49 protein-coding genes and 1 pseudogene (1 of these 50 running past the window's edge) are annotated in these 57671 nt (G+C 68.5%); 13 read left to right on the forward strand and 37 right to left on the reverse strand.

Translation table 11 applies throughout. From position 1 onward, the window contains the following. Nucleotides 1-87: 87 nt before the first annotated feature. The 20 genes from RF646_RS11215 to dacB all read right to left on the reverse strand — a co-directional run bounded on the left by RF646_RS11215 (nucleotide 88) and on the right by dacB (nucleotide 20555). Nucleotides 88-606, reverse strand: coding sequence for an amino-acid N-acetyltransferase (locus RF646_RS11215; protein ID WP_179861259.1), 519 nt, complete (start codon nucleotides 604-606; stop codon nucleotides 88-90). 115 nt (nucleotides 607-721) lie between these two features. Continuing rightward, nucleotides 722-3340: an ATP-dependent Clp protease ATP-binding subunit gene (locus tag RF646_RS11220; protein ID WP_368835997.1), complete on the reverse strand. Its 2619-nt coding sequence runs from the start codon at nucleotides 3338-3340 to the stop codon at nucleotides 722-724. A 217-nt stretch (nucleotides 3341-3557) separates the two neighbouring features. Continuing rightward, nucleotides 3558-3899 carry an Lsr2 family protein gene (locus RF646_RS11225; protein ID WP_035959173.1) on the reverse strand — a complete coding sequence of 114 codons (342 nt, stop codon included), beginning with the start codon at nucleotides 3897-3899 and terminating at the stop codon, nucleotides 3558-3560. Nucleotides 3900-4117: 218 nt separating this feature from the next. Beyond that, nucleotides 4118-4390, reverse strand: coding sequence for a hypothetical protein (locus RF646_RS11230; protein ID WP_270241228.1), 273 nt, complete (start codon nucleotides 4388-4390; stop codon nucleotides 4118-4120). Between the two features lie 61 nt (nucleotides 4391-4451). Next, the gene (gene lysS / locus RF646_RS11235) at nucleotides 4452-5984 is read right to left on the reverse strand and encodes a lysine--tRNA ligase (RefSeq protein ID WP_206399699.1); all 1533 of its coding nucleotides are present in this window, start codon (nucleotides 5982-5984) and stop codon (nucleotides 4452-4454) included. 24 nt (nucleotides 5985-6008) lie between these two features. After that, nucleotides 6009-6851, reverse strand: a complete 843-nt coding sequence (gene panC, locus RF646_RS11240; protein ID WP_206479341.1) for a pantoate--beta-alanine ligase — start codon at nucleotides 6849-6851, stop codon at nucleotides 6009-6011. Beyond that, nucleotides 6848-7840 (reverse strand): Rossmann-like and DUF2520 domain-containing protein, encoded by a 993-nt coding sequence (locus tag RF646_RS11245; RefSeq protein WP_064846316.1) that lies wholly within the window; start codon nucleotides 7838-7840, stop codon nucleotides 6848-6850. Before RF646_RS11245 ends, panC begins: the two co-directional genes overlap by 4 nt. A 51-nt stretch (nucleotides 7841-7891) precedes the next feature. Continuing rightward, nucleotides 7892-9727 (reverse strand): PH domain-containing protein, encoded by a 1836-nt coding sequence (locus RF646_RS11250; RefSeq protein WP_368835998.1) that lies wholly within the window; start codon nucleotides 9725-9727, stop codon nucleotides 7892-7894. Continuing rightward, a complete protein-coding gene (locus tag RF646_RS11255; protein ID WP_167318825.1) occupies nucleotides 9727-10242 on the reverse strand; it encodes a PH domain-containing protein in 516 nt (171 codons plus the stop codon). Before RF646_RS11255 ends, RF646_RS11250 begins: the two co-directional genes overlap by 1 nt. Next, a complete protein-coding gene (locus RF646_RS11260) occupies nucleotides 10226-10780 on the reverse strand; it encodes a DUF3180 domain-containing protein (protein WP_368835999.1) in 555 nt (184 codons plus the stop codon). The genes RF646_RS11255 and RF646_RS11260 overlap by 17 nt, the downstream gene beginning before the upstream one ends. Continuing rightward, complete coding sequence (gene folK / locus RF646_RS11265) at nucleotides 10768-11292, reverse strand: 2-amino-4-hydroxy-6-hydroxymethyldihydropteridine diphosphokinase (RefSeq protein WP_098054258.1); 525 nt, start codon at nucleotides 11290-11292, stop codon at nucleotides 10768-10770. Before folK ends, RF646_RS11260 begins: the two co-directional genes overlap by 13 nt. After that, nucleotides 11289-11705 carry a dihydroneopterin aldolase gene (gene folB, locus RF646_RS11270; protein ID WP_131333416.1) on the reverse strand — a complete coding sequence of 139 codons (417 nt, stop codon included), beginning with the start codon at nucleotides 11703-11705 and terminating at the stop codon, nucleotides 11289-11291. Before folB ends, folK begins: the two co-directional genes overlap by 4 nt. Nucleotides 11706-11712: 7 nt before the next feature. Continuing rightward, complete coding sequence (folP, locus tag RF646_RS11275) at nucleotides 11713-12660, reverse strand: dihydropteroate synthase (RefSeq protein ID WP_368836000.1); 948 nt, start codon at nucleotides 12658-12660, stop codon at nucleotides 11713-11715. Further along, nucleotides 12657-13313: a GTP cyclohydrolase I FolE gene (folE, locus tag RF646_RS11280; protein ID WP_368836001.1), complete on the reverse strand. Its 657-nt coding sequence runs from the start codon at nucleotides 13311-13313 to the stop codon at nucleotides 12657-12659. Before folE ends, folP begins: the two co-directional genes overlap by 4 nt. Then, complete coding sequence (ftsH, locus tag RF646_RS11285; RefSeq protein ID WP_064847374.1) at nucleotides 13313-15433, reverse strand: ATP-dependent zinc metalloprotease FtsH; 2121 nt, start codon at nucleotides 15431-15433, stop codon at nucleotides 13313-13315. The genes folE and ftsH overlap by 1 nt, the downstream gene beginning before the upstream one ends. Nucleotides 15434-15663: 230 nt before the next feature. Continuing rightward, complete coding sequence (hpt, locus tag RF646_RS11290; protein ID WP_098054248.1) at nucleotides 15664-16215, reverse strand: hypoxanthine phosphoribosyltransferase; 552 nt, start codon at nucleotides 16213-16215, stop codon at nucleotides 15664-15666. Next, nucleotides 16212-17381: a tRNA lysidine(34) synthetase TilS gene (gene tilS / locus RF646_RS11295; protein ID WP_240918962.1), complete on the reverse strand. Its 1170-nt coding sequence runs from the start codon at nucleotides 17379-17381 to the stop codon at nucleotides 16212-16214. The genes hpt and tilS overlap by 4 nt, the downstream gene beginning before the upstream one ends. Before the next feature lie 37 nt (nucleotides 17382-17418). Next, nucleotides 17419-17880 carry a hypothetical protein gene (locus RF646_RS11300; protein ID WP_064847371.1) on the reverse strand — a complete coding sequence of 154 codons (462 nt, stop codon included), beginning with the start codon at nucleotides 17878-17880 and terminating at the stop codon, nucleotides 17419-17421. 53 nt (nucleotides 17881-17933) lie between these two features. Further along, complete coding sequence (locus tag RF646_RS11305) at nucleotides 17934-19028, reverse strand: zinc-dependent metalloprotease (RefSeq protein WP_167318828.1); 1095 nt, start codon at nucleotides 19026-19028, stop codon at nucleotides 17934-17936. Between the two features lie 87 nt (nucleotides 19029-19115). Further along, nucleotides 19116-20555, reverse strand: coding sequence for a D-alanyl-D-alanine carboxypeptidase/D-alanyl-D-alanine-endopeptidase (gene dacB, locus RF646_RS11310; protein ID WP_368836002.1), 1440 nt, complete (start codon nucleotides 20553-20555; stop codon nucleotides 19116-19118). A 219-nt stretch (nucleotides 20556-20774) separates the two neighbouring features. Between dacB and RF646_RS11315 the strand changes: the two genes are divergently transcribed. Then, complete coding sequence (locus tag RF646_RS11315; RefSeq protein WP_035959224.1) at nucleotides 20775-21290, forward strand: inorganic diphosphatase; 516 nt, start codon at nucleotides 20775-20777, stop codon at nucleotides 21288-21290. Nucleotides 21291-21530: 240 nt separating this feature from the next. Further along, entirely contained in the window at nucleotides 21531-22325 is a 795-nt protein-coding gene (locus RF646_RS11320; RefSeq protein ID WP_231885649.1) for a hypothetical protein, read from the forward strand. Between the two features lie 120 nt (nucleotides 22326-22445). On the opposite strand, the gene RF646_RS11325 is transcribed toward RF646_RS11320, so the two are convergent. The 3 genes from RF646_RS11325 to serS all read right to left on the reverse strand — a co-directional run bounded on the left by RF646_RS11325 (nucleotide 22446) and on the right by serS (nucleotide 25437). Beyond that, nucleotides 22446-23057: a hypothetical protein gene (locus tag RF646_RS11325; RefSeq protein WP_064847367.1), complete on the reverse strand. Its 612-nt coding sequence runs from the start codon at nucleotides 23055-23057 to the stop codon at nucleotides 22446-22448. A gap of 73 nt (nucleotides 23058-23130) precedes the next feature. Then, nucleotides 23131-24045: an HAD family hydrolase gene (locus RF646_RS11330; RefSeq protein ID WP_085108071.1), complete on the reverse strand. Its 915-nt coding sequence runs from the start codon at nucleotides 24043-24045 to the stop codon at nucleotides 23131-23133. 87 nt (nucleotides 24046-24132) lie between these two features. Next, nucleotides 24133-25437, reverse strand: a complete 1305-nt coding sequence (gene serS, locus RF646_RS11335) for a serine--tRNA ligase (RefSeq protein ID WP_368836003.1) — start codon at nucleotides 25435-25437, stop codon at nucleotides 24133-24135. A gap of 126 nt (nucleotides 25438-25563) precedes the next feature. Here serS and RF646_RS11340 point away from each other — a divergent pair, with 126 nt between their 5' ends. Then, nucleotides 25564-26505, forward strand: coding sequence for a diacylglycerol kinase family protein (locus tag RF646_RS11340; RefSeq protein WP_368836004.1), 942 nt, complete (start codon nucleotides 25564-25566; stop codon nucleotides 26503-26505). Nucleotides 26506-26646: 141 nt separating this feature from the next. On the opposite strand, the gene RF646_RS11345 is transcribed toward RF646_RS11340, so the two are convergent. The 4 genes from RF646_RS11345 to RF646_RS11360 form a co-directional block, all read right to left on the reverse strand. Further along, nucleotides 26647-28041 (reverse strand): GntP family permease, encoded by a 1395-nt coding sequence (locus RF646_RS11345; protein WP_085108063.1) that lies wholly within the window; start codon nucleotides 28039-28041, stop codon nucleotides 26647-26649. Between the two features lie 5 nt (nucleotides 28042-28046). After that, nucleotides 28047-29048 carry a prephenate dehydratase gene (gene pheA / locus RF646_RS11350; RefSeq protein ID WP_368836005.1) on the reverse strand — a complete coding sequence of 334 codons (1002 nt, stop codon included), beginning with the start codon at nucleotides 29046-29048 and terminating at the stop codon, nucleotides 28047-28049. After that, nucleotides 29045-29380 carry a rhodanese-like domain-containing protein gene (locus tag RF646_RS11355; RefSeq protein WP_064847362.1) on the reverse strand — a complete coding sequence of 112 codons (336 nt, stop codon included), beginning with the start codon at nucleotides 29378-29380 and terminating at the stop codon, nucleotides 29045-29047. The genes pheA and RF646_RS11355 overlap by 4 nt, the downstream gene beginning before the upstream one ends. 103 nt (nucleotides 29381-29483) lie before the next feature. After that, entirely contained in the window at nucleotides 29484-29879 is a 396-nt protein-coding gene (locus tag RF646_RS11360) for a hypothetical protein (RefSeq protein ID WP_368836006.1), read from the reverse strand. 37 nt (nucleotides 29880-29916) lie between these two features. On the opposite strand from RF646_RS11360, the gene RF646_RS11365 reads away from it, so the two are divergent. From RF646_RS11365 to RF646_RS11375, 3 genes are all read left to right on the forward strand, one after another. Beyond that, nucleotides 29917-30381: an aminotransferase class I/II-fold pyridoxal phosphate-dependent enzyme gene (locus RF646_RS11365; protein ID WP_368836007.1), complete on the forward strand. Its 465-nt coding sequence runs from the start codon at nucleotides 29917-29919 to the stop codon at nucleotides 30379-30381. A gap of 100 nt (nucleotides 30382-30481) precedes the next feature. Beyond that, complete coding sequence (locus tag RF646_RS11370) at nucleotides 30482-31024, forward strand: aminotransferase class I/II-fold pyridoxal phosphate-dependent enzyme (protein WP_368836008.1); 543 nt, start codon at nucleotides 30482-30484, stop codon at nucleotides 31022-31024. Nucleotides 31025-31238: 214 nt separating this feature from the next. Beyond that, entirely contained in the window at nucleotides 31239-32867 is a 1629-nt protein-coding gene (locus tag RF646_RS11375) for an amidohydrolase (RefSeq protein ID WP_368836009.1), read from the forward strand. Between the two features lie 132 nt (nucleotides 32868-32999). Here RF646_RS11375 and RF646_RS11380 read toward each other — a convergent pair whose 3' ends face one another. From RF646_RS11380 to RF646_RS11390, 3 genes are all read right to left on the reverse strand, one after another. After that, nucleotides 33000-34040 carry an Lrp/AsnC family transcriptional regulator gene (locus RF646_RS11380; protein ID WP_368836010.1) on the reverse strand — a complete coding sequence of 347 codons (1041 nt, stop codon included), beginning with the start codon at nucleotides 34038-34040 and terminating at the stop codon, nucleotides 33000-33002. A 587-nt stretch (nucleotides 34041-34627) separates the two neighbouring features. Beyond that, nucleotides 34628-34924, reverse strand: coding sequence for a hypothetical protein (locus tag RF646_RS11385; RefSeq protein ID WP_368836011.1), 297 nt, complete (start codon nucleotides 34922-34924; stop codon nucleotides 34628-34630). A gap of 159 nt (nucleotides 34925-35083) precedes the next feature. Beyond that, nucleotides 35084-36460 (reverse strand): NAD-dependent succinate-semialdehyde dehydrogenase, encoded by a 1377-nt coding sequence (locus RF646_RS11390; RefSeq protein ID WP_239318693.1) that lies wholly within the window; start codon nucleotides 36458-36460, stop codon nucleotides 35084-35086. Nucleotides 36461-36736: 276 nt separating this feature from the next. On the opposite strand from RF646_RS11390, the gene RF646_RS11395 reads away from it, so the two are divergent. The 3 genes from RF646_RS11395 to gabT all read left to right on the forward strand — a co-directional run bounded on the left by RF646_RS11395 (nucleotide 36737) and on the right by gabT (nucleotide 41281). Beyond that, nucleotides 36737-38185 carry an APC family permease gene (locus tag RF646_RS11395; protein WP_085108034.1) on the forward strand — a complete coding sequence of 483 codons (1449 nt, stop codon included), beginning with the start codon at nucleotides 36737-36739 and terminating at the stop codon, nucleotides 38183-38185. A 103-nt stretch (nucleotides 38186-38288) separates the two neighbouring features. Next, a complete protein-coding gene (locus RF646_RS11400) occupies nucleotides 38289-39764 on the forward strand; it encodes an NAD-dependent succinate-semialdehyde dehydrogenase (RefSeq protein ID WP_035959265.1) in 1476 nt (491 codons plus the stop codon). 173 nt (nucleotides 39765-39937) lie between these two features. Next, nucleotides 39938-41281, forward strand: a complete 1344-nt coding sequence (gabT, locus tag RF646_RS11405; RefSeq protein ID WP_368836012.1) for a 4-aminobutyrate--2-oxoglutarate transaminase — start codon at nucleotides 39938-39940, stop codon at nucleotides 41279-41281. Nucleotides 41282-41473: 192 nt separating this feature from the next. Here the strand turns inward: gabT and RF646_RS11410 are convergent, their stop codons facing one another. Next, the gene (locus RF646_RS11410; RefSeq protein ID WP_368836013.1) at nucleotides 41474-42520 is read right to left on the reverse strand and encodes a hypothetical protein; all 1047 of its coding nucleotides are present in this window, start codon (nucleotides 42518-42520) and stop codon (nucleotides 41474-41476) included. Between the two features lie 263 nt (nucleotides 42521-42783). On the opposite strand from RF646_RS11410, the gene RF646_RS11415 reads away from it, so the two are divergent. The 3 genes and pseudogenes from RF646_RS11415 to RF646_RS11425 all read left to right on the forward strand — a co-directional run. After that, on the forward strand, nucleotides 42784-44301 hold the full coding sequence (locus tag RF646_RS11415) for an amidase (RefSeq protein WP_368836014.1): 1518 nt from the start codon (nucleotides 42784-42786) through the stop codon (nucleotides 44299-44301). A 124-nt stretch (nucleotides 44302-44425) separates the two neighbouring features. Continuing rightward, on the forward strand, nucleotides 44426-46060 hold the full coding sequence (pgm, locus tag RF646_RS11420; protein ID WP_368836015.1) for a phosphoglucomutase (alpha-D-glucose-1,6-bisphosphate-dependent): 1635 nt from the start codon (nucleotides 44426-44428) through the stop codon (nucleotides 46058-46060). 340 nt (nucleotides 46061-46400) lie between these two features. Beyond that, a pseudogene (locus RF646_RS11425) lies at nucleotides 46401-46715 on the forward strand (GNAT family N-acetyltransferase); the annotation flags it as partial. A 121-nt stretch (nucleotides 46716-46836) separates the two neighbouring features. Here the strand turns inward: RF646_RS11425 and RF646_RS11430 are convergent. The 6 genes from RF646_RS11430 to RF646_RS11455 all read right to left on the reverse strand — a co-directional run bounded on the left by RF646_RS11430 (nucleotide 46837) and on the right by RF646_RS11455 (nucleotide 56781). Further along, the gene (locus tag RF646_RS11430; protein WP_368836016.1) at nucleotides 46837-48372 is read right to left on the reverse strand and encodes a sulfatase-like hydrolase/transferase; all 1536 of its coding nucleotides are present in this window, start codon (nucleotides 48370-48372) and stop codon (nucleotides 46837-46839) included. Nucleotides 48373-48618: 246 nt separating this feature from the next. Continuing rightward, entirely contained in the window at nucleotides 48619-49401 is a 783-nt protein-coding gene (locus tag RF646_RS11435; protein WP_085108639.1) for a metal-dependent transcriptional regulator, read from the reverse strand. A gap of 342 nt (nucleotides 49402-49743) precedes the next feature. Continuing rightward, nucleotides 49744-49872, reverse strand: a complete 129-nt coding sequence (locus RF646_RS11440; protein ID WP_368836017.1) for a hypothetical protein — start codon at nucleotides 49870-49872, stop codon at nucleotides 49744-49746. A gap of 67 nt (nucleotides 49873-49939) precedes the next feature. Beyond that, nucleotides 49940-50902 (reverse strand): Abi family protein, encoded by a 963-nt coding sequence (locus RF646_RS11445; RefSeq protein ID WP_368836018.1) that lies wholly within the window; start codon nucleotides 50900-50902, stop codon nucleotides 49940-49942. Between the two features lie 115 nt (nucleotides 50903-51017). Next, the gene (locus RF646_RS11450) at nucleotides 51018-55862 is read right to left on the reverse strand and encodes a DEAD/DEAH box helicase (RefSeq protein WP_368836019.1); all 4845 of its coding nucleotides are present in this window, start codon (nucleotides 55860-55862) and stop codon (nucleotides 51018-51020) included. 64 nt (nucleotides 55863-55926) lie between these two features. Next, a complete protein-coding gene (locus tag RF646_RS11455) occupies nucleotides 55927-56781 on the reverse strand; it encodes a 3-hydroxyacyl-CoA dehydrogenase (RefSeq protein WP_144932051.1) in 855 nt (284 codons plus the stop codon). A 253-nt stretch (nucleotides 56782-57034) separates the two neighbouring features. Here RF646_RS11455 and RF646_RS11460 point away from each other — a divergent pair, with 253 nt between their 5' ends. Continuing rightward, nucleotides 57035-57671, forward strand: the 5' end (the start) of a protein-coding gene (locus RF646_RS11460; protein WP_368836020.1) for a uracil-xanthine permease family protein. Its footprint extends 779 nt past the window's final position; the window shows 637 of its 1416 coding nt (coding positions 1-637); its start codon is at nucleotides 57035-57037; its stop codon lies beyond the right edge, outside the window.

The raw sequence follows: 57671 nt of genomic DNA on the forward strand, positions 1-57671 counted from the left end.
CCGCCACAGGACCCTGACCAGCGACAACACCGGCCAAGTCAGCCAGGAGCTCTCAAGTGGCACGAGTCAGGTCGGACGACGGCGCGGTCAGCCTTCCGGGGTGATCGCGCGGATCATCCGCGTGTTGCCCAGCGTGTTGGGTTTGACCCGGGCCAGGTCCAGGAACTCCGCGACGCCCTCGTCGTGGGAACGCAACAGCTCTGCGAAGACCTCGGGCTCGATGGTCTCCTGGTTCTCCATCACGGCGAATCCGTGCCGCGCGAAGAACGCCACCTCGAAGGTCAGGCAGAAAACCCGGCCGACCCCGAGCCGAGCCGCACGGGCCAGCAGTTCCTCGATCATCCGCCCGCCCACGCCATGACCGCGCGCCGCGGGGGACGTGGCCAGGGTGCGCACCTCCGCGAGGTCCTCCCACATCACGTGCAAGGCCCCGCAGCCCACGAGGTTCCCGGCGTCGTCCTCCGCAACCACGAACTCCTGGATACTCTCGAAGTACGTCACCGTGTCCTTGGTGATCAGGATGCGCTCGGCCGCCATGGGCGCCACGAGCTCCTTGATGCCGTGGACGTCCGAGGTCCGGGCGGGGCGGATGCGGATCTCTACCATGCCCACGACTGTACGCGTCCGTTCGAACGCGAGCGGGCGGCGCCGCCGACCGTTGTGGTCGACGACGCCGCCCGCTCGCGGAGGCGCCGCGGTGCCGGGCACCGCGCGGGGTGGCTCAGGCCTGCGCCTGGGCCGCTCCCCCGCCGCTGTCGGGCCCCGAGTGGGGCGAGCGCGGCACGTCTTTGCCGGACTGGCTGTCGGCGTCGTCCGAGAACGCCGGGGTGTTCTCGATCTCCCGGATCTCGTCGTCGGAGAGCTCGGACATGGGCGTGGAGGAGAAGGTGAAGGTGGCGTCGTCGCCCTCACCCTCGACGTCCACCGAGATCTTCTCGCCCGAGGCGATCTCGCCGAACAGGATCCGCTCGGAGAGCTGGTCCTCGATCTCGCGCTGTATGGTCCGGCGCAGCGGCCGGGCACCCATCGCGGGGTCGTAGCCCTTCTTGGCGAGCAACTGCTTGGCGGCGTCGGACAGCGAGATGGACATGTCCTGCTCACGCAACCGCCGCTGCAGGCGCGCGACGAACAGGTCCACGATCTGCACGATCTCACTCTCGCTCAGCTGCGGGAACACGATGATCTCGTCCACGCGGTTGAGGAACTCGGGACGGAAGTGCTCCTTGAGCTCCTCCTGCACCTTGGCCTGCATTCGGTCGTAGGACGTGGCCGCGTCCCCGCTGGCCTGGAAGCCCACGGGAACCGTGCGGGAGATGTCCCGGGTACCGAGGTTCGTGGTCATGATGATCACGGTGTTCTTGAAGTCCACCACACGGCCCTGCGAGTCGGTCAGGCGACCGTCCTCGAGGATCTGCAGCAGCGAGTTGAAGAGGTCCTGGTGGGCCTTCTCGACCTCGTCGAACAGCACCACGGAGAACGGCTTGCGGCGGACCTTCTCGGTCAACTGACCGCCCTCCTCGTACCCCACGTAGCCCGGAGGGGCACCGAAGAGCCGGGAGACGGTGTGCTTCTCCTGATACTCGGACATGTCCAGCGTGATCAGGGCGTCCTCGTCACCGAACAGGAACTCCGCGAGCGCCTTGGCCAGCTCGGTCTTACCCACACCAGTGGGCCCGGCGAAGATGAACGAGCCACCCGGGCGGCGCGGGTCCTTCAGACCAGCTCGGGTACGGCGGATGGAGCGGGACAGGGCCTTGATGGCCTCGTTCTGCCCGATGACGCGCTTGTGCAACTCGTCCTCCATGTGCAGCAGCCGCCCGGACTCCTCCTCGGAGAGCTTGTACACGGGCACACCCGTGGAGGCGGACAGGACGTCCGAGATGACCTCCGGGGTCACCTCCGAGATCTGGTCGTCGCCCTCGCGCCACGCGGTGTCCTTCTCATCACGCTCGGCGATGAGCTTCTGCTCGGTGTCGCGCAGGGACGCGGCCTTCTCGTAGTCCTGGCCCTCGATCGCGGCTTCCTTGGCACGCTTGGTGTCCGCGATCTTCTGGTCCAGGGCCTTGATCTCCGGCGGCGCGGTCATGCGCTTGATGCGCAGACGTGCACCGGCCTCGTCGATCAGGTCGATGGCCTTGTCGGGCAGGAACCGGTCCGAGACGTAGCGCGCGGACATGTGCACCGCGGCCTCCAGCGCGTCGTCCGAGATGGACACGCGATGGTGCGCCTCGTACTTGTCGCGCAGGCCCTTGAGGATCTCCACGGCGTGGGCCTCGGAGGGCTCGTCCACCTGGATGGGCTGGAAGCGCCGTTCGAGGGCGGCGTCCTTCTCGATGTGCTTGCGGTACTCGTCCAGCGTGGTGGCACCGATGGTCTGCAGCTCGCCGCGCGCCAGCATGGGCTTGAGGATCGACGCGGCGTCGATCGCGCCTTCCGCGGCACCCGCACCCACGAGCGTGTGGATCTCGTCGATGAACAGGATGATGTCCCCGCGCGTACGGATCTCCTTGAGCACCTTCTTGAGGCGTTCCTCGAAGTCACCGCGGTAGCGGGAACCGGCCACGAGCGATCCCAGGTCCAGCGTGTAGAGCTGCTTGTCCTTAAGCGTCTCGGGGACGTCCCCGCGCACGATCGCCTGGGCCAGGCCCTCCACGACTGCGGTCTTACCGACACCGGGTTCACCGATCAGCACCGGGTTGTTCTTGGTGCGTCGGGAGAGCACCTGCATCACGCGCTCCATCTCGCGGTAGCGCCCGATCACGGGGTCCAGCGTGGACTCGCGCGCGGCGGCGGTGAGGTTGCGACCGAACTGGTCCAGCACGGCCGAACCCGCGGGAGCGCCCTCGGCGCGGCCACCGGTGCCGACACCGGCGGCTTCCTTCTCCCCGCCGGCGTTGCCGGACTGGTAACCGGAGATCAGTTCCAGCACCGTGGCGCGGACCTTGCCGGGATCGGCGCCGAGCTTGACGAGCACCTGGGAGGCCACGCCCTCGCCGGCGCGGATGATCCCGAGCAGGATGTGCTCGGTCCCGATGTAGTTGTGCCCCAACTGCAGGGCCTCGCGCAGCGAGTGCTCGAGCACCTTCTTGGCGCGGGGCGTGAACGGGATGTGACCCGAGGGCGCTTGCTGGCCCGGGCCGATGATGTCCTGGACCTGCTCGCGGGCGGCGCTCAGGGTGATGCCCATGGACTCGAGGGCTTTGGCGGCGACGCCCTCACCCTCGTGGATCAGGCCGAGCAGCAGGTGCTCGGTCCCGATGTAGTTGTGGTTGAGCATCCTGGCCTCTTCCTGGGCCAGCACGACGACCCTGCGGGCGCGGTCGGTGAAGCGTTCGAACATGGATACTCCTTCATTGATCTCTGTCAACGATGCTAGGCATCCCGCGCGGCGTTTCCGGCACTGTTCGCCACTGGCGCACGGTATCCAGCCCTCAGCAAAATTCCCCCCGGGGGGCCTTTCGCAACTCCCCGTCCCGTGCTCCCCGGTACCGACGACAACGGCCGGAACACGCCTGTTGCGGCGTGTTCCGGCCGTGATGCCGGGGTGTGCTACGAACTCAGTCGTTGTGAGCGGCGTAGTACTTGTCCTGGATGTCCTGGTGGATGCGGCCGCGGTCCGAGACCTGCAGGCCCTGCTTTTTGGCCCACGCGCGGATCTTGGGGGTCTCGGGGTTGCCCGAGCGGTTCGGGCGCGTGGTGGTGTTCTGGCTGCGCCCGCTCTTGGCGGACGCGCGGCGACCGGCCGCGACGTAGGGACGCAGGGCGTCGCGCAGCTTGGTGGCATTGGCCGAGCTCAGGTCGATCTCGTACTGGCCGCCGTCCAGACCGAAACGCACGGTCTCATTGGCCTCGCCGCCGTCGATATCGTCTTCAAGAATGATTTTCACGGTCTGAGCCATGCTCCAGCTCCTCCAAACGCCCTACGGGCTCGTCGATCAATTATTCGCGCTAGCAAATTCATGCTGTGGGGTGAAACACAGGAATTTGTCCCCCGTGTGATTCCGATCTCCATTCCTCATGGAAACTGTTCGGATTCACCCATGGGAACGCCCCCGGAATGAAATGCAGGGACCGCGGATTCACGGTCCTATCATGGCAGATATTCGAATAATTGTCATCACGGGCTATTGGGATCTTCCGGGGATTCACGAATAGGAATGCTGTTGCGTAAGTCCAGACCCCGTTGTTGCCGGGTCTTATCCTCCTGATATCCGAACGGGACTTTGTCCCCCTCGCGTTCGCGTACCGAGCGGTACCACTGCTCGGCGTCGTCGCGGGCCTGTGCCTGCGCACTGCGCTCGGTCCTGTCCCCGCGCAGCAACCAGCGCATCACGAGGTAGAAGACCACACCCACACCGAGTGAGGGTACGAAGACGGCCAGGTAATCCATGACGGTGATCATCCTCTCCAGGACTGGACGGCGGCTGGACGCGGTACTGCGCCGGGTCGGTTCACTCGGGCTTCATGAGTGGGAAGAGGATGGTGTCCCGGATACCCAGGTTGGTGAACAGCATGATGAGCCGGTCCAACCCCAGGCCGAGCCCGCCCATGGGCGGCGCGCCGTATTCGAGGGCCCGCAGGAAGTCCTCGTCCAACTGCATGGCCTCGTCGTCCCCCGCCGCGGCGAGCCGGGACTGCTCCGTGAGCCGGTCGCGCTGCACCACCGGGTCCACGAGCTCGGAGAACGCGGTGCCACGCTCCATCCCTCCGATGATCAGGTCCCACGCCTCGATCAACCCCGGCTTCTCGCGGTGGGGCCGGGCGAGCGGTTGTGCGGCCGGCGGGTAGTCGTACACGAACGTGGGTTGGATCAGGGTGGGCTCCACGATTTCCTCGAAGAGTTCCATGACGAGTTTCTGTGCGTCCCATGCAGGATTCACTTGGATATCGCGCTGAGCGGCGATCTTTCGCAGTTCCGTGACATCCGTGTCCGGGGTGACCTCCCGTCCCACGGCCTCGGACAGTCCCGGATACACGGAAACCCATGCCCACTCCCCGAACAAATCAATGCGGCCGTCCTCGGTGTCCACCCCGTCCACACCGAGCGCGCGGGCACATTCCTGGATGATCTCCTGGATCCGCTGCGCCATCACGAATTGATCGGCATAGGCCTCATACGCCTCGAGCGTGGTGAATTCCGGGCTGTGGGAGGAATCCACACCCTCGTTACGGAAGACCCGGCCGATCTCGAAAACCCTGTCGATACCGCCCACGACCGCGCGCTTGAGATACAGCTCGGTGGCGATACGCAGCGTCATGTCCTGGTCGAACGCGTTGAGGTGCGTACCGAATGGGCGCGCCGCGGCCCCGCCGTGCACGAGCTGGAGCACGGGGGTCTCGATCTCCACGTACCCCTGTTCCTCCATGACACGGCGTACGGTGCGCGTGATCGTGGAGCGCGTGAGGACGACGTCGCGGGCCTCCTGGCGCACGATCAGGTCCAGGTAGCGCTGGCGCACCCGGGTTTCCTCGTTGAGTTCCTTATGCATGGTGGGCAGGGGGCGCAGGGCCTTGGAGGCCAAGGTCCACGAGTCCGCCATCACGGACAGCTCCCCGCGCCGCGAGCTGATCACGCGACCGGTGATGGCCACGAAGTCGCCAAGGTCCACGAGGGCCTTCCACTGCGCGAGGGGTTCGTCCCCCACGTTGACCTTGGAGAGCATGGCCTGCAGCCGGGTGCCGTCCCCCTCCTGGAGGGTCGCGAAGCACAACTTGCCGGTGTTGCGCACGTGGACCACACGACCGGCCACGGTCACGACGTGCTCGGTCTCCTCCCCGGGTTCGAGCTGACCGAACTGCTCACGGACCGCGGCAAGGGTCGTGGTGCGATGCACGTCCACGGGATAGGGCGCCATCCCGGCGTCCTGCGCTGCCTGGCGCTTGGCGGCGCGCACGGCCATCTGATCGTTGAGCTCGTGGGCGCTCAGCTCCGGATCGGTGCTGGCGGTGTCTGCGGGAACGGTGGATTCGGGCTGCTCGGTCACAATGGACCAGGATACCGCCCGCGCTCAGATTCGCATGTTGTCGATCAGGCGGGTGGGACCCACCCACGCCGCCACGAGCGCGAGGGTCCCGGGGCCGGGTTCCACGAGGGAAAGATCTCCCGGGTCCACGGTCACGAGGTAGTCCAGGCGCACCTCCGGCTCGGCGTCGATGGCGCTGCGCGCCCGCTCGAGCGTGAGCTCCCCTGCCGCGAGCGCGCGCAACGTCCGGTGCAGCACGAGCGCGTGGTCGGCCTGCTCGGCGGAGAGGTACTGGTTGCGCGAGGACAGGGCGAGCCCTTGCTCCGAGCGCACGATGGGCACCGCACGGATCTCCACCGGGTGATCGAAATCACGCACCATCCGCTGCATGAGCAGCAGTTGCTGCGCGTCCTTCTCCCCGAAATAGGCCCGCAGTTCGGCGGCGGGGCCCGGTGCCGCGATCGTGAACAGCTTGTTGACCACGGTCAGGGCGCCGTCGAAGTGCCCGGGGCGCGTGGCCCCCTCCAGGATCGACCCTGCCCGCCCGGAGGTCACGGACACCACGGGCGTCCCGTCCGGGTACATCTGCTCGACCGACGGCGCGAAGACGAGGTCCACACCCACCTCGGCGAGCCGCGCAACGTCCCCGTCCAGGTCCCGCGGGTAGCTCTCGAAGTCCTCGCCGGGACCGAACTGCAGTGGGTTGACGAACACGGACACCACCGCGAGGTCGTTCTCCGCACGCGTGCGCTGCGCGATCCGCGCGTGCCCGTCGTGCAGGGCACCCATGGTGGGGAACAACCCCACGGTGCGGGCGCCGCGGGTCACGCGCGCCCCGATCTCCTCGCGCAACTGCGCCACGGTGGTGCACACCACGGGTCCCGTCACGGGCGTTCCTCTCCGTCGAGCGCGGCAAGCACCGCGCGATAGGTCGTCTCGTCGATCCGGCCCGACGACGCCGCGCGGGCCGCGGTCTGCCGCGCCAGTGCGCGGTACCCCGCCAACAACTGCTCCCCGGCGTCCGTCTGGCGCGCTCCCCGCACGGAGGCGTCGGGTGCCGTGACGCGCTCGGGCGAGCGGGCGGCGTCGGCGGCGGAGACCCCATCTTGGGACAGCTCCCGTAGGGCGGCGACGTGGGCGGCCACCGTGGCGACGTCCCCGCGGGCCACGGGACCGGTCAGGGCGTCCTCCCCGGAGGCCAGGGCGTTGTCCACCGTGGCGCGCGCGAGGGGGCCCAGGACGCGTTCCGGGTGGGTGACCCCGATCTGCCCGAGCACTTGCATGGACTCCCCGAGCAGGGTCATCACGTGGTTGGAACCGTGGGCGAGCGCCGCGTGGTACAGGGGGCGATCCGCTTCCGCGATCACCACGGGCTCGGCGCCCATCTCCACCACGAGAGCTTGCGCGATGGGCAGGACGGGTGCCGCGGCGGTGACGCCGAAGCTGCAGTCCGCGAGCCGGTGCAGGTCCAGGCTGAGCCCCGTGAAAGTCATGGCGGGGTGCACGGCCAGGCCAATCCCCCCGGCACGGCGCACGGGTTCGAGCACATCCGTGCCGTAGCGCCCCGCGGTGTGCACCACGAGCTGACCGGGTTGCCACGCGCCCGTGGCACCGAGCCCGCTCACCAGACCTGGTAGTTGGTCGTCCGGGACCGCGAGCAGTACGAGTTCACTGCGTTCCACGATCGTGGGGACGTCCAACACGGGCACGTCCGGCAACAGGGCGCCCGCGCGCTCCCGGCTCTGTTCGGAGGACGCGTGCACACCCACGACGGCGTGTCCCGCGGCCCGCAGCGCGGCGCCCAGCACCGCGCCCACCTTGCCGGCACTGATCACGCCCACGCCCAACCGGCCCGGGCGGTCACTGGGTTGTCTCACGGAAATTCTCCTCGACGGGGACGACGGCACGCACAGAGTAGCGCACGCGCGTCAGCTCCCCCGCGGGTCGGGCGTGCCGGCCAGCGCAGTGGCGTGCTGTTCGCGGCCCCGACCGTTGACGCGGTCGCGCGCCGCGCGGGCAAGGTCCGTGTGGCGTGCCTGCAGCTCGCGGACCTGTGCGGTGTCCAGGTGGTGCACGGACGTGGTCACCGACCCGGGGGTCACGTGCACCGCGAAACCACTCAGCCGCAACCGCCGGTCCACGGGACCCTGGGTCACGGCCACGGACTGCGTCTTGTGGTGCGGGATCACGCTCGCGTGCCGTGCGAGTCTGCCCCACCGCAGCACGAGCGCGGACGTGTTCAAGGCGAAGCCCGTGCGACGCCACGTGAGCGGATCCAACCAGCGGGCCCTCCGGGGGCTCGTGGTGAAGTCCTCCGAGTCGCCGATCCCCGTGAGTCCCTGGTCCACGAGCTCGGTGGGCGCGTGTTCGAGCGGCAGCACGAGGTCGAGGATCTCGTGCACGTTCTCGAGTGTGCCCACGGGCAACACCGTGGAACCGAGCCCCTCGGTGCCCTCGGAGCCGCCTTTACCCGCGGTGATCACACGGACGTGGTGGCCGTCGAAACCGCGCCACATCAGGGGTTTACCGACCTCCAGGGCCTGCACCCTCCCCGTGGGAATCGTGGAGGAGCGCTCGTTGAACAACCCGGATCGGGTGCGCACCCCGGAGGGGACCACGCTGAGCGTGAACCCCCAGCTCTTCTCGAGCCGCGAGTACACCGTGGAGACCACGCCGAGCAGCAGGGGGACGAAACTGGGGATCATGACCCGCATCACCTGGGCGTTCCAGAACGCGGCGATCACCGCCGCCACTGCCATGAGCAGCAGGATCACGGCGGGCGGGGAACACACGAGGCTCAGCAGCACCCGGCTCGTGGGCACCGTGAACACGCGCCGCAGCTCGTCCTGTTCACCCAACGGGCCGTACTTCCGGGCGGCCCGCACGTCCACGGTGTCGCGCCGGCCGCGCTCGCCCGTACCGGCCGCGGGGTTCCCCGGGTACGCGGGGTAGCGGTCGGTCGCGCCGGAGTCCACGGCGGGGACGACGGCGCTCGCCGCCGAACGGTCCCACGGCGCCACGCGCCCGGGGCGGGTGACCTGCGGATCCCGGTACCGGTCGGCAGCCGCCTCCCCCGTTGCTTGGCCGTCATGAGCGGCCGACGCCTCGTGGGCGTCCGGGGCGGTGTGCGGGATCGGCGCGTCCGACGCGTGGTGCGCGGCCACGAGCAGTTGTTGCCGCAGCTGGCGGGCGTGGTCGCGGCGAAGGTAGGACAGCTCGAGGACGCTGGACCCGCCGTCTGCGACGTCGAACTTCAAGGACGCGAGACCCAGGATCCGGGGGACGAACTTGCGCTCGATGTCGATGCCCTGGACCCGGTCCAGGCGGGCCTGGCGGTGCGTGCGGAACAGCCACCCCGTGCGCAGGCGCACGTGTTCGTCCGTGATCTGGTAGCGGATGAACCACCACGAGAGTAGACCCAGACCGATGAGCAGGCCGAGCACACCGCACAGGATCGCGATCGCAAGGCCCGCGCCCGCGAGCTGCACCGCCCCGCCCACGTCCATCTCGATGGGGTCCCCGTTGAGCACCGCCGTGACGAGGTCGTCCAGGAACACGTTGCCGAAGCCCCACGCGAGGGCCACCACGAGTAGCCAGCTGCGCACGAGGGGCGTGAGCGGGTGCACCCGGTGCCACGCGCCGTCGGCGTCCGCCCCGGGGCGTGGACCCGTGCCAGTGCGCTGGGCGGGCCCGGGGAGCGGACCGGAGCCCGGGTCTGCCGGCGACCCCGGCTGCGCGTAGCGGTGGGACGGGTCCGGGCTCATCACAACCCCACCATGTGCTCTTCCCCGCGCTCCGTGAGCTGCTCGCGCAACCGGCCTGCCTCCGCGCGGGGTAGCCCGGGCAGCACGGCGTCCGTGGCCGCGGACGCGGTGTGGAGCGTGAGCGTGGCCAGCCCGAACGCGTTGAGCACCGGCCCGGTCTTGATGTCCACGTACTGCATCCGCCCGTACGGCACCACGGTCACGCTGCGGAAGAACAGGCCCTTGCGCAGCCACAGTTCGGTGGGTGCCTCCGCGTAGCCGATGGCCCGGACCCGGCGCGGGATCAGGGACAGGTTCACGAGACCCAGCCCGAGCACGATCCCGGACAGCACCCACATCCACCACTGCGGGCGGTCGCCCCAGGTCCCGAGCAGACCCAGGATCAAGGGGATCGAGAAGATCGCGGTCCACACGACGGTGGAGATGGCGGAGCTGATCAGGCGTACGGAAACGTACTGGGGCGCCACCCGGTGCCAGGTCAGTCCCGGAGGTGACAGTTCATCGGTGGCGGGCATATCCTCCCTCTCCTGGGGCGTACGGGTCCCGCCGTCCACCGTAGGGGGTTTCCTCCTCCGCGTCCGGGTCATCGGGTGGGAGCCGACACGATTTCTCCACGATCCAGCCCACGACCGCCAGCACGATCCCCGCCACGCCTTGGGCGATGCACAGCCACAACGGTTCCTGCGTGGAACGCACCCCGAGCAGGGTGAGCTGGTCCACGCCGATCCCGGCGTGCCACCCGGCGGTCAGCGCTCCGTAGTACGCGATCGCCTGCGCCGCCGCTGCCGTACCCACGGCCCACATGGGATCGTACGGTTTGCGCCGAGCCGGGTCGCGACGTCGCCCGGCACCGCGTTCGGGGTCCCGGTAGGCGCGCAACCGCAGCCCCAGGTACCCCACCATGAGCGCGGCCGCGAGTTCGGCGAGCAAACTGAGCCACGGCAGGATGAGCAGGCTCTGGTGTTGCCCGCTCACCACGTGATTGAGGCTCCACCCCACGGCCGCGGCGACCGCGGCGGCCGCCACGAGGGACAAGACGTTCAGGTATCGCACGGGGACCCCACCTCCGGTCGCACGCGGTGCTCGGTCACGGTCAGATCCGCGAAGTCCGAGGCCTCACGGGCCAGCTCGCGGACGGGACGGCCGTCGAGGTGGGCCCGCGGATCCATGAGGGCCCACGGCTCGAGCACGAACGCGCGTTCGTGGGCCCGCGGGTGCGGCAACTGCAAACGCGGATCGTCACTGTGGACGTCCTCGAACCACACCACGTCCAAGTCCAGGGTGCGCGGCCCCCAGCGCACGTCACGCGTGCGACCGTGCTCGGCCTCGATGCTCTGGCACACCGCGAGCACCTCGAACGGCGTGAGCCGGGTACGCAGTTCCACGACCGCGTTGAGGTAGTCCGGGGAGTCCTGCGGTCCACCCACCGCGCGGGTCTCCACGACCGGTGAGCTCGCCGTGACACTGATCCCGGGTGTCGCGTCCAGCGTCCGCACGGCCTGCCGCAGCACCGTCAACCGCTCCCCCAGGTTCGCCCCCAGGGCCACAACACACCGGGCCGTCATCCGTCCGCGCTCGCCTCGTAGTGTCCCCGGCGGCGGTGGATGCTCACGGCCACGTCCGAGAACGTCACGTCGATCGGCGCCTTGGGTTTGTGGACCGTGACCTCGAGCTCGGCCACCGCGGGGAAATTCTCCACGAGCGCCCGCGCGATCTCCTCCGCGAGTGCCTCGATCAACTGGAACCGGGTCCCGATGATGATCTCCCGCACCATTTCCGCGACCTCCCCGTAGTGCACGGTGCGGGTGAGGTCGTCGCTGGTCCCGGCCGGTCGCAGGTCCATGTAGAGCACGAGGTCCACGAAGAACGGCTGACCGCTGCGGCGTTCCTTCTCGAACACGCCGTGGTAGCCCACCGCGCCCAGGCCGGTGAGGGTGATCCGATCGCGATGGTTCTTGTCAGGGGCGGGTGTGTTCATGGCGGGCTCAGTTTCCCATATCCCGGGGGTGCAGTACGGGCGGGGCGACGCCGCGCCACGCGTGAGCCGCGGCCACCGCGTCCACCGTGATCGGGACGTCGTGAACGCGCACGGCCCAGGCTCCCCCGAACGCGGACAGTGCGCTGATGGCTGCCGTGGCCGTGTCCCGCTCATCCACGGGACGCGGTCCGTCCTGCGTGGCCAGCAGGGCGCCCACGAAGCGTTTACGGGACGCGGCGATCAGGATCTTGCCGAGACCGGTCAGCCGGGGCAGGGCGCGCAGCAGTTCCCAGTTCTGCTCCCCCGCCTTGGCGAAGCCGAGCCCCGGGTCCACAATCAGGTGCTCCGGGCGGATCCCCGCGGCGAGGCAGCGCTCCCGCAGCTGCTCGAGCTCGGCGAGCACCTCGGTCACGGTGTCGTCGTAGTCCGCGAGGGACGTCATGGTCTGGGGGGTCCCGCGCGAATGCATGAGCACGTACGGCACGCCCCGGTCCCCGGCCAGCTCGATCATGCGGGGGTCCAGGTTCGTCCCGGAGACGTCGTTGATGATGTGCGCCCCGGCGTCCAGGGCGGCCTCGGCCGTGTCCGAGTGCAGGGTGTCCACGCTCACGACGACGCCGCGGTCGCTCAGTTCGCGGATCACGGCCAGCACGCGCCGCTGTTCCTCCCGCGGATCCACCCGTTCGGAGTCGGGCCGGGTGGACTCCCCGCCCACGTCCACGATGTCCGCGCCCTGTTCGGCGAGCAGCAGCCCGTGCGCCACCGCCGCGGCCTCGGTGTCGTGGCGACCGCCGTCACTGAACGAATCTGGGGTCACGTTGAGGATGCCCATCACGAGTGTGCGTCCGGTGGGCAGCGCGTCGAACGAACCCCAGCCAAGCGCGTGCCGAGCGGGCCCGGCATGGTAGGCCCGAACACCGTCGGGCGAGCTCGCGGCGTCGTGCGGCGCGCTCATTGCGCGCGCCCCGCCTGGATCAGGTTCATGGCCTCGGCGCGGGTTGCCGGGTTACGCAGTTGACCGCGCACGGCCGACGTCACGGTCTTGGCACCGGGTTTGCGAACCCCCCGCATGGACATGCACAGGTGCTCGCACTCGATCACCACGATCGCCCCGGCCGGGTGCAGGTGCTCGCTCAGGGCCTCAACAACCTGCGTGGTGAGCCGCTCCTGGACCTGGGGACGCTTGGCGTAGAGGTCCACGAGCCGCGCGAGCTTGGACAGGCCCGTGACCTTGCCTTCCGGACCCGGGATGTACCCCACGTGAGCGAGCCCGTGGAACGGCACCAGGTGGTGCTCGCACGTGGAGTAGAACGGGATGTCCCGCACGAGCACCATCTCGGAGTGGCCGATGTCGAAGGACGTGGCCAGCAGGTCCGCGGGGTCCTGGTGCAGACCCGCGAAGACCTCGGCGTACGCGCGTGCCACCCGGGCCGGGGTGTCCCGCAGACCATCGCGGTCCGGGTCCTCCCCCACGGCCAACAGGATCTCGCGCACCGCGGCCGCGATCCGAGGTTGGTCGATCGTCGGATCGAGCTGGGGGGCATCGGCGTAGTCCGCGTAGGACCCCGACACCGGCTCGCGCGGATCGTCCTCGTGGGTGCCGTGCATCAGGGGTTCTCCCGCCGCACACCGCCCGGTTCCTGTCCGGACGGCCCGTCCGGGCCCGCGCCGGAGGCGTCGGCCCCCGGCTGTGGGTCCTGGTGCTCGGGCACCTCGAGCGGGTGTTCCGGCTTGGCGGCCACGGCCTGGTCCTGCGGTGCCATGGTGCTGGGGTCCTGGAGGTTCTTGCGGCGAGCCTCCTCCCGTTCGGCGGACGTGACCACCGGCGGGATGTCGGAGACCTCGCGCTCCTCCCCGGAAAGCCACACCGGGCGCAGGTCCCGCTTGGTGACGTCCCGGAAGATCTCCTGGATCTGGGCCTCGTTGAGGGTTTCCTTTTCGAGCAGCTCCAGGGCCAGGCGGTCCAGGACGGGACGGTTCTCGAGCAGGATCTGGTGTGCCTCGGTATGGGCCTGGTCGAGCAATGCCCGCACCTCGTCGTCCACGACGGCCAGCGTGTGGTCCGAGTACTCCTTGGAGCCCGAGCCCATCTCGCGGCCCACGAACGGGTCCGAGTTGTCCCCGCCGATCTTGACCGAGCCGATCCGCGAGCTCATCCCGTACTGGGTGACCATCTTGCGCGCGGTGTCCGTGGCCTTCTGGATGTCGTTGGACGCACCCGTGGAGGGGTCGTGGAACACGATCTCCTCCGCCGCGCGACCGCCCATGGCGTAGGCCATCTGGTCCAACAGCTCGTTGCGGGTCGTGGAGTACTTGTCGTCCGAGGGCATCACCATGGTGTAGCCCAGCGCGCGGCCGCGCGGCAAGATCGTGATCTTGGTGACGGGGTCCGTGTTACGCAGTGCGGCGGCGACGAGCGCGTGGCCGCCCTCGTGGTACGCGGTGACCTTGCGCTCGAGTTCCTTCATCACGCGGGAACGCTTCTGCGGGCCGGCGATCACGCGGTCGATCGCCTCGTCCACCGCGCGGTCGTCGATCAGCTGCGCGTGGGAGCGGGCGGTCAACAGCGCGGCCTCGTTCATCACGTTCGCGAGTTCCGCACCCGTGAACCCTGGCGTGCGCTTGGCCACGGAGGCCAGGTCCACGTTGTTCGCGAGCGGCTTGTTCTGGGAGTGCACGCGCAGGATCTGCTCGCGGCCCTTCATGTCGGGGGCATCCACGCCGATCTGGCGGTCGAAACGGCCCGGGCGCAACAGCGCGGGGTCCAGGACGTCCGGACGGTTGGTCGCGGCGATCAGGATCACGTTCGTGTTGGCGTCGAAGCCGTCCATCTCCACGAGCAACTGGTTCAGGGTCTGCTCGCGTTCGTCGTTGCCGCCGCCCATACCGGCACCGCGCTGGCGGCCCACGGCGTCGATCTCGTCCACGAACACGATGGCCGGGGCGTTCTCCTTGGCCTGCTGGAACAGGTCGCGCACGCGGGACGCACCCACGCCCACGAACATCTCCACGAAGTCGGAACCGGAGATCGAGTAGAACGGAACACCGGCCTCACCCGCCACGGCCTTGGCCAACAGGGTCTTGCCGGTACCCGGAGGGCCGTAGAGCAGCACACCCTTGGGAACCTTGGCACCCACAGCGGTGAAGCGGTCGTGCTCCACCAGGAACTGCTTGATCTCGTCGAGCTCCTGGACGGCCTCATCCGCGCCGGCCACATTCGCGAACGTGACCTCGGAGTTCTCCTTGTTGAACATCTTGGCCTTGGACCGGCCGAACTTCATGGCCTGCCCGCCGGTCTGCATGCGGGCGAAGATGAACCAGAAGATACCCAGGATGATCAGGAACGGGAGCAGGAAGCGTACGAGCGACAGGAACCAGTTGTTCTCCACGGGTTGGTCCGTGAAGCCGCTCAACTGGGCGTCGTTCATGGTCCGCACGACGTCTTCCGCGCGGGGCTGGACGTAGAAGAACTCCACGTCCTTACCGAGGTTCTGGCCGTCCCGGTTCAGATCGTCCCTGAGGCTGAGCTCCACCTTCTGCTCGCCGTCGTAGATCTTGGCTTCGTCGACCTTGTGGTCCCTGAGCAGTTCCAGACCCACGTTGGTGTCCACGCGGGACGAGGTGGGGCTGAACACGCTGGCGCCCACGGGAACCAGGACCACAATGGCCAGCAGGATCCAGAAGAGTGGACCCTTGAAGAAACTCGTGGGTTTTTTTGCCGTGGCCAAGCCGTTGATCCTCCCATGGACGTGACACGTTTCGTCACGGCCCGCTCGTGCACCTGTCTCCATGGGGCGGAGGGGTGGGGAACGGTGGCCGTGACGTGTATGGCACAATCTATCGCTTCGAATGGCGCTGCGACGCCGTGCGTGCGGTCCGTTCTTTCACAGCGCACACGATTGGGCCACGGTACACGCCTCTGCCCGACATTGGCTGGGCGTGAGGGTCCGTGCGCGACTCACTCGTAAACGTGCGGTGCGAGCGTGGCGATGCAGTCCAGGTTGCGGTACTGCTCCGCGAAGTCCAACCCGTACCCCACCACGAACTCGTTGGGGATGTCCCAGCCTACATAGCGCACGTCGATGTCCGTCTTGGCGGCGTCGGGCTTGCGCAGCAGCGTGCAGATCTCCACCGAGGCGGGTCCGCGCGACTCCAGGTTGGTGCGCAGCCAGGACAGCGTGAGGCCCGAGTCGATGACGTCCTCCACGATCAGCACGTCCTTGCCGTGCAGGTCCGTGTCCAGGTCCTTGAGGATGCGCACCACGCCCGAGGACTTGGTGCCCGAACCGTAGGAGGACACCGCCATCCAGTCCATGGGGTACTGCCCCTCGAGCTCGCGCATGAGGTCCGCCATGACCATCACCGCACCCTTGAGCACCCCCACGAGCAGCACGTCCCGCCCGTCGTAGTCGCGGTCGATCTGCTGGGCGAGTTCACGGACCTTCTGCGCGATCTGTTCCTTGGTGAACAGGACGTTGCTCAGGTCGTCGTGGACGTGTTCGGCCTTCACTGTGCACTCCCGGGGTCGTTCGTGGGTGGACTTGTCTCCAGCGGGCGAGGTCCGCGCTCACCGCGCAGCTCGAGGCACCCTCGCGCATGGGTCGCGTCCGAGCGGTGCCGCCACGCTGCCACCTTACCCGCCATCTGCACCGGCCCGGCCGCCCCGTACCCGAGCGCGAACTGCTCGAGCGCGCTCAACCGTTCGAACGTGGGCGTCTCCCCGCCCGCGAGGACACATGCCTTCGCGAGCATGCGTCGGCGCAGTGCCGCCGGGGTCCCCTGGAGGACGGCACCGTCCAGCACGACCGACGAGCCGGACGACGCCGCGGGCACCAGGGCGGCGTCGAACGCCAGGGACGCCTGTTCGTCCAGGTAGTCGGCATCGGCGCCGAGTACCGACGCCGTGCGGGCCAGTGCCCTGCCCACCCCCGGCCCCAGCTGGGACTCGAGATAGGGCAGGACCTCGTGGCGCACGCGTGCGCGGGTCAGTGCAGTGTCTGCGTTGGTGGGATCGTGCCATGGCGACAGCCCCTCGGCCGCGCACACCGTCTCGGTCTCGGCGCGCGTGACGTTGAGGAACGGACGCAGGTACAGCACGTCGTCGACATGATGCCGCTCGGGCATCCCGGACAGCGAACGCGTTCCCGAGCCCCGGGCGAGGCCCAGCAACACGGTCTCCGCCTGGTCGTCCCGTGTGTGTCCGAGCAGGACGGCGGCAGCGCCGGTTCGGCGCGCGACGTCGCTGAGGGCGCCGTAGCGGGCGAGGCGCGCGGCCATCTCGGGGCCGTGGTGCTCGCGCACCACCGTGACCCGCTCGACCGCGACGGGCTCGAGGCCGAGCTCCCGCACGGTGCGCGCCGCGTCACGGGCCACCTCGGCCGAGCCCTCCTGAAGTCCGTGGTCCACCACGACGGCGCCCACCCGCACGCGGCCGCGCCGCGCGAGGTGCGCAGTCGCTGCGGCGAGCGCGAGGGAATCGGCGCCACCGCTGCATGCCACGAGCACGAGGGGCGGGCGGGGATCAGTGCCCGCCCGCGCGTGCTCGGTAGTTGTTTCCCGCGGGGTCGTCGAGGGGTCCGGACGCATCGGATCACGTGCGTCCGCTCCCCCGGCCGACGTCTCACGGGGTAGGTGGTCGACGGCGCGGGCCACCGCGCGCCTGGCGCGGGCGACCACGGGATGGAGGCGACCGGCCCGTCCGTGCTGCACCCCGTCAGTCCTGGGCGGACCTGGCGCGCTGCGCCGTTTCCTCGGCCATCCCCAGGACCTTGCTCAGCACGGGGGTGGTGTCACCGAGCATGACCAGGGCGCGTTCCAGTTCCCCCACCGGAACCACCGAGGCGAGCGCGGACACGGCATCCGTGTCCGTGGTGATCCGCGTGCGGATCTGTGACGTGGACAGCACCGGTTGGGATGCCTCCACCCTGTTCAGGACGGCCTCCTGGTCCGAGGACCCTGCGCTGTCCTCGAGCATGACCAAGCGTTCGTAGACCGCAGGGTTACCGATCTTGATGCGTCTGCCGCTGATGAGTTGGGAGAGCATGGGCGCGGACAGGCCCAGGACCTGGGCCAGCCTGCGCTGCGTAATACCGTAGACCCCCACCACGGCGCCAAAACGCTCTGACAGCGGCTGACCGTACAGCCGGATCTGTTGATTGATGTTTTCAGAGCTCACACGGTCATCTTGGCACAGACAACCGGGGGAAAACCCGAGAGCACGTCCCGGGCTCAGCCCAGGACGCGATCCATCCAGGCCTGCGGGTCGTGGATCTCCACCTCGGTGGGCAGGGTCTCGGGTGAGGTCCACACCGTGTTGAAGCGCTCCATGCCCACACGCTCCACGATGTACTCCACGAACTTCTGGCCGTTGCTGTACTGGCGCATCTTGGCGTCCATGCCCAGCAGGGAACGAATGAACCGGTCCAGGGCGCCGTGGGTCGCGGAGCGGTCGTCGAAGCGGCGGCGGATGGTCTTCACGGAGGGCACGATGGACGAGTCCACGGCGTCCATGACGGCGTTGGCGTGACCCTCGAGCAGGGACATCACCGCCGTCACGTGGGAGACCGTGTCACGTTCGGCGTCCGTGAGCAGATGGGTCATGGGACCCAGACCCGCGTCCGGGCGGCCGGCGGAGCGGCCCGTGATCGACGCCGCGGCGGCGCGCAGGCGATCCCACGCGGACGCGTCCAGCGAACCCAGGCGGGAGATCTGCTCGAGCATGTGATCGCGCAGCCACGGGGCCGCCGCGAACTGCACACGGTGGGTCTGTTCGTGCAGGCACACCCACAACCGGAAGTCCTCGGGGGCCACGTTGAGTTCGTGCTCGGTCCACAACACGTTGGGTGCCACGAACATGAGCCGACCCCCGGGGTGGGAACGGGCCGCCTGTTCGGAGACGAGCCCGGCGTAGGGGTCGTACTGCCCCAGGACCTTGGCGGAGAGGAAACCCACCAGGGCCCCCATCTCCGCGGCGATGGCCGTGGGCGCCACGCCCCGCAGGGCGGCGTCGAACGTGCCGGGGTCCTTGGCGTGCAACCGGTCGAAGACGGGCTGGACGAGCACGGAGAACGTCTGCGTGTTGGCCTTGGCCCAGCCCGCGCGGTCCACCACGAGCACGGTGGAGTCCCGCAGGTTCTCCGCGGCGTCCAGACGCGTGATCGCGTGGACGTGGTGCACCGATTCATGTGCGAAATAGCGCAGGGACTCCACGGCGCGGGACATCTCACGCGGCCCGGGCGTGGGGCCCGGCGGGGTCAGTTTGGCAGCGATCTGGGCGGCTGCGTCCCAGTCCACGAGCGAACGACGTGTCAGTTCTTGGCTCATGCGCTCACTCAATCACACCCGGGCGGTCACGCGAATGGGCGGAGGCTGGAAACTCCCGGGGCACGGCGCGTTCCGCGAGTGGTCGGCTCACGCAGATCTCGCGAGCGCGGCCACCGTGCGATCCACGGTGTCCTTGGCCCGGGTGGTGTCCCCGCTGACCCCGTTGAGCACCAGGGAGTACACGAGCACGCTGCCGTCGGCGCGTTGCACGTACCCGGACAGCGCCACGACGTCCAGCAGGGTCCCGGTCTTGGCCCGGGTGACACCGCGCGCCGCGGCCTCCGCCGGGTCGTCGAAGCGCTCCGAGAGCGTTCCCTGGGCTCCCGCCAGTGGCAGCCCCCGGCCGTACGGACCGTAGCGGGGATCCGTGACCAGGGTGTCCACCGCGCGGGCGAGTGTGGTGGCGCTGACCCTGTCCTGCTGCGCCATCCCGCTCGCGTCCGCGGCCCGCAGGCCCTCGGTGTCGATCCCGTGCTCGGCCAGGGCGGCCGGGATCAGCTCCTGCACACCCGTCACGCTGCCCTCACGTCCGGAGGCCACCGCGGCGACCCGCGCGAGGCTCTCGGCGAGGGAATTGTCCGAGTGCGCGAGCATATAGGCACTCTGTTCGGACACGGGCGCGGATGCCACGCGCGCGAGCCCCACGGCGTCCTCCGGGGCACTCGCGGCACCTCCCACGGTGACGCTCGCCCCTGCGCCCAGGCGCTGTTCGAGCTGGCGCGCGAATTCTCGCGTGACCGCGGCCGCGGGGTCCTGGGGCCGTTCGCCGCGGGAGCCCGGGTCCGCGCCGTCCGCGGTGGGCACCCGGTGGGAATACAGGGCCACGGGCGCCACACGGGTGATCTCCCCGGCGGCGATGTCCTCCCCCTCCCACGCGGGGTTCAGCTCCGGTCCGGCGAACAGGTCCGTGTCCAGTTCCACGGTCCACTGCCCGGAGGCCGCGGCATCGGGACCGTCCTGTCGCAGGGCCTGCGCGGTGCGTTCCGCGAGCGTCCCCAGTCCCGCATGACCGTTGACCGCATCCGCCCGCCCCTCGCCCGGAGCGAGCAGGGTGTCACCACCGGCCACCAGGACGAGTTTCCGCGGCTGATCCCCCCGGACCACGGTGGTCTCCAGTCGTTCGTACGGGTCCACGGTCGCGGCCAGCGCCAGGGCGGTCAGCACCTTCTGGTTCGACGCCGGCACCATGGGCCGCTCCGGCGACCGCCCCGCGACCACGGTGTCCTCCCCCGCCACCGCCACGGCGGCTGCCACGGTTCCCGGGGCCCCGGTCAGACCCGCGTCCAGGGCCTCCGCCACGCCCTCGGCATCCACCGTCCCGGACGCTGCCGCCAGACCGGCCGCAGCGGGATCGGGCGACGCCGCGGCGTCGTCCGCGTCCTGCGCGTGCTGCCATGCCGGCCGTAGCTCCGCGACGACCGCGGGCACGGCGAATGTTGCCGCGACGAGCACCGCGAGCGCGAGCAGTGCACACGCGAGGGGCCAGGAGCGGCGACGCACGGAGGTACTCGGTGGGGGTGCGGGCATGGCCCTCATTCTCCCGTACCCGCCCGACACGGACAACGCACCGAGCGCCGTCGTACGCCGAACACCGGACCGCTGCGGGCGGGCGCTGCCCTACGGCGCGGCCACGGCCGGTATCGTGGGAGCATCCGATCGAACGCGCGGCGGCTCGGCGCTGTCCCGCGCGGTGCCCGGGTGCGCGAACCGCCCGGCACACAGCACTACGACCCGAGGAGTTTCACCATGGAGCTTGACGTCACCATCGAGATCCCGCGGTATTCCCGCGTGAAGTACGAGATCGACCACGAGACCGGTCGACTCCGCCTGGACCGCGTACTCTTCACCTCCATGCAGTACCCCACGCACTACGGCTACTTCGAGAACACCCTGGGCGAGGACGGCGACCCGCTGGACGCCATGGTCATCCTGGACGTGGACGTGGTCCCCGGTGTGATCGTGGAGGCCCGGCCCATCGCCGTGTTCAACATGACGGACGAGGCCGGCGGGGACGCCAAGATCCTGTGCGTGTCCACGGACAAGCGCTACGACGAGATCCAGGGTCTCGAGGACGTCAACGAGTTCAAGCAGAAGGAGATCCAGCACTTCTTCGAGCGCTACAAGGACCTGGAGCCCAACAAGTGGGTCAAGGGCGAGGGCTGGGACGGCAAGGAGGCCGCGGAGCGGCTCATCGTGGAGGCCCAGCAGCGCTTCGAGCAGTCCCACTACGACAGCGCCGCGGAGGCCGAGCAGGACGACTGAGTCCGTCCCCCTCCACCTGGGGTCCCCGTGGTCGGTGTGCGCACCGAGCACGGGGACCTCACCCGTGCACACCGGCTCGGTGACGGTCACGCCCGGTGACTCCCACGCCCGGTGACTCCGCATCCCGCGCCCCTCGGAACCGCGGGCGCTTATGCCTGTCGGCGGGCCGTGGTGGGATGATCCTGCGGGACGCGGCCGCGAGAACCCGGTGGTCCCCTGCGCTTCGGAAAGGTGGTACCCGTGTTCGATCCGCACGCACGTGAACACGGGCACGTCTACGTCTTCCACGGCACCGAGTCCACGCAGGTCCTGGGCCCCGAGCACCTCATGGGTCAGGTGCGCACGCTGCTGTCGGCGGCCGGAACCGATCCGGCACCCGAGCCGTCCTTGCACCCGGACATCGTCCCGCGCCCCTACACCTCGGAATCCCAGCAGGATCCCGGTGACCCGGCACCCGAACACTGGATGCACGTGCGTAGCACGGTCACGGAAGTCTCCGTGGACCTCGGGGCGGACGCCTTCTGGGACCGGGTGGACAAGGGCAGCTGGGCCACGTGGCAGGACCGCTGGCCCGATCCCCCGGGGGGACCGTTGTTCCCGCCCAGCGCACCGGACTGGCTCGTGCGCGCCCCGCGATGGGAACTCGATCCCCTGGCTCCGGCACTCGGCCCCGCGGCGTCGGGCGGGTGGGTACGCAGTCCCGCGCGGGCGTGGGGTTCCGGGGAACCCGCGGTCCCCCGCGACCCCTCTGACCGGCCCGGTGATCCCGCCCGCCCGGAGCCCGGAGGCACCGGCGTGGGGCTGTTCCAGCTCACGGACCTCGAGTCCTTCTGGGTCTTCGCCCCCGAGGCGGACGTCGCGGACATCATGGCGCGCTGCGAAGCGCTCGCCACCGACCACCCCGCCTTCACGTGGCTCACCGGGTACTTCGACGCCCGGGACATCGCCGGGTCACTGCGGCTGCCGTCCCCGTGCCTGCCCATCCTGGAAGCGGACCTCGCGAGCGCGGGTTATGCCGTGGACACGTGGTGGTGACGCCGCAGCCACCCGCTCACGCGAGCGGGCATCGACGTGTTCGACCGCTGACCCGGCCGCCGTTCCCCGACCGGGCACCGCCTCGGACGCCCATAGCGCGGGTACCCATTGGCCCAGGGCTCACTCGCACAGGCGCAACAGCGTCGCGGCCGCCGGACGGGCCTGCCACTCCTCGTTCCACAGGGAGCGCACCACGGCCTTGGACACCGCTTGGGGTGTGATCCCGAGCTGCTGGGCCACGGTCTTCTGCTGACCTCTGGCTCCGGGGACCAGCAGGTCTACCACGCGCCACTCGGCCTCGCTGCGCTCGCTCACGATCCGGCCCACGAGCTTGAGCACCGCCTGGGCCTGCTCCGCGGCCGTCGCGTCCACCGCGCTGACCCGCACGGCCGCCCGCTCGGTGTCACGGCCCGGTTGCGCGGCGAGGTGACCGTGGTTCATGCCCGGCCCCTCGGCGGTCACGGCCACGCGGCCGTCCTCGTGGTCCACGCGCGTGAGGAACACGTCCCCCACGCCGATGCCCACCGCATAGCGGTCCTCGCGCACGGCGATCATGGCCGCCGCGACCGCGGCGTGGGCGTCCTCGGTCAGACCGCGCACCTCACCCGGCGCCATGGGTTGGAACGGGGCGCGCGCGGGCACGTCACGCAGGCGCCGACACAGTTCGTGGTCCATGGCGGGATCGGGGCGGGACGCGTCCGCCACACGCTGGGTCAGGGTCAGGACGAACACGGTTCCAGTATCGCAGTTCCGCACCGGGCAACCCGGCCACGACGCCGCGCATTTCCCGAACCGGACGTCCCGCTCAGAGCAGCGTGCGCAGGATGGCCGCGGCGCCGTCGTCGTACACGCTGCCGGTGACCTCGCGGGCGACCTGCTCGACCTCGTCCGGAGCCTGACCCATGGCCACACCGCGCGCGGCCCATTGCAGCATCTCGATGTCGTTACGCCCGTCCCCCATGGCCACGGTGTGCGCGGGGTCCACGTCCAGCTGCTTGCGGATCTGCTCCAAAGCGCTGGCCTTGGAGACGCCGTTCGCGGCGACGTCGAGCCACGAGGACCAGCCCACGGAGTAGGCGACGCCGTGCAGACCGGCCTGCTCGATGGCCTGGGCGAAGTCCCCGGGGGCGTCCGTGGCGCTGTAGACCACGAGCCGCACCGCGGGCATCTCGGAGAGCTCCTGAAGGTCCACGCCCACGGCCTCGATCCCGAAGGACGAGTCCTGGAAGCGTTCGGTCGAGTAGAACTGCCCATCCACGCCCTCGAGGGCGAACTTGGCGGTGGGCAGCTTGCTGGACAGCGCCCGCAGCGCGTTGGAGGGGTCGAAGCTCACGCGGTCGGTGATCTCGTAGCGCTGCTCGAGCTGCGGGTCCAATCGCAGGGTCACGCCCCCGTTGGAGCACACCGCGAACCCGGAGTGGATGTGGCCCTGGCGGATCACGGGCAGCGCGGCGCCTTTGGAACGGCCCGTGGCGATCACCACGTGGTGGCCGGCGCCCACGACGGCGCGCAGGGTGTCCTTCACGCCGCGGGACATGTGGCCGTCGTGGTCCACGAGGGTCCCGTCCACGTCCAGCGCCACGAGGTACCGGACGCCCTCTTCCCTGGTCCAGGAACTCGAACGGGGGGTCTGCATTTTCATGGGCGCGAACGCCGCTGCAGCACTCTGCGCCTTCTCCTCGGTGTGCCGGTCATCGATGCCGGCCTGGATATCAGTCATGACAGTCATGGTGTCACATCACCATCGATGCATGTCTTGCGATGGACCGCCCGGTGACGGGAGCGTGAAGTTCCCGGGGGATGTGCGTCACTCGACCGGGCGCAGGACCTCCTGGCCGCGCAGGTACGGGCGCAAGATCTCGGGGACGACCACGGAACCGTCCTGTTGCTGATGAGTCTCGAGGATCGCCACGAGCCAGCGGGTCGTGGCGAGCGTCCCGTTGAGCGTGGCCACCGCGCGGGTCCCGCCCTTCTTGGTCCTGCCCTGGGCGTCCGTGGTCTCAGGCAGGCGTTCCCGGATATTGAGCCGGCGCGCCTGGTACGTGGTGCAGTTGGATGTGGAGGTCAGCTCACGGTACTTGCCCTGGGTGGGGATCCACGCCTCGCAGTCGAACTTGCGGGCCGCGGAGGTCCCGAGGTCCCCGGCCGCGGTGTCGATCACGCGGTAGCTCAGTCCACACGCCCGCAACATCTGCTCCTCCCACGCGAGCAACCGCTCATGCTCGGCGGCGGCGTCCTCGGGGTGACAGTAGACGAACATCTCGAGTTTGTTGAACTGGTGCACGCGGATGATCCCGCGGGTGTCCTTGCCCGCGGAACCGGCCTCGCGGCGGTAGCACGAGGACCAGCCGGCGTAGCGCAGCGGCCCGTCGCTGAGGTCCAGGATCTCGTCCGCGTGGTAGCCCGCGAGCGCGACCTCGGACGTGCCCACGAGGTAGAGGTCGTCCTTGCCCACGCGGTAGATCTCGTCGTCGTGCTCCACGTCGAATCCCGTGCCGTTCATGATGGCCGGGCGCACCAGATTGGGCGTGGACATGGGGATGAACCCGTTGTCCAGGGCGAGGTCCTGGGCCGCGAGCAACAGGGCCGTCTCGAGGCGGGCGACGTCCCGTTTGAGAAAGTAGAAGCGCGAGCCGGATACCTTGGCCCCGCGTTCCATGTCGATCCCGTCCAGCAACTCCCCCAGCTCCAGGTGGTCCCGGGGTTCGAAGCCCTCGGCCTCGAAGTCGCGCGGGGTGCCCTCGGTGCGCAACAGGACGAAGTCGTCCTCGCCGCCGGATGGGATGCCCTCCACGATCAGGTTGGGGAACTGGGCCACGAGCTCCTGCTGGGTGAGCTCGGCGGCGTCTGCCTCCGCCTGGGCGGCCTTGACGTCCGCGGCGAGCTGCTTGACCTGGGCGAGCAACTGCTGCTTCTCCTCACCCTGGGCCTTGGCCACCTTCTTGCCGAACGCGTTCTGCTCCGCGCGCAGGGACTCGAAGTCGGTGATCGCCCCGCGCCGCCGGGAGTCCGCCTCCAGGATGCGGTCCACCAGTCCCGCGTCCGCCCCCCGGGCGGTCTGGGAAGCACGGTAGGTCTCAGGGTCGGCGCGCAGGTCGTTGATGTCGATCACCCGTCCAGGGTATCCAACGAAACGCGCGGGTGCGCGATCCGACGTGGAGGCGGCGCCCGGCCCGCGCGCCAGTAGACTGGCCGCGTCCGACAGCCGCCTTTCGAACAATCCAGGAAGGGGACTCCCGTGCCGCAGCACACAGTGGAACCCCAGCGAGTGGCCGTGGTGATCAACCCCATCAAGGCCCAGGCAGACGCAGCACGGGACGCGGTGATCATCGCGTGCCGCAAGGGTGGTTGGGCGGATCCCGTCTTCTACGAGACAGAAGTGGACGATCCCGGGTTCTCCATGGCCCGCGGCGCCGTCGAGGAGGGCGCGGACGTCGTGCTCGCCGCGGGCGGTGACGGCACCATCCGTGCCGTGGGCGAGTCGCTGGCCGGCGGGGGCATCCCGCTGGGGCTCGTGCCGCTGGGCACCGGCAACCTGCTGGCGCGCAACCTCAAGGCGGACCTCGCGGACCCGCACCACTCCGTGGACGTGGCGCTGTTCGGGTCCCAGAAGGCCATCGACACCGTGGCCGTGCACCTCGAGACGGACGACGACCGCACCGAGGACCACCGCTTCCTGGTCATGGGCGGCGCGGGTTTCGACGCCCAGATCATGGCCGACACCAAGGACGACCTCAAGGACCTCGTGGGGTGGGCCGCCTACGGCGAAGCCGGCTTCCGGCACCTGTTCAACCGGCCCCGCTGGGCGCGCTACAGCATCGACGACGGCCCCTGGGAGTCCAAGCTCGTGCGCTCCGTGATGGTGTGCAACTGCGGCGAACTCACCGCCGGGTTGGTCCTGGTGCCGGAGGCCAAGATCGACGACGGCGTGCTGGACCTCGTGGTGATGACCCCGCGCTCGCTCGTGGGCTGGCTGGGCATGGTTGCCAAGGTCGCGTTCCGCCACCGCCACGAGCTGCCCGTGATCGACTACCGCAGCGGCAAAAAGGTCCGGGTGGAGTTCCACGAACCCATCGAGTACCAGGTGGACGGCGATCCCCTGGGGCGGATCAAGGCGTTCGAGACCACCATGCACCACAAGTCCCTGCAGGTCCGCGTGCCACCGACCCAGGCCGACTGATCCGCACGCGAACGGCCCGGTCCCTCCTCTCGGAGGGACCGGGCCGTTCGTTCATGCGGGCCTCAGTGCCGACGACGCCGCGCGGGCATCATGTGCCGCACGGGCGCCACGCCCCGCACAGGCGCCACGCACCGCGCCGGCTCAGACCGCGCCTGCGAGTCCGAAGATCGCCGCGGCGATCGCGAAGCCCAGCACACCAATGATGGTCTCGAGCACCGTCCAGGTCTTGAACGTGGTGCGCACATCCATCTCCAGGAACCGGCCCACGAGCCAGAACCCGGAGTCGTTGACGTGGGAGAGCACCACGGAACCGGCGGCCACGGCCACGACCATGGCCGCGAGCTGCACCACGTTGTAGTCGGCGGCCAGCACCGCCGGGGCGATCAGACCCGCGGCCGTGGTCAGCGCGACCGTGGCGGAACCCTGCGCCACGCGCATGACCGCGGCGATCAGGAAGCCCGCGATGATCAGGGGGATGCCCAGGTCCGCGAGCACGTCCTCGAGGGCGTTGCCGATCCCGGAGGTGCGCAGCACACCGCCGAACATGCCGCCGGCGCCGGTGATCAGGATGACCGAGCACACGGGGCCCAGGGCGGACTCGAACGTCTTCTCGATCGCGGAACCGCTCACCCCGCGGGCCTTGCCGATGGTCAGCGCGGCGATGATGAGCGTGAGCGTCAGGGCGATGGGCGTCTCACCGATCGCGCGCAGCAGCTCGAACCACGCCTGGGACGAGGTCTCCTCGGAGACCGCTCCGGACTTGGCGAGCGTGCCCAGCCCGGTGTTGAGGAAGATCAGCAGCATGGGCAGCAGCAGCATGGCCACCACGGTGCCCACCGCAGGAGGGTTGCGGACGTCCTCGGCCTGGCCCAGGATCGCGGGGACCGGGAGCTTGATCCGGCGCCCCGAGAACTTGCCGAACAGGTAGGAGGAGACGTACCACGTGGGGATCGCGCAGATCAGGCCCACCAGGATGATGTAGCCCACGTTCGCCTCGAAGAACGTGGCGGCGGTGACCGGACCCGGGTGGGGCGGCAGGAACACGTGCATCACGGAGAACGCGCCCACGGCGGGCAGCGCGTACGTGAGCACGCTGCCGCCCAGTCGGCGTGCGACCGAGAAGACCACGGGCAGCATGACCACCAGACCGGCGTCGAAGAAGATGGGGAAGCCGAACAGTAGGGAGGCCACACCCAGGGCCAGCGGCGCGCGCTTCTCCCCGAACGCGCGGATGAGCCGGTCCGCGAGCACCTGGGCGCCGCCCGAGGTCTCGAGCAAGCGGCCCAGCATGGCTCCCAGCCCCACGAGCAGCGCCACGCTGGCGAGCGTGTTACCGAAGCCGTAGAGCAGGACGGGCACCACCTGGGAGGTGGGGATGCCCGTGGCGAACGCCGTGAGCGCCGAGATGATGATCAGCGCGAGGAAGGCGTGCACGCGGAATGTGATGATCAGCACCAACAGCACTGCGATGGCCGCCGCCGCGATCAGCAGCAACGGCCCGGCTGTCAGTGTCTGACTCCAGCCCTCGATCTCCATGGACGTCAATGTCCTTTCAGGTTGTTGACCCACGAACGGGCCTGGATGAAGGCGGCATCGCTGTAGTGCTTGGCCACGTGGACCGCGCGCCCGTCGGCGCGGGGGTAGGACCCGAGGAATCGGGTGCGGGGGCAGATCCGGCGCACACCCATGAGGGCTTCGGAGACCCGGTCCTCCCGGATGTGGCCGTCGATGTCCACCGAGAAGAAGTAGTCGCCCAGGTGGGTGCCCGTGGGGCGGGACTCGATGCGGGTCAGATTGACCCCGCGTGTGGCGAACTGCTCGAGGATCTCCAGCAGCGCCCCGGGACGGTCCTCCCACAGCGGGATCACCAGGGACGTCTTGTCCGCCCCGGTGGGCTCGGGCATGGGTGCATCTGGGCGGGCCACGAGCACGAAACGCGTGACCGCGTGCTCGTTGTCCCCGATGTCCTCGGCCAGCACGTTCAGCTCGGGGTGGCGCTGCACGACCACGGGGGAACACACGCCGGCGTCGTAGCCCAGGCCCTCGGTGCTCACCCCGCCCGTGCCGTCCAACATGTCCATGGCCGAGGCCGCCGTGGAGGACGCGGGGACGTAGCTCACGCCTGGGAGGTTCTGTTCGACCCAGCCGCGGATCTGCGCCCAGGCGTGACTGTGGGTCGCCACGGCGTGGACGTCGGACAGGCTCACGCCCGGCGGGGCCACGAGGACGAACTGGATGGGCACCAGGATCTCGCGCAGGATCCGCAGCTCGGCACCGAAGGAGACGTCGTCGAGCGTGGCGGTCACGCCGCCCTCCACCGAGTTCTCGATGGGCACCACGGCGGCGTCCACACGTTCCTCTCGAACGGCCGCGAGCGCGGCCGGGACGGAGCTCATGGGGGTGCACGCGGCGTCGTCGACCCCCGGGACCCGCCTCAGTGCCGCCTCGGTGAACGTGCCCTCGGGGCCCAGGAAGGCGTACTCACGAGCGCATGGCCCCGGGTCCACAGGACCCGAGGCCACGCCGGACAGTGCTGCGTTCACAGAACGCGCGCCGTTTCCCCGGTCTCGGACACGATGGGCTTCTCCGCGTCCGCCCACGCGCCCATGCCGCCCACCACGTTGACGGGGTCGTACCCGTACTGCGCGAGGTACGCGGTGGCGCGCAGCGAGCGGCCGCCGGAACGGCAGATCACGTAGACGTCCTGGTCCAGCGGGACCTCGTCCGTGCGCTCCGCGAGCTGCGACAGCGGCAGGTGCTGGGCACCGTCGATGTGCCCGGCATCCCACTCGTCCTGTTCGCGCACGTCCAGGATGGGTGCGCCCGCCGGGATCTCGTCCACTGTGGCGGACGGCAAGTTGTTCACGTTGTCCATGGCGTCCCTCGTCGTTCGACTGCTCAGTTCACTCGGACCCCCACCATAGCGGCAGGGCGCGGTGTTCGGCGCCGACGGCGCGGGGTGCCGCGGGCGACGTCGCTCAGCGCACGTCGGTGCCGATCTTGTCGTGCTCGGACGGGTGCGAGCGCCCCAGCTCGGACAGGCCGTGCTTGGCCACGTGACGCGTGGAGATCTCGTAGCCGATGTCGGTGCCCACGAGGATCACGATGCCCGCGATGAGGCTGTAGTACCAGTGCGGGTTGGTCATGCCGAACATGATGTACAGGCTCAGCAGGATCAGGAACGCGAGGCACCCGTAGGTGGTCACGGGAGCGTCGGGCAGCGTGAAGGACACGCCGCGCACCTGACCGTGGGCCGCGAGGTTGCGCAGCGAGCGGGCGCACGCGTACAGCGTGGCGTTCACGCCGGAGATCGCGTCGGTCAGCACCACGAGCACGAGCACGCCGCCGGTCGGTGCCCCGCCCCTGTGGGGCACCGACCGGCGCTTCGTACGCTTTCTCCAGGAAGTTCACATGACTCAGGAATTCACCATCGACGACTGTTCGGCGGGCGTGCGCAGCGCCAAGCCGTCCGTGGTCCGCAAGGGCTTCGCGATGTCCGCGAAACCTGGAATGATCTCGTTCGCCTCGGGCATGCCCGAACTGCGCTCCCTGCCGCTGGACGCGCTCGCGGACATCGCGTCCGATCTGATGCGCCACCGCGGCAACGAGGTCATGCAGTACGGTACGTTCACCGGCACGGACCACCTCATGGACCCGCTCATCGAGCTCATGAAGATCGAGGGCATCGAGAACGTCACGCGTGAGAACGCGCTCGTGACCACCGGTTCCCAGAACGGTCTGGACACCCTCGCCCGAGTGATGATCGATCTGGGGGACGTCATCCTCGCGGAAGCGCCTTCCTACTCGGGCGCCGTGGCCGTGTTCGCGGGCGCCCAGGCGGAGGTCGTCCACGTGGCGATCGACCACGAGGGCTGACCCCGGACGAACTCGAGGAGACCATCGAGGAGCTCGAGTCCCAGGCCGGCGCATCAAGTTCCTGTACACCATCCCGAGTTTCCAGAACGCGGGCGGGACCATGATGCCGCAACAGCGCCGCGACCGGATCTGTGAGGTCTGCGCCGCGCACCACGTGCTGATCGCGGAGGACAACCCCTACGGCCTGCTGGGCTTCGAGGGTCAGACTGCCCGTGCCGTGCGCGCGGACGACGAGAACGTGGTCTACCTGGGCTCGGCGTCCAAGATGTTCACGCCGGGTCTGCGCGTGGGCTGGACCGTGGCCCCCGATTCGCTCGCCACGATCCTGGGTCTGCAGAGTGAGGCCGCTGCGCTCAATCCCTCGGCCTTCGCTCAGGAAGTGGTCGCCGGGTGCCTCGAGAAGTACGACTGGCGTTCCGTGCGGGACGAGTACCGCGTGCTGTACGGCAAGTGGGCACAGGCCCTGGTGAACGCGTTCGACGAGCACATGCCCGACGGTGTGACCTGGACCCGCCCCGAGGGCGGCTTCTACTCGTGGGTCACCCTGCCGCATGACCTGGACTCCTACGACCTGTGCATGAAGGGCATCGACAAGGGTGCGGAGATCTTCACCATCACCCTGAAGAAGGCCATGAACGCCTGATCGGTTCGCCCGAACGCCACGGCGCCGGTGTCAACAATCCTGTGGCCCGGCGCCGTCGTTCTGCCGGGCCGTATCCGCTGCGACCTAGACTGATGGATCGAGGACCGCGGTTGCCCGATCCTTGCACCCCGCTTCGTGGGGGCGCCGTCGCGGGGGTCGGCGCACCATCACGCAACTGTGTCGGCGCCGGGGCCGGCCGTTAGGAGCCCGTTCCATGTTCCGCCTCTTCCACAACGCCACGGTGCACGCCATGAATCCGGCCACCGGATGGACTCCCCAGGCCCAGTGGCACTCCCACGACATGCCCCATCCGGACGCCATCCTGACCTCCGACGACCGCATCGTGGCCGTGGGCGACTACCAGCGGCTCAAGGATCTCGCGCCGCTCGGCACCGAACGTACCGATCTCGGCGGCACCCACGTGCTCCCGGGCATGGGCGACGGCCACATCCACTCGGCCATGTACTCCCGCTCCCTCATCGAGCCGGACATGCGCCACTGTACGTCCCTGGAGTCCGCGCTCGAGGTGCTACGCCCGTTCGTGGAGCGAGGCATGGCGGACGAGTCCACCACGTGGATCTTCGGCGGGCAGTGGAACGTTAACGCGTGGGAGGTCCCCGAGCTGCCGGACCGCCACGCGTTGGACACCGTGGCCCCGGACATCCCTGTGGCCCTGGGGTCCCTGGACTGGCACACCCTGTGGTTGAACTCCAAGGCGCTGCAGGAGCTGGGCCTGGACCGGAACGTCAAGGACCCTGACGGCGGCGAGTTCGTGCGGGACGAGCACGGTGAGCTCACCGGCGTGATCCGGGAGGCCGCGGCCATCCCCATCCGGGACGGGCTCATGCAGTCGGACGTCTCCGGCAACATCGACGACTACCTGCCCCTGGGTCAGCGTGAGCTGCTCAAGCGGGGCATCACATCCATCCACGACATCGACGGCGCGGACTGCCTGTACGCGTACCAGAAGCTGCGCGAACGCGGCGAGCTGGACATCCGCATCCACAAGGTGCTGCGCCAGGAACAGGTCCACGACTTCATCCGGCGCGGGATCCGCACGGCCTCCGGGGACGAGTGGATCTCGATCGGCCCGCTCAAGCTCTTCGCGGACGGCGCCCTGGGCTCGCACACGTGCCACATGTCCGAGGCGTGGCCGGGCACCGAGAACCACGGCATGACGGTCACGTCCCCGCACGAGCTCGAGCACTGGATCGGTCTGGCGGCGTCCGCCGGGATTGCCACGGCCGTCCACGCGATCGGCGACCAGGCCACCACGGAGGTGCTGGACGCGTTCGCCAAGAGTCAGTCGATCGCCCGGGTCTTCGGCCTGCGCCAGCGCGTGGAGCACGCCCAGTACATGAAGCGCTCGGACGTCCCCCGGTTCCGTGAGCTGGGAGTCACCGCGTCCATGCAGCCCATGCACTGCACGGCGGACATCCCCATGAACGACTTCCTGGCCGAGCGCGACCTCGTAGCCTACGGGTGGAACAGTCTGCGCGAGGCCGGCGCCGAGCTCGTGTTCGGCTCCGACGGCCCCGTAGAGGACCCCAACCCGTTCCAGGGCATCCACGCGGCCATCACCCGCACCCGGGACGGGGCGCCCGAGGGCGGGTGGCAGCCCCACGAGCGGCTCCCGCGCGCCGAGACCGTGTACTACTACACCCACGCGGTGGCCCGCGCGTCCTACGAGGAGAACCTCAAGGGCTGCCTGGCCCCGGGGATGCTCGCGGACTTCGTGAGCGTGGACCGCGACATCTTCTCCGAGGACGCCGAGGTCGTGAAGGACACCGTGGTCGAGGCCACCGTGGTGGGCGCCCAGATCCGCTACCAGCGCGCGGACTGACAGCGCGGGGCACAACGACGACGCTCACGCACGTCCCACGGGCGACGTCGCCCGCGTGCGTCCCCGGGCGACGTCGTCCGGGCGGGCGACCCTGCGGCGTCGTACCCCGCGACCGCGCAGACCGACGCGCGCTCAGCTCAGGTGCAGGTGCGGGGCCACGAAGGTCCTGGTGGCGTTACGTTCGTTCTCCAGGACCCAGCCCATGCGCTTGAGCGGGCGCAGGGAGATCACCGATTCCTGGATCTCCACGTCCGAGACGAGACTCTGGATGGCCTGCTCGGCCTCGATGATCTCCCCCACGGAGGAGAGCCACATAACCACCATCATGTTGGAGCGCCCCGTGATGGAGGAGACCACGCGGGTGCGTGGGTCCTTCGCGAGTGCCTCGGCCGCGTCCTCGTGCCGATAAGCATTCAAACGCATGAACCACTGCGCGGTCACGGGGGAGGACAAGAGCCCCTGCACCAGGTCGCAGCGGATGCTCAATAGCCCGGAGGCCAGGACCTTCTGCAGGTAGCGCCGGGCCGTAGCCGGGTGCAGCCCCGTGCTGCGGGCGATCTCCGCGGCGCTCGCGCGGCCGTCACGCATGAGGGCCTCGATCACCGGGCGCTGGTCCTCCCCGAGCGCGGTGGTTGAGGTGGGCAGGGCGGCCTGTTCGGCGGAGGTCCACGCCTGGGCCGTGGCGCGCTGCTCGTCGCTGAGCCGGTCCAGTCGCCACTTGTCGCCCGCGCGGTGCAGGCGTGACGAGAGCATGAGCTGCACCTTGGCCACGCCCGGCACCTGCGAGATCTGTTCCTCCACGAAACGGGACAGCGATTCCAGGTCGTGACTGAGCACGGTCAACCCCAGGTCCGGGGACGGCGCGAACGCCTCCACGGAGATCACCTCGGGCATCGCGGTGAAGGTGTCCACCACGTGAGCCCACCCTCCCGGATCACACGAGATCTCGATGAAGCTGAGCTGGTTGCGGGTGTCCGAGAGGTTGACCTGCGCCGTGATCCACGCGATGCCCGAACGTTCCAGCTTCTCCCACCGGCCGGCGAGCGTGGTGGCGTGCGCGCCCAGGATCTCGGCCGCCTCCCCCCACGTGATGCGCGGCGCCCACTGCAGCAAACTGATCAGTTCCTGATCCTGGGGGGAGAGCTCGCTCTTGATGTGGCCGTTGCTCAGCATGGGTCCTCTGTTTCCTGGGCTCGTGGCACGGGTGGCGCCGGGGTGGCGGCGCGGGCGGTGCCGCTCAGCCGTCCCGAGGTGGCGGCATGCGACCCGTGGGACGGACGTACTCCCGGGCCCGACCGCGGCTCCCAACGCCCCATGATGAGTGCGAGGACCGTCCGGTGCCAAGTCGTAACCGAGACGTCCGGACACCCGAGTTGAAATAAGATCGATTAAAGCGACCCAAAATTGTAGAAATTTATGTCACACAGTTGGTTATTTGTATCACATCATGCAGAGTTGCTAGCACGCTGCATGACTGTTGCCCACAGTGACGACTTGACAGGGCTGATCTGACCCGCCCTCACCTCTCAGGATGCACGACATGTCTACTTCCGCTGCTTCCTCTGAGATAGCCACCGAGACCAACCCCGGCGGCCCGGCGGTCTCCTCCAGGAAAACACTCATGAACACCGGTATCGGCAACGCACTCGAGTGGTATGACTGGAGCAGCTACGCAACGTTCTCCATCTACTGCGCGCGTGAGATCTTCAACCCCCAGGCCACCGCCCTGCAGGCGAGCCTGTTGGCCAACGTGGTCCTGATCATTCCCTGCCGTTGTGGGGCAAGCTCTCCGACATCTGGGGCCGGCGTCCGTCGCTGATCATCGGCAATCTGGTGCCGCTGCTGCTGTTCTTCCCGCTCAACGCCATGGTGGGCCAGATGTTCCTCTCCCTGTTCCTGCCCGCCACGAGCGTACGCACCGTGGGCGTGGCCTTCCCGTACGCGGTAGCCGTGGCCATCTTCGGCGGCCCCGCCCCGTACCTGCAGAACTGGATCAACACGCAGTACTCGGCGGGCAGGTTCTCGCTGCACATGGGCCTGCTGCTGGTGGTCTCCACCGTGGTCGCCTCCATTCCGCCCGAGACCAAGGCCAAAAGGACCTGCGGCACTAGGGTCCGCCTTCTCCCGGTACGACGTCGCCCCCGCACCTTCTCGGTGCGGGGGCGACGTCGTCGTACAGGGCCGGGTCCCGGATGTGGAACCCGGCCGCGCGGGAATTACTTCTTGGGGGTATGCAGCAGCTTCTTGTTGGCGAACTCCTCGATGCCGAACGGGCCGAGCTCACGGCCCACACCGGAGCGCTTGACGCCGCCGAAGGGCAGGTCCGGAGCGGTGCCGGTGACCTCGTTGACGAACACCATGCCGGAGTCCACACGCTTGGCGACCTCCAGGGCCTCGGCCTCGTCGGCGCCGAACACGGAACCGCCCAGACCGAACGAGGAGGAGTTGGCCAGCTCGATGGCCTCGTCCACGTCCTTGACCTTGTAGACCACGGCTACCGGGCCGAAGATCTCCTCGGCGTAGGCGCGCATCTCGGGGGTCACGTCCGCGAGCAGCGTGGCCTCCATCCAAGCACCGGGCTTGTCCAGCTTCTTGCCGCCGGCCAGCACCGTGGCACCCTTGTCCACGGCGTCCTGGACCTGCTCCATGATCTCGTCACGCGCGGACACGGTGCACAGCGGGCCCAGGAAGGTCTTCTCGTCCGTGGGATCGCTCGGGGTGATCCCCTGCACGGCCTCCGCGAAGTTCTCCACGAAGGTCTCGTACGCGTCCTCGAGCACGATGAACCGCTTGGCGTTGGTGCACGCCTGGCCGTTGTTGTTCATGCGCCCATTCACGGCCTGCTTAACGGTGCGTTCCACGTTCTTATCGTCGAGCACGATGAAGGGGTCCGAACCGCCCAACTCCAGCACAACCTTCTTCAGGTTCTTGCCGGCGGTCGCGGCCACGGAGGCACCCGCACGCTCGGAGCCCGTGAGGGACACACCCTGGACGGCGGGGTCCGGGATGATGATCTCCGCGATCTGGTCGCTGGACGCGAACACGTTGATGTAGACGTCCTCGGGGAAGCCCGCCTCGTGGAACAGCTCTTCCTGCACCAGCGCGGACTGCGGGACGTTACCGGCGTGCTTGAGCAGGATGGTGTTGCCCAGCATCACGTTGGGGGCCGCGAAACGGGCCACCTGGTAGTACGGGAAGTTCCACGGCATGATGCCCAGCAGGACACCCGTGGAGTCCAGGACCACACGGGCCTCTCCCCCGGTGGAGGGGGTCAGGCTGCGGCCCTTCATGAACTCCTCCGCGTTGTCCGCGTAGTAGTCGTAGATCGCGGCGACGATCTGGACCTCGCCCACGGCCTGCGCGGCCGGCTTGCCCATCTCCTCCGTGAGGATCGCGGCGAGCTCGTCCTGACGCTCGCGGTACAGCTCCGCCATCTTGTGCATCAGCTGTGCGCGCTCGGCCACCGGGACGTTGCGCCAGGAGGAGTACTCCTTGGCGGAACGCTGGACGGCGTCCTTGATCTCCTGATCCGTGGCGGTGTCGAACTTCTTGAGGGTCTCACCCGTTGCAGGGTTGATTGTTGCGTAAGCCATGCTGTCAGCGTATGCCCCGCCACACTCTCACGACATAGCGTTCACCGAGGGCGAGACTTCATGACACCTGCCCCCACCCCGCGCCGTCATTCCCCTCTCTGCCGGGACCTGCTGCCCACCGACGACGCCGCTGCTTCCGCGGCCAAGGGGACCCAGCGCCGTCGTCCTCCGCCCGCTGTCGATGACACGAACTCGCACACAAGCCCCGGGGGCGCCGTCCGCGCGGACAATGGAGCGCAACAACCTCGACCTCCTCGACATCCCAGGACGGCATGCATGACACACGAACGCCATCTCCCGGAGCACGGCGCAGGGTTCAAGAAGGTCCTGGGGCGGCTGGACGCCATCGCCCTGGGTGTGGGGGCCATGATCGGCTTCGGCTGGGTGGTCCTCACGGGAGGCTGGCTGAACGACGCCGGGACCATGGGCGCGGTGCTCGCCATGGTGGCCGGCGGGGCGATCATGGCCGTGGTGGGCCTGGTGTACGGCGAACTCGTGGCCGCGATGCCCGCCGCGGGCGGTGAGCACAACTACCTGCTGCGGGGCATGGGTGCCAGGTGGGCGTTCATCGGCTCGTGGGCGATCACGGTCGGGTACATCACGATCGTGGCGTTCGAGGCCGTGGCCGTACCTCGCACGGTGGAGTACATCTTCCCGAAACTCAGCCACGTCCCGCTGTGGACGATCGCCGGATTCGAGGTGAACCTCACGTGGGCGCTCGTGGGTGCGCTCAGCGCCGTGGTGATCACGTGGATCAACCTGCGCGGTGTGAAGCAGGCGTCCACGGTGCAGGTCTTCGTGATCATCTTCCTGGCGATCGTGGGACTCATGATGGTCTTCGGCGCGTTCACGCGCGGCTCGGAACAGAACATGGAGCCCTTCTTCCACAACGGTGTCTCCGGGTTCTCCCTGGTGCTCGTGGTGGTCCCGTTCCTGTTCGTGGGCTTCGACGTGATCCCGCAGGTCTCCGAGGAGATGCACCTGCCGCCCAAGAAACTGGGCGGCACGATCGTCACCTCCGTGCTGATAGCGACCGCGTGGTACGTGATGGTCATCCTCACCACGTCCTCGGCGATGTCCGCACATGACCTCGCGAACGCGGACATCGCCGTGGCGGACGCGTTCGGCAACCTCTTCACCTCGGGCGCCATGGCCAACGTGCTGCTTGCCGGTGGCCTGGCCGGGATCCTCACGTCCTGGAACTCCCTGCTCATGGGTGCCTCACGTCTGCTCTGGGCCCTGGGCAACTCCCGGATGCTGCCCCGCTGGTTCGCCAAGCTGCACCCCAAGTACGGGACCCCCTCCAATGCCCTGCTGTTCGTGGGGGCGCTGTCCTTCATCGCCCCGTTCTTCGGCACCGAGATGCTCGGCTGGCTCGTGGACTCCGGCTCGCCCTCGATCGTGGTGGCGTACCTGCTGGTGTCGATCGTGTTCGTGATCCTGCGACGCCGCGAACCGGAGATGGAGCGGCCCTACCGGATCGGCGGGAAGCACCACGGCGGTGTGGTGATCGGTGTGCTGTCCGTAGTGCTCTGCCTGGGACTCGCTGTGCTGTATCTGCCCGGGATGCCCGCGGGGTTGGGCACCGCCCCCTACGTGATCTTCGCGCTGTGGTGGGTCCTGGGGCTGATCTTCATGCTGCGCATCCCGCGCGGGATCGCCCCCGGCGCGGACGCCGAGGAGCGGCTCGTGGCAGCGAGCGAGTCACGAACCCGCAGCCGCTGATCGCACCGTTGCGGCCGGGCATACCATGGAGGAAGGGAGCTATGTCCCACGAGTTCGAGACTGCACCGGACCACGCCGAGTGGAGTTCCCAGAAAGGAACCAGATGAGCATCAAAGACCGGGTTTCAGAAGTCCTCGAGGCCACACCCAAGGGCCTCCTGATCAACGGCGAGTGGCGAGATGCCTCCGACGGCGGGACGTTCGACGTCGAGAATCCCGCGACCGGCGAGGTGCTGGCCACGCTAGCCTCCGCGACCGAGGAGGACTCGCGCGCGGCCATGGACGCCGCCGCGAACGCCCAGGAGTCCTGGGCCCGCACGAGCGCTCGCGAGCGTTCCGAGATCCTACGCAGGACGTTCGACCTCGTCCAGGAGCACAAGGACGATCTCGCACTGCTGATGACCCTGGAGATGGGCAAGCCGTTCAAGGAGTCCCAGGGCGAGGTCGTCTACGGCGGCGAGTTCCTGCGCTGGTTCTCCGAGGAGGCCGTGCGTCACTACGGGCGCTACGTGGACACCCCCGAGGGCAACCTCAAAATGATCGTGACCCACAAGCCCGTGGGCCCGTGCCTGCTGATCACCCCGTGGAACTTTCCGCTGGCCATGGCCACCCGCAAGGTGGCCCCCGCGGTGGCCGCCGGGTGCACCATGATCCTCAAGCCCGCGCGCCTGACCCCGCTGACCTCACAGTTCTTCGCGAAGCTCATGATCGAGGCCGGCATCCCCGCGGGTGTGCTCAACGTGGTGTCCTCCGCGTCCGCGTCCAACGTCTCCGGGCCCATCATGGAGGATCCCCGGCTGCGCAAGATCTCCTTCACGGGCTCCACCCCGGTGGGCAAGCAGCTCATGAAGACCGCTGCGGACCGCGTGCTGCGTACCTCCATGGAACTGGGCGGCAACGGCCCGTTCATCGTGTTCGAGGACGCGGACCTGGACAAGGCCGTGGATGGCGCCATGGCCGCCAAGATGCGCAACATGGGTGAGGCGTGCACCGCAGCCAACCGCTTCCTGGTGCACGAGTCCGTCGCGGACGAGTTCTCCAAGAAGTTCGCGGAGAAGCTCGACGCCCTCAAGCCCGGCAACGGTCTCGAGGAGGACACCACCGTGGGTCCCCTGGTCGAGAAGAAGGCGCGTGACAGCGTCGCCGAATTCGTCCAGGACGCGCTCGACAACGGCGCCGAGGCCGTCGTGGGCGGCAAGGCCGTGGACGGACCGGGGTACTTCTTCGAGCCCACCCTGCTGACCGGCGTGACCGAGCAGTGCCGCGTGTTCAAGGAGGAGATCTTCGGCCCCGTGGCCCCCGTGATCACGTTCAAGGACGAGGACGACGCCGTCCGCCTGGCCAACGCCACCGAGTACGGCCTGGCGTCCTACGTGTTCACCGAGGACATCTCGCGTGCCCTGCGCATCGGCGACCGCATCGAGTACGGCCTACTGGGCATGAACGTGGGAGTGATCTCCAACGCCGCGGCGCCGTTCGGCGGCGTCAAGGAATCGGGCCTGGGCCGCGAGGGCGGCGCCGAGGGCATCGAGGAGTACACCACCGTGCAGTACATGGGCATGCCCTCGCCCTGGGCCTGAGCACGCCCGCGCCCGCCTGACGGGAGGAGGGCCCCACGAGGGTCCGAACTCCCGGCACCGGCCGCACACGGACCCGCCTCGGCTGGAGCCCCGGATCACCGGGGCTTTCCGGGGCGGATCCGATTATCGAGTTTTCGCGTCCCCGTGCCGCTGTAGTGAAAGGGCAACCGAACATGGCTGACATCGAATACCGGCTTGAGCAGAAGCGCGATCTGAAGACCGCCCTCCCGGGCCCCAAGTCGCAGGAACTCGCGGCGCGGCGGGAGAAGGCGGTCGCGGCCGGCGTCGCCTCCTCCGTGCCCGTCTACGCGGACGAGCTCGACGGCGGCATCATCAAGGACGCGGACGGCAATCAGCTCATCGACCTGGGCTCCGGCATCGCCGTGACCTCCGTGGGCGCCACCGCGCCCAAGGTTGTGGAGAAGGTGCGCGAGGCCGTGGGCAAGTTCACCCATACGTGCTTCATGGTGACCCCCTACGAGGGGTACGTGGAGGTCGCCGAGAAGATCGCGTCCCTGACCCCTGGGGCCTTCGACAAGCGCGCCGCGCTGTTCAACTCCGGTTCGGAGGCCGTGGAGAACGCCGTGAAGATCGCGCGCGTGCATACCAAGCGCAACGCGATCGTGGTCTTCGACCACGCCTACCACGGCCGCACCAATCTGACCCTGGCCATGACCTCCAAGGTCATGCCGTACAAGCAGGGATTCGGGCCGTTCGCCAACGAGGTGTACCGCGTTCCCATGTCCTACCCCTTCCGCGATCCGGAGGGCATGACGGGCGAGGAAGCCGCCAAGCGCGCCCTGACCCTCGTGGACAAGCAGGTGGGTGCGGAGAACGTGGCCGCGATCGTGATCGAGCCCATCCAGGGTGAGGGCGGGTTCATCGTCCCGGCCCCGGGCTTCCTGCCCGCCCTGTCGCAGTGGTGCAAGGACAACGGCGCGGTCTTCGTCGCGGACGAGGTCCAGGCCGGCGTTGCCCGCACGGGCAAGTGGTTCTCCTCCGAGTACGAGGGTGTGGAGCCGGACCTCGTGACCTTCGCCAAGGGCATCGCCGGCGGTATGCCGCTGTCCGGCGTCGTGGGCCGCGCGGAGCTCGTGAACGTGGTGCACGGTGGTGGCCTGGGTGGCACCTACGGCGGTAACCCCGTCGCGTGCGCCGCGGCTCTCGGCGCGATCGAGACCATCGAGGACTGGAACCTCGCGGACCGTGCCCTCGAGATCGAGAAGATCATCAAGGAGGAGCTCGGCTCCCTGGCAGAGTCCTCCCCCATCGTGGGCGAGCTGCGTGGGCGCGGCGCCATGATGGCGCTCGAGTTCGTGAAGCCCCGTTCCAAGGAACCCAACGCGGACGCCGCCCAGCAGATCGCGGCCAAGTGCCTTGAGCAGGGCGTCGTCATCCTCACGTGTGGCACGTTCGGCAACAACGTGCGTCTGCTGCCGCCGCTCGTGATCGACTTCGACCTGCTACGCGAGGGCCTACGGATCTTCGCCAAGGCCATCGAGGCGGCCGGCGCCTGATCCGCGCTTCCTGAGTTTACCGCGTACGACGGCGGGCGGTCACCGGGGTTCCGGTGGCCGCCCGTTCGCGTGTCCGGCGCGCACGGCTGGGGTATCCGTCAAACGCACGACATCGACTGAGCCGCAGTCAGCCCGAAGGCGGGCTCTACCCCCCACAGTTCCCCAGGGGGCGTCCGGTCCGGAGCCCGGAGGCTACCTCACGTACACCGTGGCTTCCAGAGTCGAGTTGCCCAGGTAGTGGCCCACGGAGGCGACGCTGGTTTTGGTGGCAGCAGATGTGTCCGGTGACTGGATGACGGCGCAGGATCCCCCGTGAGAAAGTTCCGCCAGCGAGGCCGCTTCATATTCTTTGGACTTCGCATCGCCGCTGAGTGGGGGCGCACCGCTCTCAGTCACCGCGTACTGGAAGGGCCGCCAATTGTGACCGTTCGCGTTGACGCCAGTCTCCATGAGCTGTTCCTGGGTGGCGGCATGTGAACACAATGCGCCCCATGCGCCATTGAGCTGGGGAGGCATCACGGCGTTGAGTTCTTTCTGGGCATTCGGGCTGAAAATGCGGAAATTGATGTCGTTGCCCTTCAGCGTGGTGCCGTAGAGCTCAGCCAGCCGATCATTGCTGCCGACGGGCACCTTTGCCTCCGGGGCTCCGGTGGCCTTGTCCGTTTCAGCGGATCGGTCGGAGGGGGTAAGCGTTATGCCCTCTCCCACAGTCGCGTGAGTCACCTGGTGAGGGTACGCGCTCTCCGTGGCGAGAACGACGGTCTTCTTCTGGCCCGCAATTACTTCGTATTCATCCCAACTGAAAGCGTTGTGCACCTCGATGATCCGGTTGGTGGCATCGACGCTCGAGCTCTCCGGCGCTTCCGATTCGTTCAGGTAGTCGCCGAGTGCGGTGTATTCGACCAGGTCACCGGCCGGCGTCGTGAAAGTCGCCTTCAGCGGGGTGATTGAGTCTGCGCCCTTGATGTTGTCAACGGTGACGGCCAGGAAATGCAGCGGAGTGTTCGATTTTCCCATCAACTGGCGGGCTTCCTCGACCCCGGACGGCGCTTTCACCTCACCGGTAGCGGTGAATCGTGCCCCGTTATCACCGGCGCCTGACCAGTTCTGCACATCCTGGTACACCTGGGGGCTGGGCGCGCCTACGCTTGATTGGCCGGTGTCCGAGGCGTCATTGTTCGCGGAACACCCGGTGAGCACGACGAAGGCCAAAACCGCGACGGAGAGCGACCGTTTCATGGGGGATCTACTTTCTCGGTGTGATGCGTGAGGGGAAAATCGAGCATACTGCGGCGATTTTGGCGTCGGGATCGAACAAACGATCATGAGGGAACTCAGAGGGTTGGACTGGTTCGATTCCCGGGTACGAGTCCTCGAGAACCTTTCCCAGGCAGTGTCGGTCCGACCGTCCTCGGCAGCGCCGCCCCCGCTCTGAGAACTTCATGACGCGCAATGGTTAGGCTGGGGTCCCCGCACACGTCCCGAACGCCATGGAGGACACGGTGGAACACTTCCCCACGTTGACCGAGACCGTTGCCTCCCTGCGCCGCGGGGAGGTGACGAGCGAGGAGCTGACCCGGCGGACGCTCGAGCGGATAACCGAGCTCAACGCGCACTTGGGGGCCTTTGTCCATGTGGCCCCAGAGGCCACCCTCGAGCGGGCCCGCAGCGCGGACGAGCGGCTCTCGAGCGCCCGAGGCGACTCCGAGGAGGATGCCTCCGCGCTCCCCGCCCTGCTGGGTATCCCCACCGCGCTCAAGGACGGGCACGACGTCGCCGGGATGCCCACCACGTGGGGCTCACTGACCACGCGGGACGAGACCGGTACCGTGCCGCCCGCCGCCGTATCCGAGCCGCTCGCCGCGACCCTCGAAGCCTCCGGTGCGGTGATCCTCGGCAAGACCCAGGTCCCCGAGTTCCTGCTCAATTGCTATTCGGAGAATCGCGCTTTCCCTCCGGCCCGCAACCCGTTCGCCCTGGACTGCTCCCCTGGCGGGTCCTCCGGGGGTCAAGCGGCCGCCGTGGCCGCGGGGATCCTGCCCGGGGCCGTGGGTTCCGACGGCGGCGGCTCCATCCGGATCCCCGCGGCGGCCTGCGGACTCATCGGCCTGAAACCCAATCGTGGGCGTGTCCCGAGCAACGACGCCCTGTCCAACGTGGGACAACTGGGGGTCAACGGCCCCATCACGCGCACCGCCAGGGATGCCGCCCTGTTCATGGACGTGCTGTGCCACACCCCCGGACACGATCGGATCGACCGCCCCGTCCGGGCCGCGCCCGAGCCGTCCTTCACGGCAGTGGTCGACGCCGCCCTGGCCGGGCGGATGCCGTGGGGTGAGCGCCCGCTGCGGATCGGTGTCAGCACGGCGTCGCCCTTCGACGAGACCTACGACATCTCCGTATCACCCGAGGCGCGTGCCGCGCTCGACGACGGGGTGCGGCGCCTCGAGCGGGCGGGGCACGACGTCGTCGACGCCCGGATCTCCTACGACCCGGCCTACCCGGACGCGTTCTTCCGGCTGTGGAGCACCGTCATGGGGCAGCTGCCGCTAACCGGGCAGGAAGGACAGCTCACGGGCCTGGCCCGGGCGTTCCGGGACCGCGCGCTGACACGGTCCGCGGTGGATCTCGCCGATGCCGTGGCGGTCCTGCGGGACATCGAGGCCAATGTGATCAGCCAATATGCCCAGTACGACATGATCCTCACTCCGGCGCTGGCCATGCCCCCGCGCCCGATCGGCTGGTTCCACGAAGGCTTCGACATCACCGACCCCGCCAGTGCCGAGCAGGATTATATGCGGCAATGCCAGTACACCCCGTGGACCTCCCTGATCAACGTGGTGGGGCTGCCCGCGATCACGATCCCCACCACGTGGGCTACACCCGAGCGAGGCAACTACCCCGGGCCGGTGCCCATGGGCGTGCACCTGGTGGGAGCGGCGTCGTCCGAGGCGTGGCTGCTCGCGCTCGCGGCGCAGTTGGACCCGCCGACCACGCCGCGCGCGTCCTTGGTGGCCTGACGGCACCTGCTCTGAGCGCGAGCTGCGAACGCGCTGCCACCGGCCGTTCGGGCCCCGGCGTGCGGTGCGCGGAAACCTGCGGAAAACGACTGACGGGCGCCGCGATCGGGACTAGGTTTGAACCATGGCTAACCGTGCGGGCACCGTCGCCCAACCCAGTGACCTCGTGGACATCGACCAGCTCCTGGCCGCGTACTTCGACCGCGTCCCGGACGTGGACGATCCTGATCAGCGCGTGGTATTCGGCACCTCCGGGCACCGCGGGTCCTCACTGAAGACCTCGTTCAACGAGCACCACATCGCCGCGATCACGCAGGCGATCGTGGAGTACCGCACCGCGCAGGGGATCACCGGCCCCCTGTTCATGGGCAAGGACACGCACGCGCTGTCCGGACCCGCGCAGGACACCGCGCTGCAGGTGCTCGCGGCCAACGGCGTGCGCACCCTGCTGGACTCCCGGGACGGCTTCACGCCCACCCCGGCGCTGTCCCACGCGATCCTCACGTACAACGCCTCCGAGCCCGAGGACCGCGCGGATGGCATCGTGATCACCCCGTCCCACAACCCGCCCACGGACGGCGGCTTCAAGTACAACCCCCCGCACGGCGGCCCCGCGGACACGGACGCCACCGAGTGGATCGCGAACCGCGCCAACGACCTCATTGCGGCGGGCCTCGATGGTGTGGAGCGGGTGCCCCTGGAGGAGGCCGCCGCCGCGGAGACCACCGGGACCTTCGACTTTTTGGACAGCTACGTCTCCGCGCTGCCGGAAATCATCGACCTCGAAGCCATCAAGGAATCCGGGCTGCACATCGGCGCGGATCCCATGGGCTCGGCGTCCGTGGCGTACTGGCAGGAGATCAGCGAACGCTTCGGGCTGAACCTGACCGTGGTCAACCCCGAGGTGGACCCGCAGTGGGCGTTCATGACGCTGGACTGGGACGAGAAGATCCGCATGGATTGCTCCTCCCCCTCGGCCATGGCGTCCCTGATCGGCAACCGGGACGAGTACGACATCGCCACGGGCAATGACGCCGACAGCGACCGGCACGGCATCGTGACCCCGGATGCCGGGCTCATGAATCCCAACCACTATCTGGCCGTGGCCATCGACTACCTCTACCGCAACCGTTCCGGGTGGTCCCCGGAAGCCGGGATCGGCAAGACCTTGGTGTCGTCCTCGATCATCGACCGCGTGGCCGACTCGCTGGGCCGCCGGCTGGTGGAGGTCCCCGTGGGCTTCAAGTGGTTCGTGCCCGGTCTGCTGGACGGATCCATCGGCTTCGGCGGGGAGGAATCCGCGGGCGCGTCCTTCCTTCGGATGGACGGTTCCGCGTGGACCACTGACAAGGACGGCATCATCCTGGCGCTGCTCGCCGCGGAGATCACCGCACGCACGGGCAAGACGCCGTCGCAGCGCTACGCCGAACTCACCGAGCAGTTCGGGGATCCGGTGTACGAGCGCATCGACGCCCCGGCCGATCGCGAGCAGAAGGCCGTACTGAAGAAGCTGTCCGCCGAGCAGGTCACCGCGGAGACCCTCGCCGGGGAACCCATCATCGCCAAGCTCACCGAGGCGCCGGGTAACGGCGCCACTGTGGGCGGGCTGAAGGTGGTCACGGAATCCGCGTGGTTCGCGGCCCGGCCGTCCGGGACCGAGGACGTGTACAAGATCTACGCGGAGTCGTTCAAGGGCGCGGAGCATTTGGCGCAGGTCCAGAAGGAGGCCAAGGCGCTCGTGGATTCAGTGATTGGCTGAGACCGCAGAACCCGGGACGTCACGGAGGCTGCGCTCACCGACGCGGCGTCCCTGAGCCGTCCCGGCGGTGTGGCCTCCCTGCGCAGCAGGGCCGTGAGCGGGAGGGCGTGCAACTGCACGCCCTCCCGTTCGTTGTCGACCATGGGCAGGTCCCGATTGCCGGTGGGGGGTCCTCCGTGCCGCACTCGAGAATGTCGACCAGCGCTCCACCCCGTCCCCAGCCCCTGGGCAGTCCACGTAGCGCCCGGGCACCCACCTCTTCTCGGGGCCCGGCTGGCACGCCCTGGTCGTTGAGGAGACCTCACGGTCGGGGCGGCTCTGGTACGCGCCGTACGGCCCCGTGCTCACCCACCCGAGTGGCGCGCACGTCGTAATCGAGCTGCTGCACCACACGGCGGGTCGCCGGGGTTTCACCGCGCATGGCTCCGACTCCCTGCGCACGGCCGCCCGCGTGCTGGGCGAGACCGGGGGCTGCACCGCTTACACGAGCTCGGTGGGCGGCACCGTGGTCAGCGCGCTGCTTCCCTACGACTCCCCCACCACATGGGTGTTCGCCCCCTCCGGGATGGACTTCGCGCTGCGCAAGCTGCGCCCCAACCAGCCGCTGATCGTCCAGGCGCTGCTCGACGCCGCAGCACAGGGTCAGCCCGTGGCCGACCTCTTCGGGGTGGCCTCCGCGAACGACCCCACCCACCCCTGGACGGGATGCAGCGCGTTCAAGCGATGTTTCGGCGGGGCGGCCGGAACCGTCTCCGGGGGTCGAGCCGCCCGTGCCCTCAGCGCACCGGGTCCTGCGGGTTCCACGCGCGGGTGTAGAAATCGGTCGAGCGGGACTCGAGCAGCAGTGCGTACTCCTCCGGGTCCATGGCCTGGGCCGAGCCCTGGGGAGGCTGTTGCCGCCGGACGGACGTGCCGAGGCCCGCCGCGCCGTCGTGCACCGATAGCCCCGCCGCCTCTAGGAGGGTGGGGTACATGGACAGCTGGTCCGCGCCCGCCCGCAGGGGCTGGTCCGAGGACTCCCCCGGGATCCACACGCGGTTGAAGATGGTGCGGTTGGGGTGGTGGTCCAGCTGCTCGTGGAACGCGTCCCCGGCGCTCATGTGCTTGAGGTGGTCCCCCATGACCACCACGGAGGTGTCCTCCAGGTACCCCTGGAGCCTCATGTGCTCGATGAAGCCCGCCACCTGCGTCATGGAGCACGCGAACACCGAGGTCACCTGGTTCTGGGTGTCCACGCCGCAAGAGTCATAGACGTGCACCGGTTCGTGGGTGTCCAGGGTCAGCATGGACAGGTTGAACGGCTGGCCCGTGCGCTCGGAGCGGGCGTGCAGACGGTCCACCTCGTCCTTCGCGTGGGCCATGAGCCGCTCGTCGCTGAGCCCCCAGTCGCCGCGAAAGTTCTGCTCCGGCTCGCCGGCGGCCCGCCAGTCCGCGAGCCCCTTGTCCTCCGTGTAGCCGTGCGATCGCAGGAAGGCGTCCTTGCCGGCGAACGAGGAGTTGGCCCCGCCCAGGAACGTGCTGGTGTAGCCGTGGTTCTGCAGCACGTCCCCCAGACACGTAACGCCTCCCAGGTACTGCTCCATCCCGGCGCCGATGTCACTCGAGCTGATGCCCTCCCCCGAGCTCTTGAGGGGGATGCCGCACTGGGTGGATGTGAGCCCGGCCATGGTCCAGCCGCCGCCCTCGTACTGCTGGAGGTCGGTGACGCTGCGCCAGCCGTCCTCCGTGCGGGTGACGTCCTCCAGGGGCGCGAACGCGTTCTTCTCGAACAGCTGGTCGTCCGCGAGGGTCTGCTCCCCCGACTCGAGGTAGACCACCACCAGGTTGCGCTTGCCCGCGTCCCCGGTGACGGTGGGCTGGACGTAGCGCGATCCGATGTCATGCGGGAACTTGGCGGCCTTGACGTAGCGGGGCAGGTCCACCGCGGACGCGAAGCTCGCGGTACCCCCCACCACCACCGCAGCCACCGCGATCACGGAGACGGAGCGGACCACGCCGCGCGGAGCGCGCGCAGTGTGCCCGGACAGGCGGCGGCGCCACACCCACCGGCCCAGCGCGACCGCCAAGGTCAGCAGCACGGGAAGCACGCCGATCAACAGCACCGAGACCCACACGATCGACCCGCCGCCGCCGTCCGTCTGCACGGACACCAGATTCATGCGCATCTGCCCCACGGAGATTTGACCCCAGTAGTGCCGGATCACCCCGGCGGCCGCCAGCAGGGTGAGGCCCAGCCAGATCAGGCCGTAGCAGAGCCCTCGGCCCGTCCACCGGCCCAGCCGTCTGCTCGCACGCAGAAAACCCTCGGACATGTTGTGGACCTCGTGCTCCTCGATCACCGGTGCCAGCCGGCACCGCCGCGGCCCGGGCATGGTGTGCCGCCGCCTACATATTCGTGTTCCTTCAAGGGTAGGACATGTTCCGGTCACCTGCTGTTCACCTTGTGGGCCCGCGACGGCGCCGGACGCAGCAGGGGAGCCCACTGTCCGAGGCGGCGCCGCTCGGTCCAGCGCGAGCCTGATGCTGTCCGCAGCCGGGCCGGGGAGCGCCTGTCCCGTTCAGCTCGCGTGGGTGAGGGCCTGCACCCAGACGGCCTCCGCCACGAGGATGCCGAGTTCCACCGTGACCCCACCGGACGCTACCGTCCCCACAACGTCGGGCGGCCCCTGCGTCACCAGAGCTGCGGGCGAGCTGCCCCCCGGGACGTCACCGCCCGGCGTCGTGCCCCCGCCGGCTACGCGCACGCGCACCGTGGCGCTGCGGTCCGGACCCGGAAGCACCCGCAGCACCGCGCCCGGCCGAATCTCGGCCTCCGCGAGAACCCGCAGGGTCTCGGGGCTCTCGTCCGAGACGCGCGTGACCCGCACGGGCTCCGGGTGGGTGACGTCCCCGAGCGGAACGGCCGGGGCGGGAGTGATCACCCCGTCCCGCGAGGGGATCGCATCCCCGTGCGGGTCCTCGGACGGGTGGCCGAGCTTGGCGTCCACACGGTCGATGAATCGGTCGGTGACGGCATGCTCGAGAACCTCGGCCTCGTCGTGGATCTCGTCCCACGCGTAGCCCAGCTCGGTGGCCAGGAACATCTCCAGGATGCGGTGGCGGCGCACCATGTGCACGGCCACGTCACGTCCCTCGGCGGTCAGCTCCACGACCCCGTATGCGGGCCGGGTCACCAGGCCCTGTGCGGTGAGCTTCTTCAGCGCCTCGGACACGGTGGAGGCCGCCAGACCCATTCGCGCGGCCAGCGACGTGGTGGTCACCCGCTCCGGCTCCCACTCGCCCAGCCGCCAGATGGTCTTCAGGTAGTCCTGGGTGGACGGGCTCAGCTCTGCGGGGTGCACGCGTTAAGCCTAGCGGCCCTCCGGGGACGTCCCCAAGGGTGCGCCCCGCGGCGTTCGCGCCGGGGATGACAGACGGCGACGACGGCGCTGCACCCCCTCCGGGGGCCGCGCCCGGGGATGTGCCCGGGGTCGCTTCGGGTGCCGCGGCACCCGGCGACGCCGCGCCGTCGGCTGGGTGCGAGGGGCCACCGTGCGACGTCGTCAGGCCGTGCGACGGTGACGCGCCTGCGCGCCGGGCCCTGTACTCGCCCCGCGCATCGATGCAGCGACGGACCTTGCCCCGCACGCGTTCGAGGAACGTGGCGCGGTAGGTGGCATCCGTGCCGATGCTCACGATGAAGTTCAGGACGCTGACGCGGCCAGCACCACGCAGAGCTGCACGAGGGGCAGGCCCACGCGTCGCAGTGTGGTGCGCAGTGTGGTGGGGAGATCCTCGAGCCGGGGTCCCGGGCGGTGCAGATGGCTGGACATGGGCTCATCCTCGCTGATGGCCGCCGGTTCTTGCCATCCCGTCGTGACTGGCACCAGGCCGTGGGTGTCATGACGACCACAGCGGTTGACACTCCCACCCGTCCGGCGCGCCCATGGATGCGATGTCCAGACGGGCGACGGAAGGAAAACTTCTCAGGACAGCCGGCAACAACCTGGCGTTGCCCACACTGAGGGCCCGCACGAGGTACTGCACCACAGTGAGCTGTGTAAAACACCGCGCGTTCTCGTCTTTGCCCCCGGCGGGGAAGTCCGGGTGGGCAGAGCGCGGCAGTTTGGGGACGAGGGTGTAGACACGGTTGTACATCCGGCCCTGGTGGGCGGCGTAGTTGCGCAGCATGTTCATGGACTTCAACCATGATCCAAGCTGAGCCGAGGAAAGCCCCACGCCCTCAGCCAACACATTCTGGACCTTGAGCGGGGAAAGCCGGTATAGGGCAGAGAGACTGCCCCAGTCCATCACCTCGACGGCGGCCCAGATCGGCAGCTTGCTTCCGTAGTGCTCGCGATGGTGCGCCACGAAGTCTTCGCGTGAACACCTGACGTCTTCGGCGTGACGCTCGAGCCACCGTCGGTACTGTTGGGAGGGCTCGGCGGCGCTGCCTTGCCCTCGCGCAGACGGCCCCATCAGTCGAGGCTCCAGATGAGCGCACGGGTCGATGCGCCCCAGCTCGTGACCCAGCAGTGCCCGCATGGCGAGCTCGATGGGTCCGAGATCAGCCAGAACCGCCGCGCGCAATCGGGCATCGAACTCGTAGAGAGCCATCACATCGTCGAAGGACGTGCCCTCCAGGAACGTATTGCTCCTGCCCTCACCATCGAGGCGCCGGCGGCGGTAGGGGTACCAGTACCCACTGAGCCGGTAGTAGTTGGTCGTACGGAGCACTCTTTCGGCCCGTGCGGGATCCGCCACCTGCATCCCACGTGACTGCAACAAACGAACCTGCTCCGAGTAGGTCTGGAAGACCTTGGGCGGCCTTTCCCGTTCTGGACCACCACCGTCTGTTCGCATGGCACCATGCTACGAAAAAAGAGGACCGGCCCTGGACCCCAGAGAGGGCGGAACCGGTCTTGATAGTTAGAGTGTATACCGTGGCATGCACACGCACCACCCCGACCAGCCCACCTCACGCGGTCCCCGGCAGCCCCTTCACGATCTCCATGGTCCGCACGCTCACCGTGGTCACGCGCTTGATGAGGTCCACGATGTAGCGGGGGTTCTCGTGCTCCAGCGCCCAGTCGTTGGGATCGTTCACGATGCCCGACGCCTTGTCCGTCTTCACCCGGTACCGGTCCAGCAGCCACTCCAGCCCGGAGCGCGAGCCCAGCATGTACTCGTGCGCCGCCTCCGGGATGCCGCTGAGCGTCACGTTGCCGTTGTACACGATCATCGAGCGGTCCTTGGACCTGCCCGTGCCGCCCCAACGCATCTTATTCACGCGGTAGAACGCGGGGTCGGACTCGTCGCCCGTGCTGTGGGACTCGGTCAGCGGGTACGGTTCCACGGTCTCGTAGCCGATGTGCAGGTCCATCAGCTCGCGCCCCGCCGCCGCGTACGCGCGGAAGTTCTCGGCGGAGCCCGGCAGCGGAATGCGCGGCAGCTGCCGCTTGAGGTCCGCCGCGTACTTCTGGCGGTAGGCCGGGTCGTGCAGCTGCGCGTACACGCTCGCGAAGATCTCGTCCTTGCTCACGCCCTCCCCGAAGGCCTTGGTGTAGCGCGCCACGGTCGCATCCGTCACGTTGTCGATCCGCCGGTACCCGTCCACGACGATGCCGCTCTCACCCTCTCCCAGCCCCAGGTCCAGTTGCGTGGGGTTCTCGTTCCCGGCGGGGGTGCCGACGGGTTCGTAGGTGTAGCGGGGGAAGAACTGGCCGCCGCTTCCAGCGCCCGTGACGTGAAGGTCCGGTATCTGGTTCAGCGCCAGCACGGAGAACGGAACGGCGGACCCCATCCCCACCACGTAGAACCCGTAGTTCTCGTGCTCCGGGGTCGGGAACATCTTGGGCAGTTGCCCACGCTCGTGGTTGTATCCCGGCGCGAAGTACAAGTGCTGCTTCGTGAACGGGCGGTACATGCTCAACCGCATTGCCTGTGGCGATGGAACGAGTGCACGATCCCTGGCGGCCAACTGACGTAGCGACCTGCTCCATGAAAGTCGCGTGGGATCTGCATGGGTGGGTGAGGACTTCAACCACTGCGCCACGCCGGATTCGCTCGGCGACACGGTCCGCTGCTGTGCGAAGTCCTTGCGAGCAGTTTCATACGCAGCTGTCATGTCCTGGATGTTCTCGACAAGGTCACGAGCTGAGAACTCGTAGACCCAGGCGTCGCGGCTCGACTCTAACCCGCGGCAAAAAGTATCAACAATTGTTGACTTGTCTGACCCGGCATTCTTGGCCCCCAGCGGTGCGTACTCCTGGAACTCGTCCGTCGACTGGTTGAGCCACTCCCCCTTGGCGTTGGCCTCCAGGGTCTGCCAGCCCTCGTCGTTCAGCCCCGCCGTGCGGATGATGTCGAGCTTTGCCTCGCGGGAGAGGTAGTCTCCGATGTCCCGGTAGTGCAGCTCGCACTCACCGGTGTGGGCCGGGTCCTTCACAGCGAATAGCACCGCGATAGTGGCTCGGCTGCCGCTTCCAAAGATTTGCCCGCCTTCCCTGCGCGCAGTTTCACCTGAGCTGCGGGTATTGCCCCGGAAGTTGAACACATACAGCCGGTCGAAGTCCGTGACCAATGACTTGCGGATGCCGTCCGCCGAGTTGCCGTCGATGTACCCGCCGTTGGTCACGTAGGCCAGGATGCCCCGGTCCCCGATCCGGTCGGAGCCCCAGCGCATGGCGCGCACGTAGGAGTCGTAGAGGCTGTTCTTGTTCTGACCGCTGCCCAGTGCCGCATACGTGTTACGGATCCGGGCGTCGAGCGTGGGGTAGGCCAGGTTCGCGTTGTTGTCGTTCGCGTTGGTCTGCCCCACCGAGTAGGGCGGGTTGCCCACGATCACGCGGATGTCCGCGCCCAGCTGCTTCTGCGCGCGGGAGTTGTTGCCCGTGAACACCTCGCTGTCGATCACATCCTTGTCCTCGGACATCTGGAACGTGTCCCCCAGCACGATGCCCTCGAACGGGACGTACATCCCGCCCTGCACACCGTGGTAGGTGGCCTCGATGTTGATGGCCGCAATGTAGTAGGCCAGCAGCATGATCTCGGTGGCATGAAGTTCCTCCGCGTACTTGCGGGCGAGGTCGTGGGGTTCGATGATGCCGGACTCGATGAGCCGCACCATGAACGTGCCGGTTCCCGTGAACGGGTCCAGCACGTGCACGTCCCGATCCGTGAGCCCCACCCCGAAGTGCCTACGGGAGAGCTCGTCCACCGAGCGCAGGATGAAGTCCACGATCTCCACCGGGGTGTACACGATTCCCATGGCATCCGCCTGCTTGGGGAACGCCTTGGTGAAGAAGTTCTCGTACAGCTCCGTGATGATCCGCTGCTTGCCCTCGGGGTTGTCGATCCCCGTGGCGCGGCGCTGCACGCTGTCGTAGAAGGACTGCAGCGTGGCCGTCTCGGACTCCAGGTTGTTCCCGGCCAGCGTGTCCACCATCCGCTGCATCACCACGGACACCGGGTTGTGGGCCGCGAAGTCGTAGCCTTCGAACAGCGCGTCGAACACCGGCTTGGTGATCAGGTGCTGGGACAGCATGGAGATGGCGTCCGTGACCGAGATGCCGTCGTTCAGGTTGGCCCGCAGCGCCGTCACGAACGTGTCGAACTGCTCCGCCACCTCCGGGGCGGGGTCCTGGGTCACCAGCGCGGTGATCCGCTCGGTGTGTTTGGCCGCCACTTCGGCAATGGTCGCGGACCAGTTCTCCCAGTACTCGCGGTCCCCCACCTTCTGCACGATCTTGGCGTAGATGGCGTCCCGCCACTCCTGCGCGTTCTCGAACGGGAGGTCCAGCACGGTCTGCTCGCCGTGCTCATTGGTGGGGACCACCACCGTGGAGTCGTCGTCCACGGTCACCGGGATCACGTCCAGGCGGTCGTCGCGGTCCTGGTTGAGATCGATGTGGTTAACCATCGCCTCGAAGCGGTCGTCGTGCGAGCGCAGCGCGTTGAGCACGGACCAGATGACCTTGTACTTCTTGCTGTCCTTCAGCGCGGCCTCCGGAGCCACCCCCGAGGGAATGCCCACCGGCAGGATGATGTACCCGTAGTCCTTGTCCTTGGCCCGGCGCATCACCCGTCCCACGGATTGCACCACATCCACCTGCGAGTTGCGGGGGTTGAGGAACATCACCGCGTCCAGGCTGGGCACGTCCACGCCCTCGGACAGGCACCGCGCGTTGGTGAGGATGCGGCACTCCCCCTGCTCGGGCTCGGCCTCCAGCCACCGCAGCTTTTCACCCCGCTGCGCCACGTTCATGGTGCCGTCCACGTGCTCGGCGCGCAGCAGCAGATCCTGCGGATTGTCCTGCGTGAGCTGCTCGCTCACCCGCTCCAGGGCATCCGCGACCCGCTGCGACTCGCGAATGTTGGAGGCGAACGCCACCGCGCGCCGCATGGGAGCCGGGGCACCCGAGTGCGACGCCGCGGCGTCGCCCCGGCCGCCCTGGCCGGAACCGCGCGTGGACAGGCCCTTCCAGCAACCGACCATGCGGGCGACGTCGTCAATGCTGAGCTGTCCGTCCTCGTCCGTGAGCAGCTCCTGGAACTGGCGCGTGATCGCGGCCTCGTCCACCGCGAGCACCAGGACCTTGTAGTCGCTGAGCAGACCGCCCTCCACAGCCTCGCCGAAACCCAGGCGGTGGAACTCAGGACCGAACAGGGCCTCGTCGTCCATGGAGGCGACCACCACGGAGTTCTCCTCCGCCTTCTTCCTAGTGCCCTCGTCGAACACCCTCGGGGTGGCCGTCATGTACAGGCGCTTGGCGCCGCAGATGAAGGACTGGTCATGGACGCGCACGAACGCCGAGTCCTCCTGGCCGGCCAGCGTGGCGCCCGTGGTGCGGTGGGCCTCGTCGCAGACGATCAGGTCGAAGTCCGGGAAGCCCATCTGCTGCGCCTCGTGCAGCACGTCAATGGACTGGTACGTGGAGAACACCACCGTGCGGCCCCGGTAGTCCGGGAACCGGTTGAGCTGCGTGATCAGGCGCTCGGCGCTCGTGGTGGCCGGCAGCGCAAGATCCGTGGAGGAGATGTCATCCGCGGTGTTCTTGCCCACCTTCACGTCCGAGCACACCGCGAACGCGCGGAACTCCTCGGAGGCATCCCGCTTCCACTCGGTGAGCGTCTGCGAGAGCAGGGAGATAGACGGCACCAGGAACAGCACCGTGGCGTCCCTCGGCGTCTGCTCCTGCATGATCTGCAGGGAGGTGTACGTCTTGCCCGTGCCGCACGCCATGATGAGCTTGCCGCGGTCGTGGCTTTCGAACCCCTCCTTGACCGCCGCCATGGCCTGCAGCTGGTGCGGGCGCGGGGACTTGCCCTCGTCCGTGCGCACCATGTGCTCCGGCTGGTCCAGGTTGAACTGGGACCAGTCGATGGGGGCATTTGCCAGCTGATCCAACCCCACCGTGGACCACGGCTTGTCCAGGTTCTCGATGGTCTTGCGGGCGTTGCCACCCAGCTCTTTGCGGGACGTGGAGACCATCAGCCGCTCACCGAACTCAGCGGTGGCGGACGCGGAGATGAAGGAGTCGACGTCCCCCTTGGGGATCACCTTCTCCGGATCCTTGAACTTGCACTGGATCGCCACCTTCTCGCCCGTGTCGGCGCGGACCCCTACCAGGTCCACGCCGATGTCCGAGCGGTTGCCCCGCTCCGGGTACTCGTTCCACAGCCACACCTTGGAGAACGAGTACGCCCGGTCCGTGAGCAGGTAGGACCGCATCAGCCGCTCGAACTTGTCCCCGCGGTCACGGGTGTCCAGCGCCCCGTAGTAGAGCTTGTCGAGCAGTTCACCGAATGCGTCCTGGGTCATGCCGTTCATTATTCATGGACCTCCGGGAGGGTCCGGGAACCCACGCCGGGGCTCTGCCGGGGCATCACTCGTACGTGTAGAACCCCTGCCCGGAGCTGCGCCCCATGTGACCCTGGTCGATGAACTCCCGCTTCACGCGTTCCGCAACCCGCTGGGACTCCTCGGTCCCCGCATTCATGTTGATCTGGTAATAGGTCTCCATGCCCACGTGGTCCAGGATCTGGAAGGGGCCCAGGGGAGAACCGGTGGCGGTGCGCCAGGTCTTGTCGATGTCCTCGGCCTGTGCGATGTCGTTGACCCACAGGTGTGATGCCGCCGTCAGGAACGGCACCAGCAGGGTGTTGAGGATGTAGCCCGCCTGCTCCTTCTTGATGTGGATCGGCACCATCCCGATCTGCCCGGCGAACTCCAGGACGGCCTCGGCCACGGCGGGGTCCGTGCCCGCGTGCCCCATGACCTCACCGGTGTTGTTGCGCCACACCTCGTTGGCGAAGTGCAGCGCCAGGAACCGCTCCGGGTGGCCTGTGGACTCGGCAATGTCACTGGGCAGCAGCGTGGAGGAGTTGGTGCACAGGACGGTCTTCTCCGGCGCGGCCGCACCGATCTGGGACCACACCTTCCTCTTGAGCTCCAGGTTCTCGGGCACCGCCTCGATCACGATGTCCGCGTCCTGCAGGGCCGCCTCGAGATCCGTGGTGCCGCTCAACCGGGCCTTGGCCGCCTCCAGTTGCCCGGGGGTGGCCGCCATGTCCCGCGTGTACAGCAGGGACAGCTTCTCCCACTTGCCGGGCAGCGCCCCGACGATCTCCTCGCTGATGTCGTACACGGTCACGGTCTTGCCGAAGTACGCCGCCTGGAACGCGATCTGCGATCCGAGCACCCCGGATCCGATCACGGTCACGTTGGTCAGTTCAGCCATGATGTCCTCCCCCACTACTGTGTGAGTCACGCTCGCGCGAGTCGGCCTCCCGCGGGCCCGGTGGCCACGGGCGTGGCCCCCGTCATTCACCCTACTCGCCCGTAGATTTCTCGCCAGGCGCCGACAACGCCGCACGGCCACCTCCCGCGGCACCTCACCACCGCGCGTGGGCCCCGCACCACCAGTCGGGCCCCACCCGCGCACTAGAATCCTCGGGGCGGCACCCACGGCCCGCCCAGGACAAGGAGCACCCATGAGTTCGTCGGTTTCCCCCGACCACACCCCGCCACCGCAGGACGAGCAGCACGAGCCGCGCAAGCAGGACCGGCGCGGCGGCGTCGTCGAGCGCCTGGGCCTGAACTGGCGGCTGCACGGGGACGGCAGGCACGTGGCCCCCGGTGATGTGGTGACCCCGCGGGAACGGCTCGCCTGGCCGCGGACCATCTCGATCGGCGCGCAGCACGTGGTCGCGATGTTCGGCGCCACGTTCCTGGTGCCGCTGCTCACCGGCTTCCCGCCGGCCACCACGCTGTTCTTCTCGGGCATCGGCACGGTGCTGTTCCTGGTGGTCACGGCGGGGCGGGTGCCCAGCTACTTGGGGTCTTCGTTCGCGTTCATCGCCCCGATCACCGCGTCCGTGAATCAGTACGGTCCGGGTGGCGCGCTCGGCGGCGTGATCATGGCCGGTGCCGCGCTGTTCCTGATCGGCGTGATCGTGCAGATCGCGGGCACGGGGTGGCTGCAGAAACTCATGCCACCGGCCGTCACGGGCACCATCGTGGCCCTCATCGGTTTCAACCTGGCCCCCTCCGCCAAGCAGAACTTCACCGCGGCACCCGTCACGGCCCTCGTGACCCTGGGTTCGATCATCCTGATCTCGGTGTTGTTCC

Origin of the sequence: Kocuria sp. CPCC 205261 (assembly GCF_040981025.1) — a bacterium.
Lineage (GTDB): Bacteria > Actinomycetota > Actinomycetes > Actinomycetales > Micrococcaceae > Kocuria > Kocuria marina.

Bases quoted from the DNA above. Each gene is read 5' to 3' on its own strand.
- RF646_RS11225 (WP_035959173.1), bottom strand. From the start codon at position 3,899: ATGGCTCAGACCGTGAAAATCATTCTTGAAGACGATATCGACGGCGGC.
- RF646_RS11230 (WP_270241228.1), bottom strand. From the start codon at position 4,390: ATGGATTACCTGGCCGTCTTCGTACCCTCACTCGGTGTGGGTGTGGTC.
- RF646_RS11400 (WP_035959265.1), top strand. From the start codon at position 38,289: ATGAGCATCAAAGACCGGGTTTCAGAAGTCCTCGAGGCCACACCCAAG.
- folP (WP_368836000.1), bottom strand. From the start codon at position 12,660: ATGAGCGCGCCGCACGACGCCGCGAGCTCGCCCGACGGTGTTCGGGCC.
- RF646_RS11355 (WP_064847362.1), bottom strand. From the start codon at position 29,380: ATGGACAACGTGAACAACTTGCCGTCCGCCACAGTGGACGAGATCCCG.
- RF646_RS11445 (WP_368836018.1), bottom strand. From the start codon at position 50,902: ATGCGAACAGACGGTGGTGGTCCAGAACGGGAAAGGCCGCCCAAGGTC.
- folK (WP_098054258.1), bottom strand. From the start codon at position 11,292: ATGACGGCCCGGTGTGTTGTGGCCCTGGGGGCGAACCTGGGGGAGCGG.
- RF646_RS11455 (WP_144932051.1), bottom strand. From the start codon at position 56,781: ATGGCTGAACTGACCAACGTGACCGTGATCGGATCCGGGGTGCTCGGA.
- dacB (WP_368836002.1), bottom strand. From the start codon at position 20,555: ATGCCCGCACCCCCACCGAGTACCTCCGTGCGTCGCCGCTCCTGGCCC.
- RF646_RS11375 (WP_368836009.1), top strand. From the start codon at position 31,239: ATGTTCCGCCTCTTCCACAACGCCACGGTGCACGCCATGAATCCGGCC.
- RF646_RS11215 (WP_179861259.1), bottom strand. From the start codon at position 606: ATGGTAGAGATCCGCATCCGCCCCGCCCGGACCTCGGACGTCCACGGC.
- pgm (WP_368836015.1), top strand. From the start codon at position 44,426: ATGGCTAACCGTGCGGGCACCGTCGCCCAACCCAGTGACCTCGTGGAC.
- RF646_RS11440 (WP_368836017.1), bottom strand. From the start codon at position 49,872: ATGTCCAGCCATCTGCACCGCCCGGGACCCCGGCTCGAGGATCTCCCC.
- RF646_RS11250 (WP_368835998.1), bottom strand. From the start codon at position 9,727: ATGAGCCCGGACCCGTCCCACCGCTACGCGCAGCCGGGGTCGCCGGCA.
- RF646_RS11345 (WP_085108063.1), bottom strand. From the start codon at position 28,041: ATGGAGATCGAGGGCTGGAGTCAGACACTGACAGCCGGGCCGTTGCTG.
- RF646_RS11315 (WP_035959224.1), top strand. From the start codon at position 20,775: ATGGAGCTTGACGTCACCATCGAGATCCCGCGGTATTCCCGCGTGAAG.
- RF646_RS11370 (WP_368836008.1), top strand. From the start codon at position 30,482: ATGATGCCGCAACAGCGCCGCGACCGGATCTGTGAGGTCTGCGCCGCG.
- RF646_RS11305 (WP_167318828.1), bottom strand. From the start codon at position 19,028: ATGAGCCAAGAACTGACACGTCGTTCGCTCGTGGACTGGGACGCAGCC.
- folB (WP_131333416.1), bottom strand. From the start codon at position 11,705: ATGAACACACCCGCCCCTGACAAGAACCATCGCGATCGGATCACCCTC.
- folE (WP_368836001.1), bottom strand. From the start codon at position 13,313: ATGCACGGCACCCACGAGGACGATCCGCGCGAGCCGGTGTCGGGGTCC.
- RF646_RS11395 (WP_085108034.1), top strand. From the start codon at position 36,737: ATGACACACGAACGCCATCTCCCGGAGCACGGCGCAGGGTTCAAGAAG.
- RF646_RS11330 (WP_085108071.1), bottom strand. From the start codon at position 24,045: ATGACTGATATCCAGGCCGGCATCGATGACCGGCACACCGAGGAGAAG.
- RF646_RS11390 (WP_239318693.1), bottom strand. From the start codon at position 36,460: ATGGCTTACGCAACAATCAACCCTGCAACGGGTGAGACCCTCAAGAAG.
- RF646_RS11365 (WP_368836007.1), top strand. From the start codon at position 29,917: ATGACTCAGGAATTCACCATCGACGACTGTTCGGCGGGCGTGCGCAGC.
- gabT (WP_368836012.1), top strand. From the start codon at position 39,938: ATGGCTGACATCGAATACCGGCTTGAGCAGAAGCGCGATCTGAAGACC.
- RF646_RS11255 (WP_167318825.1), bottom strand. From the start codon at position 10,242: ATGCCCGCCACCGATGAACTGTCACCTCCGGGACTGACCTGGCACCGG.
- RF646_RS11380 (WP_368836010.1), bottom strand. From the start codon at position 34,040: ATGCTGAGCAACGGCCACATCAAGAGCGAGCTCTCCCCCCAGGATCAG.
- RF646_RS11430 (WP_368836016.1), bottom strand. From the start codon at position 48,372: ATGTCCGAGGGTTTTCTGCGTGCGAGCAGACGGCTGGGCCGGTGGACG.
- RF646_RS11220 (WP_368835997.1), bottom strand. From the start codon at position 3,340: ATGTTCGAACGCTTCACCGACCGCGCCCGCAGGGTCGTCGTGCTGGCC.
- RF646_RS11450 (WP_368836019.1), bottom strand. From the start codon at position 55,862: ATGACCCAGGACGCATTCGGTGAACTGCTCGACAAGCTCTACTACGGG.
- RF646_RS11410 (WP_368836013.1), bottom strand. From the start codon at position 42,520: ATGAAACGGTCGCTCTCCGTCGCGGTTTTGGCCTTCGTCGTGCTCACC.